We start from the raw sequence: 57671 nt of genomic DNA on the forward strand, positions 1-57671 counted from the left end.
CAGGTTTAGAAGATGACCCAGTTGTAGAGAAAACTCGACTCGCGATTCAAGCTTCAATCGATGAGAAACAAGGGATGATCCCTTCAATTACTGGCGATTTTGACCTTGAGTACGGTGAACACCGCAACGTGCTAGCAATCATGCTACTCGATTGGCAGCAAGTGAATGAAGCGCCGACTTATGAGGGCAACCCTAAGATGTTTACTAACATCCCTTACGGACTCATTAAAAACCAGCCGCAGAAGAACTAGCAACATACCTAGCCGAGGTTAATCTAAGAACCTAAAAAGCCGCACACCTTTCGAGGCCTGCGGCTTTTTTAATTCTTTCCACACCATCACGTCATTCTGGCTTAGGTTTAAGTTTGAGTTCAGGGGCAGACTTTGTTCATCACTATCGTGAAATCCCCTTCTGTGTAACCTTCTATTAAGGAGACATCGTCACACAACGTTTTACAGAAGCGATAAACACCTTGAGAGTGATAACTCATCAAGGTATTTCGTGAAGGGTAGTGACTTGAGTTGAGAAGATTAAAAATCACCGTCTGATTCGCCAATTCATACATGCGAGTAATCATGTTTGTCAGATAATCAGAGTCACGAGAGACATAGTTCAGTGAACCACTTGCGATAACCACGTCGTGCGCTTCTAGGTTCATCTTACTTATGTCACCCGCAATGAATTTGCACTGAGCTTCGGTGTAGTTTTGCTTGGCCTTTTTTAGGAAATCAGCGTGCTGGTCAACGCCTGTGTAAGAGCGAATACGGTAGATACTGTCGAGCAACTCAAACAGCTCGCCATAGCCGCAACCTAAATCTAAAACACTCTTCTTTTCGAAGTCCGCCGCACGAGCGATCACTTCAAAGCGACACAACTGGCTCTCTTCGCTAGTCCAACCTAAAGCTTTAGCCTTGTCGCCATTCGAGCGGTTAGTCTGTTTCCGATGATAGCGATACACCTTCCAACGATCGAGCCAGTGCATTATGAGAAATCCACCCACACTTCACGACCACCAGCCAGCTCTTGGTTATGGTATTGCCATTGATATTGCGCGAGCAGCTTTTCAGTGAGCTCTAACCCTAGGCCAAAGCCCAAATGATTGTCTTCTATCGTGCCGTCAGTATTGTGATTAACAATGGTGACTTTCGAGCCTACCTGAACGATGCCCACGGTACCGCTTCCAGTGTGTTGGAAAGCATTGCGAAGCAAATTGGTCAGCACAATTCGTGTGAGTCCTAGTGGCAATTGGCATTGTGTGTCGTCACTTTTAAGATTCACAGCCACAGCTTTGCCATTCAATAGATAGCTTAAATCGTGGTTTATTTGTTGCAACAGTTCGCCAAGATGTATGTTTTCCAGAGGCAGATCTTTGTCTTGTTGTCGGGTAAGCCACAACAAGGTTTCTGTCAGGTCTGTCATGGTGAAACCCGCGCGCTTGATTCGGTCTATCACTTCAAGCTGCTTTTCTGGGCTCTTTCCCTTTTGAATCAACTTCTCTAGCAATTCACTATTGGTTCTTGTGACCGCAATAGGAGTACGTAATTCGTGGCTCGCGTAACCCAAAAATTTCTGCTCTCGTTCTAAGCTGTTTTGAACCGAACTCAAACTATCACGAATGATGTTAGCCAAGGTGTTCAGTTCACTGAAGTGAAAATCAGGTGTCGGTTCATTGAGGTTATCTTTATCTAGCGATTTGGCCCAGTTCTTTAGCTGCTCAACAGGCGATGCCACCTTACGTAACACCAAAACCAAGATAACGAAAAACAATACAATCGCACCCAGTGCGGTCAAAAAAATCGTGATAAAGTGCGGAAGCCCTTCGTCATTAATGAAAGGGTCATGTTTTTGAGCAAACACCGCAGAAACATAACGAACCTCATTACCTTTCATCACCTTCATGGCGAAATAGCCTTTCTCGGGAGGTGAGAATATAGATTTGCCAATGATTATTTTGGTCATGCGGTTGAATTGCAGTTCGTTCTGGTTAAGGTTGTTCTGAATACTTTGTGGCAAGTCGCTCCATTGGGTCGCCACCGTAAATTCTTGATTGGTCATAGGCTTGCCCGCCTTCACCGCATCTTGTTGTGCTTGGGCAATCATAGAGCCACGCATAGCGATATCCATCCCCGAGACAAAGTAGTTTACGCTCAACGCAGAAAGAACCAGAATCGTCGTGACACCTGTAACCAGAATCGCCAACAAAACGTAGATCCTTAGGCTTGGTCTGATCTTCATGCTTGTCGTAACTCCTTAATCGCAAACCCTTTACCCGCAATGGTATGCAGCAGCTTATTGTCTTGTTCCGCGTCCACTTGTTTACGCAGATTGAAGATATGCACTTTCAAGCTGTTACTGTCTGGTTGATCGTCGCCCCACACGCCCTGCATGATGGTCTCGCGAGAAACAGGGTTAGGGCTAGAGCGCATCAAGATTTCCAGTATTTTGAGTGCGGTAGGCGAAAGCTTTAAAGGAGAATTATCACGATAGGCTTGATGCTGTTTGAGATCGATTTCCAAATCGCTTACCGACAAGCGGCGAACCTGACCACTGCGTCGCTTCGCCAACACTTGCACTCGAACAATCAACTCTTCCATTGCAAAAGGTTTCACCAGGTAATCATCGGCCCCTTTTGAAAAGCCTGTCAGCTTATCATCAAGCGTATCACGTGCAGTTAGCATCAAAACGGGTGTATCAATGCCCTGCGCTCTGAGATTCTCACACACCTGTAAGCCGTTCATTTTAGGCAAGTTAAGATCGAGAATGACCGCGTCATATCGGTTTGTTTCGATGAGGTTGAGTCCAGCTAAACCATTCGCTGCATGATCGCACTGGATATCTTCTAAATCGAGGTAATCAATAACCGCAGTGGCCAAATCGAGGTCGTCTTCAACCAAAAGCAATTGAAGCTTATCTGTGAGTTTATTAGTGACGGATTCTACCATCATGACGACCTCTATTGTTAGTTGTAGTGTAGCTTTGTAGTGATCTTTACTATCTTAATCTGTAGCGAGCCTAGACCTATTCAGCTGATGATATCTCGGCATTCATCAGCCTAGATATCATTAGCTTAGCCATTGTTAAGCTGTTTGTTCAATGCCTTTGACTCGATTTGTGACTTTAAGAATCAGAGACTTAATCTCACACTGAATCATTAACAATGCAGGTGTCAGAATCAGCGTAATAAACGTCGCAAACAAAATACCGTAGCCTAGCGCCGCTGCCGCAGGGATCAGGAACTGAGCCTGCAGAGACGTTTCACTTAATAGTGGCGTCAAACCTGCGAACGTGGTGACCGATGTGAGTAACACGGCTCTTAGTCGACCAGAACACGCTTCAACAATCGCATCGTGAACCGACTTGCCCTCCTCTTTGATTAGTTCGTTAAAACGAGATACCAACAACAAGCTGTCGTTCACCACCACACCGCTCAACGCAAGGATACCGTTTAACGATAGGATACTGATTGTTAAGTCATTCCACCAGTGCCCTAAGATTGCTCCAACAATACCAAATGGAATCGCTGTCATGATGATCACCGGCTGAATGTAAGACTTCAGCGGAATAGCAAGAAGGGTATAAATCGCTATCATGGCAAGTATGAACATACTCATCATTGAACTAGCCGTCTCTTCTTGTTCTTCCGTTTCGCCAGCAAAGTCGACCGTTAACCCCGGGTATTGCGCTTCTAAATCGGGCACTAATGTATCTTGCAGCTGATGAACTAGCTCTGCAGGTGCAACCACGTCTTTGTCTAATACTGCACTGATGTACACCGCTCGTTGGCTATCAATGCGTGTGATCTCTGATACTTGGTAATCAGAATATACTTCAGCGACTGTGCTCAAAGGTACCACGGTGCCGTTGTTGGTTCTCACGCTCGATTGCTTGATATCCGCAATGGTTTGACGATCCGATTCAGGATAACGAACACGGACTTTCACCTCATCTTTACCACGTTGGAACTGCTGAACAATATCACCACCAAACGCTTGCAGTACTTGTTGCGAAAGGCTTGCAGTATCAAACCCTAACGCGCGACCTTGTTGTGTTAATTCGAAACGATACTGAGGCTCGCCAAGATCCAAGTTATGATCAATGCCACTCACACCTTCAATCGCTTGCAGTTTAGTTAAGAACTCATTACCCGCCGCAGTCACTGATTCTTCATTCCACGCTTTCAATTCTACTTTGAAGTTGTCGACCATCTCCATTTTAGACAAGACTTTGAGCTTCTTAACCCCTTCCATCTGGCCCACTGTCTCTTGCCAAGCATCTGCAAACTCGTTCGATGTATAAACACTGTCGCTATCTAATTCAATTTTAACTTGGCCAGAATCATCAGCATCGGCGATAACCTGAAGGCTAAGCAGTTCCGATGCTTCATCTTGAGCACCGTATTGCGCTCTCAGAGTTTCATCCGTTTGTGTCGCCGCCGCTTCAAGCACCAACAAGTTTTGTTGGGTTTGACCAAAACTCGCGTCGTTTTGCATCGACATATCGGCAGTTACTGTGTCGCCCGGCATATCAGGGAAAAACGCCACACGAACCGCGCCTGTCATTGGTAATCCTGCTACTAAGATTAGTAGCGACAAGAAAACCATCACCACGGCATAACGCAGTTTCAGCGCCCATTCAATCACAGGGCAATAGATGCGCTTATTAAACCAACCGAGTCCAGTATCGGCAGCATGTTGAACACGAGCCCAAAGCCCCTTTTTGTCGCTGCGCTTGGTATTAATGTGCGCAAGGTGTGATGGCAGGATGAACTTAGACTCAACTAAAGACAGCAACAAACAGATAGTCACGACCGTGCCGAATTGAGCGTAAATTTGCCCCATTTTACCGTCAACATTCGCTAACGCTAAGAAGGCAACAACTGTCGTTAACACACCAAATATAGTTGGTGATGCCACCTTCATGGTGCCTCGTATAGTACTGCCTATCGAATCGCCTTCTTCTTTGCGCGTGGAATAGATACTTTCCCCAACCACCACCGCATCATCGACTACTATCCCGAGCGCCATAATGAAACCAAAGGTGGTCATTTCATTGATGGTTAACCCCATGAAGGTATCTGTCATGAAGAACATGGTGCCAAAAAAGACAAACGGTAAGCCAGCTGCTACCCAGAAAGCGACACGCACGTTTAAGAATACCGCTAACACCATGAACACCAATGCAATACCGGTGAGCGCGTTCTTCATCAATAGGCTTAAGCGGTCTTTGATCATGGTACTTTTGTCGTACCAAGTTTCGATTTCGACATCGCTCGGCAGCATGTTGCTGTTTTCCCAGCGTTCTACCACTTTCTCTGCTTGTTCAACAATGCTGACGACGTCTCCGTATTCATCCATCACGATCTGAATTGCCATCGCATTCTGTTGGTTATAGCGAGACAGCATGAAAGTGTCGTCGGCAAACATGTCTTCTACATTGGCAATATCACCCAAGGTAATTTGCGTACCGTCAGTCGTCGTCATCACCGGAATCGCATTGAAATCTTGGATCTCATACGCCTGTTCAGAAACCTTCAAACGAACCGTTTTTTCGCCATTGCGAAGGCTAGTCGAAATAGCCGCAGAAGATTCCGCATTGATCGCTTCAGAAACGTCAGTCAGAGTTAAGCCGTAAGCCTGTAGCTTGTTCTCATCAACCTCAACCGAGATCATAGGATCGGCTTTGGCTTTGATTTCCAAATCACGAATGGATGACTGGCTCAGTAGATCTGATTTCAATTGCTCGGCTAAGCTCTGCAGCGTTGCTCTGTCTGCATCCCCATAAAGCTGTACCCATAAGGCATGATCTTGCATGCGAGCTTTATCAATCACAGGATTATCAGCGCCAGAAGGCAGGTTATTGATCGCATCTACCTTGGTTTTTACGTCGGCTAATAGGGTATCAAGATCGTAAGTGCTGGTTTTTTCGATCGAAACATGGCTGCCATTCGCATCAGACGTTGACGTAATACGCTTAATGCCCGGTACGGTTTCTAACGCATCTTCAATCTTAATCGCTAGGCCTTCTTCCGCCTGAATAGGGTCACCACTGTCATAGGTCACAGATACAGTTACCACATCGGGTTCAAGGCTTGGAAATGCTTCTTTACGTAGCGTGTTAAGCGATAAAAGGCCTATGATGATCACGCCCACTAACAACAAATTCGCTGCTACAGAGTTATTCGCGAACCATGCGATTGCGCCAGTGTGCGGTTTAGTTGGCTTCTGGTTACTGTCCGCTTGGTTATTCGGTTTCAACTCATGAGACATGACTAACCCTCCGCCTTAGCCAGAACGACCATGCCCGCTTTAAAGCTACTTAACGGACGCTTAACCACTTGTACACTGTCACCAATTTCCAGGCTCAATTTGGTAGGGTCGATGTAAATCAAACCACCCTTTTCAAATTCAACATTCGCGTTTGATTTCGAAAGTTGACCGCTATCATCCACAAACCACAGGTCGCCTTGCTGAGAAAGAGCTGAAGCCGGAAGTTCCCACAATTGGGTTAACTGCTTACCCGAGATCGTCGCTTGTACGAACGTGCCTGGATAAAGATCTTTCTCTTGATCCAAAGGATTATCGACTTTCACGATCAATGAGCGCTGACGCGTATCTTGTTGTAAGTGCTGCTCTACTCGCTCGACATAACCTTGCCATTGGAATTGACCGTCAGAACTCGATAGAGTCACTGGCCACGGCTGATCTTTCAATTGCGTGTTATCGCTGTTGGGTAAGCTCAACCATTGGCTTTCAGAAAGGGGGACAGAAACTTCAACCTCATCAACGCTGTATAACGTGGCTATCTGAGCGCCCGTTTGTGCGTAGCTTCCCGGTTGAACATCACGGCTCACGACCAACGAATCAAAAGGGGCAACCAAGGTTGTTTTTTCGAGGTCTTGCTCAGCCTTCACCAATTCAAGCTTGGCGTTCTCCAAGGCTGCTGTTACCTGTGCCAGTTGTGGCTCGCGTAATACTAAAGGTGAATCCGGCTCGCCAGACAAACCAGAGCGTTGCCATTCAGACTTAGCTTGTTCGCCTTGTCTCTGCTCTTCCAACAAATCCAGTTGAGCTTGAGCCACATTTGCCTTCGCTTGGGTTACCGCTTGTTGGTAACTGGTCGAATCGATATTAGCGATCACTTCACCTTGGCCAATCACTTGCCCAGTTTCAAACTGAGAGCTGATCGTTTCTACTCGGCCATCAACTTCCGTCGAAAACATCAATTCGTAACGCGACTTAGCTTCCCCGTAACCCACCACTTCTGCTTGGTAGTCACCGAGAGTGGCAAGTACCACAGACACTTGCTGTTGTTGTGAAGCAGGCAAGCTCGTCGTATCAATAGACTTGGTTTGAATAGGCGTAGCTTGAGGCTCTGCAACCGTTAGTTCATTCGTCTTTTGAGGAGTAGGAGCCACTTGTGAACCATTGTAAGCAAGGGCAGCAAAAATGCTTGAACCAGCCACTAAGGTGATTGCAATTGTGATGGTGTTCAGTTTCATGAAGATACTCCCAAGCCCAGAGCTAGGCCTAAATCAATTCGGTTTACGAGACGGTTATAAATGGTTTGTGTTAACTGCGCTTCAAGGTCATAGGTTTGCTGCTGAACAGTAAGTAGATCAAAAATGTCGACCAAACCCTGACGGTATTTCTCTTCATAGCTAGTGAAGCTGCGTTGTGCGCTTACCAAGGCGTTCGTTAGGTGTTGCTGTTGAAGCGTTAATGAGGACTCTTGCCCCATCGCATTTTCCACTTCATTCACCGCATTGAGCAGTGTCTCTTGGTAAGCCCAGTAACTGGTTTCTGTGGTTAGATCTGCAATTTCTGCCTGTGCTTTTAGCTTGCCACCTTGAAACAGTGGTGCAGACACTTGGCCAAGCGCACTCCACAAAGGCCCGGTAAGCAGCGCTTCACTCGGAGAATCCGCCATATCAGTCAGGCTTGCAGATAAACTGATAGACGGCAGCATCGCTTTGTATGCCGCGTCAGCGCGCAGAGTTTCCGCTTCGATATTGAAGAAAGCCGCTTGAAGATCGGGACGACCTGCTAGATCTTGTGTCGGCATATTGTCTAGTGGATTAATGATGGTTGGAAACGAACCTAGCTCAGCAAGGGATAGCTCATCAGACTCACCACTCCATTGCCCTGTTAACAAAACCAATTCACGTCGGCTTTGTGCAAGCTGCTCACGGTAATCAGCTAAGGTTGCTTGAGTCGATGCGCTGCTCGTTTTTGCATTATCTAGATCTTCAAGGCTACCTAGCCCTGCGCGATAACGCTCTAAAACAAGCTCTTCATTATTTTCTAGAATCACCAAACGCTGCGATTCGATATCGACAAGCTGCTGCTTCAAACTGATATCAAGCCAACCTCTCATCACACTCGCGACCAAAAGATCTTGAGCGCCCTGAAGGTTAGCCTGAGACGTCGCAATGTCTTTTAAAGCGGCGTTGTTTGTGTCTGCAAGCTTCTGCCATAGATCGAGCTCCCAACCAACCGTGACATCAGTGGTGTAGGTTTCGGTAGTGCTTGAGCCGTTAGTGCCTTCGTCAGCTTGACCAGAAAAGCTCGCATCGACGGTTGGTAAGCGATCACCTGAAGTTACACCTTGCTGCGCATAAGCTATTTTGAGTGCTGTAATGCTTTGTTGGAGGCTTGGGCTGTTCTGCAGAGCACGCTCGATATAGAGATCGAGCTCCGGTGCATTCACTAAATCGGTAAGTTGTAGGTTTTCAGCGTCTAGATCTTGTTGAGTCGACGCTTGATCACTAGAAGCCTGTTGAATCAGCTCTGCGAGTAAGCTTTGTTGTGTCTGATTAGTGCTTTGCTCAGCGAGTGAAACATAGTCGGCCTGACTGGTTGTCGTGCAACCCATCAATCCGATTAGAGCAAGTGAAATAAGGGAATGTTTTAAAGGAAGATTCAATTTCATCTTCTTGTCTCCTGTATGAATGGAGACAAGATAACGAGCTGGGGGTTAAGAGAGGGTTAAGGCGAACGTTAACCCCAAAAGAAAATACAAAAAGCGTACGTTTAAACTTTTGCTTTACGCTTCTGACTTGCTTGAAAAGAGCCCGCCGATTTTATAACCGATCGCATAGCAAACTACGGCGACAGTGACAAACACCAATGCCGAGAAGAAATACGCTACAGACGCTGCAACACCAGCCCCCCACACGACGCTGAACACCAAACCGAGATAAGCCTCTTTTGGCCACTGGTAGATAGGAAACTGAGCGCCGCCGGCAATTAGGTAAACCATCGCAAACAAGCCAATGAAGGTAACAATAAGACCGATGAGAACGCGAATGTTCATGGAGAGACCCTTGATTAATTTAGCTTGGTTGCCATTGTTCCTAGTCGAAAGCGGATATGCTTAGTCGAAACCGAATATTCTTAATCGAAGCCGAATGCTATTAAACGCAACCTGATGATATTCAAGTATATCGGATAAAAGGAACTGGCTCTATTACTCTTCCGAGTGAGCTTTTACTCACGATAGACAAATCAAAGTCGCAGCCAAAACCTGATTTCGCCTGATTAACAGATACAAAAAAGCGGACACCCTCCTTACGCTAACTCCGTAAGCAAGGTGTCCGCTTTAACTGAATCTAGCTTAAAGCAGGATGAAAATACCCGCTAAACATGCACTCATTAGGTTTGCTAGCGTACCAGCAGCTACAGCTTTCAAACCTAAGTTTGCCACTTCAGCACGGCGCTCTGGTGCCATAACACCGATTGAACCTAACTGAATCGCGATAGAACCAATGTTAGCAAAGCCACATAGAGCAAAAGTCACGATTACTTGGCTGTGTTCAGATAGTAAAGCTTTGTTCTCAACGAAGTCGATGAAAGCAACAAACTCGTTCATAACGATCTTCTGACCGATGTAAGAACCTGCCATCAATACTTCATCACTCGGAATACCGATTAACCATGCTAAAGGCGAGAACAGGTAACCGAAGATAGCTTGCAGCGTAATACCCGCAAAACCGAACGTTTCACCTAGGCTTTCTAGGCCAGTGTTGACCATCGCAATCACACTCACGAAAGCAACTAACATAGTACCAACCGCTACCGCAACCTTCATACCATTCATCGCGCCGCTTGCCAATGCATCAATCACGTTGCTTTGGTCAGCTTTATCTAGTTCGATATGGTCGTAATCACTTGGTGTGCTGCGCTCAGGAACGATGATCTTCGCCATTAACAGGCTGCCCGGAGCCGCCATAAAGCTTGCAGCGATAAGGTATTTAAGCTCAACACCAAGGCCAGCATAACCACCAAGTACACTGCCCGCTACCGACGCCATACCACCTGCCATTACAGCAAACAGTTCCGAACGAGTCATAGACTTTAAAAAGGGACGAATTAGAAGAGGAGACTCACCCTGAGAAAGGAAGATATTACCTGTAGCAACCAGAGATTCAGCTTTACTTGTACCCAGCAGTTTTTGCACCGCTCCGCCCAAGATTTGAATCACTTTTTGCATGACGCCTAAGTAATAAAGCGCAGAAATCAAAGCACTGAAGAAGATAATGATTGGAAGCACGCGAACCGCGAAAATGAAGCCTTCTGTAGCAAGGTCACCGAAAAGGAATGCGATACCAACGTCTGCAAAACCAAGCAGGCTAGAAACACCATTACTTAGGCTTGTTAGCGCCAATTGTCCCCATGGGAAATACAATACTAAGGCTGCAAAACCGATTTGAAGTAATAGTGCACGAGAGACCGTTTTCCAGTTAATTGAAGAACGACTTTCAGATAACAGGTACGCGCAAGCAATCAGTGCAAGAACACCGACAAAACCAAATAGAATATTCATAATGTGTCCTAGTAATCCTTAAAGAGTGAACATGAGCCAAGCAAATGACATCAAAGGAACAGGACAAAGAACCGCAAGCAAAACGCTACGCGATGAAGGAGCTAACAGGGTTAGCGAATGTAACAACGAGTTGTTCATGTAAAAAATCACCTTATACAAGCAGTGGAACGTAGCTGGTCCGGTCCGTGGGGTCATTCACATATCCATGTGACGGCTTGTATTGGCTAAGCACCGGCTTAAAACCGGAAGAGAAGTATAAACAGTTAAGTGAGACTTTCATCACATTTTTTGACGCAAACGATCGCGCGGTCAAGGATTAGCCAAAACGTATTGTTTATCGTCGTTTTCGTGCTTCAAAACTGTAAACAATCTGTAGGGAGTTGAATTTGTAATGTTAAGTCTTTAAGTGTGTGAGCGTAATCACTCGGTTAATTCTGTGTGATTCTTACTACTTTTCTGTGCTCTGCCTCATTTCCAGAGACTTCAAGATTCATCTTAAGTTTAGATGCGTATATACTTTGTGTGATCTCACCAAATAATTATCTATAAAATACCAATAGAGCTGATTAGATATAACAGCCATCGAGACTAAGAGAGGAAACACGTGAAGAAAATGGAAGCTCCGCACGACATGAACAATGGAGCTAGATTCAAAACAAATAGACACGGCTATGTGACAGTAGTTGAATATTATAATACCTATACTGTTATTGTCGCGTTTGAAAATACCGGAAATATCCGCGCTATTAGTGCGGCGAAATTACGTACAGGTCAACTCACCGATCGTTCTGTTGCGCCTGAATCAATTATGATTGGTGAAAAGGTTGAATCGGTTAAACACGGGATACTAACCATTACTCAAGTTGAATCTGAAAATATTGTGGTACTGACCAATGCCAATAACGAAGAAATTAGAATGTTATTGCCTGCCGTACAGAAAATGAAAGATAAAACTGAAGAAGTCGACAGTGAAAATGTTGCCTCACCAAAACCAACCTCTCTTAGCCAACTGACTAAAAGAAATAAAAAGACCAAAGACGTTAATAGCATGCTTAAGAAAATGCTTACTGACTACGGTCGATACGATTAATTCTCTATTTTCTACAATAAAGCCTCTATAGATTTATATTCTGATATAAAAATTAATTAAGCCCGCCTTTCTCAATAAAATACGTTGCATATTCGAGTGAAAAGTTAAATTTGATCAAAGTCTCACTCTGGATCTTTACTACAAATTAACGAGATCTCCGTCACAATCTCATTTTAGCTTTGTGATGGAGATCTTATTGAAATCTGAATATTTCCATTACTATGCTCTCACACAATAAGAGAACGAAGTTTCTCAACCCCTAAAATCCAATTGAGACAAATATTATGAAAAAGATTCTTGTAGTTTGCGGTAACGGCCTTGGTACTTCTCTAATGATGGAAATGGCAGTAAAAGAAGTCGCTAAAAAAATCGGTTTCGAAGCAGAAGTTGATCACGAAGATCTATCATCTGCAGCATCAAGCAATGCGGATATTTGGGTTGCAGCAACAGACGTTGCAAACCAACTAAAAGACGCTGGTAAAGAGAACATCATCAGCCTTAAAAATATTTTTGACAAAGCATCAATTGAAGAACAACTAAAAACTTTCATGTAAGGTCAAAATTATGCAAAACTTTTTCGAGTTCATGCTCGGCTTATTAAAAGAGCCGGCGATCATGGTAGGTTTAATTGCTTTTATTGGCTTAGTTGCACAAAAAGCAGATGTTTCTACCATTCTAAAAGGCACAATTAAAACCGTAATGGGTTTCCTAATTTTAGGTTTTGGTGCTGGCGCTCTTGTTGGTGCACTAAATAACTTCTCAGTTGTATTTACTGAAGCATTTGGCGTAAGTGGTGTTATTCCAAATAACGAAGCAATTGTTGCACTAGCACAAGAAGCATTCGGTTATGAAATGGCTCTAATTATGTTCTTCGCATTCGTTGTGAATATTTTATTGGCTCGTATTACTCCTTTAAAATATATTTTCTTAACGGGTCACCACACAATGTTCATGTCTATGCTGGTAGCGGTAATCCTGTCTACAGCTAACATCGAAGGCACTGCTCTAGTTGCAATCGGCTCGATCATTGTGGGTTCACTGATGGTTATCATGCCTGCACTTGCTCAAAAATACACAGAGAAAGTGATGGGTACTGATCAGTTGGCGATGGGTCACTTCTCAACGTTCTCATACTTAGTATCGGGTTACATTGGTAGCAAGTTTGGTGACACTTCAAAATCAACAGAAGACATCAACGTACCTAAGAGCCTAATGTTCTTGCGTGATACGCCCGTTGCTGTAGCAACAACAATGGCCATCTTCTTTATGTTTGCTTCAATTGTTGCTGGCGGTGACTTTGTTGAAACAGTATCAAACGGTCAGAACTGGGTAGTATTCACCTTCATGCAGTCTCTTGTGTTTGCCGGTGGTGTTTACATCGTACTGCAAGGTGTGAAGATGCTGATAGCTGAAATCGTTCCTGCATTCAAAGGTATCTCTGACAAACTCGTACCGGGCGCAAAACCTGCTCTAGACTGCCCTATGGTATTCCCTGTAGCACCAAACGCGGTACTTATCGGTTTCCTTTGTTCTTTCGCTGCTGGTCTACTAGCAATGGCAGTTCAAGGTGCACTTGGCTGGACAATCATTGTAGCTGGCGTAGTTCCACACTTCTTCGTAGGTGGTGCAGCAGGCGTTTACGGTAATGCGACAGGCGGTCTACGTGGTGCAATTCTCGGTTCATTCACGCAAGGTCTGTGTATCTCTTTCCTACCAATGCTACTGCTTCCTGTACTGGGTGGCCTTGGTCTTGAAGCGACAACGTTTGCTGACTTCGACTTCGGTGTTGTTGGTCTTATCCTAGGGTGGATTGTTTCATGAGCTTATTCGATTTAATTGGTAACCAAGGCGTTATCATCAACTCTGAAGAGAACCTAACGGTTGATGCTGCGATAGATGTGACCTGTTCAACACTGCTAGCGAGCAACAAAATCGAAGCAAGCTATGTTGAAGCTATCAAGCAAAAACACAAGGACATTGGCGCGTACTATGTTCTGGCACCAAAGATTGCGATGCCTCATGCTCGTCCTGAAGATGGTGTGAACGAAGCATCACTGCAAGTAACGGTATTCAAGAAGGGTGTTGATTTAGAGTCAGAAGACAACGGTGACGTTTACCTTTCGATTACTCTGGCGGCGATGGACTCAGATAGCCACATCCATACGATTATGGCGCTATCAGAGTTGTTCCAAAATGATGATGACATTGATGCCATCATCGCAGCGGAAACTGAGCAAGCGATCATCGAGATCTTAAAACGATACTAATCTCGATCTAAAGATCCTGATAAGCCCCCATGAAAAAAGCGATAGCCTCGGCTATCGCTTTTCTGTTTTTGGTGCTTGGTCATTTCTCATCGAGTATGAGTTAAGGCATCACACCTCGAAAGCATTCAATGGCGTTAAAACGCGTACATTCGTTTGTCTGTTGATAATTCAAAGCAATATTGCGCGTGTTTATTAAGGCACTCAAACACTTCTCGATCCAACTTAAAGTTATCAACGTGGTCCGTCAAAATAGCGAGAGTCTCTTCTAACGTCATACCTGCACGATAAGGGCGAGACTGAGTTAGCGCTTGAAACACATCCACCACAGCAACAATTCGACTGGGTTGATCCAGCTCTTCCGCCGTTTTGCCCATTGGGTAACCCGAACCATCCAATCTCTCATGATGATTAGATGCCCACTGACAAACCTGAGGTGAACTGAACAACTCCTGCAGTGCGAATCGAGTGTCCGTTGCATGGCGTTTAATACAGCAATACTCTTCTTCAGTAAGTAAATCCGGCTTATGCAGAATGTCATTAGGGGTTTGCAGTTTACCGATATCATGAACCAACCCAGCCAGATAGAGTTTACGCTGAGTGGTGTAGGAATAACCCAGCTGTTTGGCGAGGTATTCAGAGAGCTGCCCAACCTTCAACGAGTGCTTAAAGGTAAACGAACTTTTGGTATCAACAACGTTAGCGATAAATTCAGCAAAGGCCACCGTCTCATCCAACGACATCTGTTGTGAGAAGAATGGCACAGGCTCAAAATTATCCCTCATGTTCTCGATGTATGGGATCTCCATAGAAAACCAGAAATCATCTAAATCAACCAACTCACACATGTGTTGCACAAGGTTGGTTTCGAACATCTCATCCGCTTGTTCAGTCAAACGTTCAATGATGCTCGCTTTGCCATCGGGTGTTAGGTTTCCATAACGATCAGAAGAAGTTATGCCGTATAAATAATCGACCCTATCGGCAAGCATCACGATGGCAGCCAACTCTTTTTCTAACTCGCTGATATGAATAGCCTTTAGTTCAGACCACGGAGTATGATGATAAAGCACCGGCTTAGCGAATATAGAAAGAACCGGGCACTCTTTTAAGATTTGATAGCCCTTTTGGCAATGGTGGTAGCTTGAGTCAGGTACAAACCCAGACGTTAAGCTGAGCTGTTCATCAATTTGCGAGACACCACAGTCGTGAATCAAGCCTAACGAAAACGCGAGCTGCGCTTGCTCTTCTTCCCACCCTACACTCAGAGCACATCGATACGCGATGTAGCCCACTCTCTGTCCATGATTTTTACTTTCGAAACCGACGTTATCAAGCGCCTTAGCAATACCGAATAGAGCCTTCCTTAGGTCCACGGTCACGTCCTGGCAATGTTGATTCATTATTTAAGCCTAGCATTTTTATAGTTTTTATATATTTAGGCCGCTAATACTAATGCATAGCTAATGATTATATACACAACTATTGTAAGGTTTAATGAGTTTCGTGATAGATCTAACGTATCACGGAAAATTCGTGCTACAAGTGGTTGCATATTAAAAATCATGCGACATTATAGCCTGCCGACTAAGATTCGCTTAAATTAAGCAGCCATAAGAAAAGGAAAGACATGTTTAAAACGGTTATCGACAACGAACTCTCCATCGCATTGGTTGAAGAGAGCTTCGCTTCTCACTACGCGGAAATCTCACAAAGTCAGAATGAGTACCTAAGCCAATGGCTCGTGTGGCCGCCACATTGTAAAACCGAGCAAGACTTTAGGATCTTCATCCAACGCTCGCTACACGATTATGCGGAAGGGAAAAGCATGACCTGTGCAATCGTGTATCAAGACAAGGTCGTCGGTAACTGTAGTTTCAATACCATTGATCATGATAAGCAAAAGGTGACCATAGGTTATTGGTTATCTGAGACATACCAAGGAAAGGGGATTGTGACGCGCGTTGTCCAGAAGCTGATTGATATTGCTTTCAATGAGTTAGATATGGAAAAGGTAGAGATATCAGCAGCAACCGGTAACCAAAGCAGCCGCAAGGTTTGTGAGCGCTTACATTTCACGTTAGAAGGTATCATCACGCGTAACGAGAATTTGAATGGTCGCATCGTTGACCACGCTATTTATGGCCTTCATCGCTCTAAGCTCTAAGCTCTAAGCTCTAAGCTCTAAGCTCTAAGCTCTAAGCAGTAGTAACTAAAAAGTCACTCGCTTGTAAATCGGAATATGAAAAAGCCACGGTATTAGTCCGTGGCTTTGTTATTTGACGAGCCTGAACAGCTCTTAAAGCTACAGCTTATGTGATTTTTGGAATCACGATACTGAACTTGGCACCACCATGGTTGCTGTCGTCGATTTTGATATCCCAAGAAAGCTTTTTAGCCGCCGATAGAGCAATCGCGAGGCCTAACCCCAATCCACCGGTGGTCGACGTTCTGCTTGAATCTAATCGAGAGAACGGTAAAAATACCTCATCACGCTTATTCTCCGGTATTCCAGAACCATTGTCTTCAATCACCACCAGCCAGTTTTCTGAGTTTTCATCTAACGTCATCCACACTTGGTCTTGTGTGTAATTACCCGCATTCTTGAGAACGTTATCGAACACCAAGCGCGCCATTGAACAGTCACATTTTATCGTGCAGTTTTTCTGAACCTTAGAGTCAAAGGTGGCATTCTCTAGTTTCGAGTAACGAATTCGGTCTAGGCAATACTCACGAAGATCGGAGGTCACTTTAACGAGTTCAAAGAAAGAGTTATCCATGACATTCAACTTCGACAGCATGATGATTTCTGACGTGAGTTCGTTGATATCCTCAATGTAGGTATCAATATCATCGAAAAGAACCTGATGATTATCGGGTGCTCCCCTTCTTAGGATATCGGTCGCCAGCTGAATACGACTTAGCGGAGTTCTCACTTCGTGTGGGATAGCTTGAGCGAAGATATGACTTTGTTTTACTTTGCTTTCAATCTCTTCAGCCATGAAGTTAAAACTGCTGGCCAGATCAGAAACAGGATGGATGTCGTCCATGTCAGATCGAGTACTAAGCTTGCCCTTACCAAACTGCTTCTGCTTCTCGACGAGCAACTCTATTCTTTCTTGAAAACGCCTCACAGGTAAGTAAACACTTGCTCCAATCGCCACGATTACAGCCAATAACAGCCCTAACAAAAAGTGTCGTTCTGAGTCTTCATACCATTCAATGTCAGGAGAGAAGAAGTCCCCTACCTCACTGAACCCAAAGCTAAATTTAGAGTTTGGTAGCTGAAACACAGCCGAATAGAGGTTGTCATCACTAAGATATATCGGCACACCGTTTAAGGTTGTATATAGCTCACATTGTTGGCAAGGCGCCTCGCCCGACCAATTCTCCAACAGGCGTAAATTGAAGATATAAAATTGTTGGTAGCCTGTTCTATCGAGCTCTTTATAGAGTGAGTTTTCTTGATTATGTTGACGAACATACTGCTCCGCAAAGTAGATGCCATCATTGAGAAAGGTTTCGATCTCGGTGCGTCGCATGTGCCCTTCACCAAGGTTCAAAAACAAAAATATCGTTGCCGACATCCCAGTCACAATCCCAAGATATAAGCGAGCAAACATCGAAACCGAGCGAAGCTTCGTAGCAATGAACTTACGCAACCAGCATGTATCCCTTGTTGCGAACCGTACGAATCAACTGTTTGTCTTTTGCGTGAATGCGCAGCTTTCGGCGTAACCCAGACACGCGCATATCAATCGAGCGATCATTAAACGCGTAATCAATTCCTCTAAATAGCTGACAGCACTGGTCTCGAGTCACGACCTGACAGATGTTATTAACGAGAAGGTTTAAGATTTCAAATTCAGCAGAAGTAAGCTTGAGGTTTTGGCCATAGAGCGTGGCACTTTGAGCAGAGCTGTTGATTACAATATCGCACTGTTTTTCAGCCGTAGTTTCTTGCGCAGTTGTTACGGGAGCCGCTCGACGCAATAACGCTTCAATTCGCGCTAACAAGGCATGGCCACGAATCGGCTTGGCAACGTAATCGTCCGCACCAAATTTAAACAAGCTGACCTCGCTCATTTCATCGGCGGAAGCCGTCAGCACTAAAATCATTCCATTGTAAAACTCACGGGCTTGACGGCAAATCTGCGCACCGCTCATCCCTGGAAGCATCAAGTCCAACAGCACTAAATCAGGTTCAATACTGCGAATTGCTTCAAGTGCCAAGTTCCCTTCATGAACAACGCTAACATTGTAACCTTCGGCTTCGAGGTAAAGCGTCGTTAAACGAGCTATCTCTTGGTCATCTTCAACAATGAGCACTTTGGTTTTCGACATTCCTATCACCAGTATTTATTAAAAGCGAGGGCAGTATATATACTGGTCATAGATCATCAATATTGCGATCAGAGCCCTACATTTACCGTACGCAAAACATAGTAATCACTTTTGTACATACACGTTTACAAAATAGAGAAGCAACAACCGGTGCGCCTTGGTTTATCAAGGTTTTCTCCTTCAGAGCACATTATTTGCTGTGTTTTAATCGCCTACCGCCCGCTTACATTTGCTTTATTTTCTTACGCGCACTTACATTTGAGGTGTTTACAAAACCCAATCAAACCAACTATCCATACACCAATGACATAACAGTTAATAGCACTGCAAATCTCAATTTTACTAGATTAAAAATTCAAACAAATAGACTTACAAGTAAAGGTAATCGATTACCTAGACCCACACTCAGAGCTTTCCATTTTTCATCGTGAGGTAGATCCTGTTAAGAAATACCTTCTTAAAGTAACATTTACCCAATTAATGAATAGATTCAACATTACGCAATAATCACTTCCACAGGGCCCATTTTAAGATGAATAAAACGCTTTCACTGTTACTGACCACCACCGCTTTAGTTTCAACACCAGTCATGGCAGACACCAATAAACAAGAAATGGTGAACCAGATTCAAGCGCAAGTCAGTTCTTGGATAGACATTCAGGTAACACCACAAAGCAGCATTATTCAAAAGATGGTCTTCAACTGTGAGTTCTACAGTGCAACGCCTTACATTAAGTCACCAGACGGAAGCGAGAGTAGTTCTGGCTCATACCGCTTTTACGCACATAACGGTGTATTGGGCTCGATGACAGAACCCTTCACCACTCAACCTCTACCTGAGTTGACGATGTGCCTGAAAGAAGAGTTCGTGGTGACCAACCAAGATGAAGCACAGCTATTATTTGAAGCTATCGAAACGGTCTATCCAAACCACTCTATGTTTGATGAGAACTTTCCTAAAGAGATCATCCAAAAACCAAATGGTTGGCACTTCATCGACGGAGAGATTTTTGATGATAAGAAAGGCTACGTCGTCGAAAGTACCCCTGAAGGTAAATTGACCAAAATCATCCGCTCACTGAACCTTTAACACGCTGTTTCTTCTGTAGCACTTTGCTGTTCTGTAGATCATTACGGTTCTTCAAAACAGCTTCTTAATGCGATTAAAGGCCAGAATTAAATTTGAGACGCGACCACCGAACACATGATTTCGGTGGTTGCTGTTCGACCAAAATATCAGTTCACCGAGTTCAATATGATGACAAGTTATCAACCCTTCGAGCATCTCCAGTGTCCAATTTGGATATATGACATTGATAATAAGAGAATAACTTGGGCAAACAGCAGCGCCCTTCCTCTGTGGGAGTCTGAATCTCTATTTGAGCTGACATCTCGCGACTTTAGTGTCGAGATGTCAAAAGCAATCGAAGCGACATTGGAAGAGTACCAAAGGCAATTTCTACGCAACGAAAGCATCAAGACATGGTGGAACTTCACTCCCAACTACATTTCGAAGCGTGCATTATGTCTGTTTTCTGGGATCCCATTGCACGATAGTCGAACGGGTATGTTGGTACAAGTCGTCGCTGAAGAAGGAAGCTTAAGGCACGACCTCGCTTGCTCTGATGGTGCAAACCTCTCCCTTCTGTTTAATAAATCGGGAAGCGTAGTGAGTGCTAACTCCGCATTTTTTCACAACTACGGCTCACCGTTTAGCACTCTATCCGAATTCGTTTCGAGTGAAGAGAGAGCAGCACAATGGCTGTTTACCGTGCGTAAAGGCCGAGAGATATTAGAAGAAGTCAGCTGCGAAATAGATGGCAAGACACACCACTTTGATGTGCAAGGAAAGTGGCTCTTTGATAAAAGCGAATTGCTGTTAAACCTAACCTGTACAACTAAGCAAAAAGAGAAACTGATAAAAGCCAGGTACAACGCTGAACACGACTGTTTAACGGAGCTTTATAATCGCCGTGGGATCACCAAGCTTCTAGAAACCAGCATTGCCTATCGCTCACCGTTTGAATTGATGTTTGTCGACCTTGATGGCTTCAAATTAGTTAATGACACTTATGGGCACACTGTCGGAGACCAACTACTCAAACAGGTTGGTGAACGCCTTAAACAGTTGGTTGATGAGAAATGCATGATCGGGCGATTTGGTGGCGACGAATTCATTGTTATTGCCCACACCTGTCGAAATCAAAATATCCCACTACTCTGTTCTCGTATCATTGATGCATTAAACCGAAGTTTCCATATCAGAGGCATCGGCAGTTTGTCTGTCGGTTGCAGCATAGGTACTGCGCATTTCCCTGATAACGCGGTTGACCAAGAAACATTGCTAAAGCAAGCAGGCATGGCGATGCATCTTGCAAAAGCGAATGGTCGAAACCGCTTCCAAACGTTTACCCCAGACTTAGCGCAAACCCTGCATCGCAAAGTAGAGATCCGCCACCGACTGGCACGCGCCATAGAAAAAGACGATCTCAACCTTCACTATCAACCGATCATGAACACCAACAGCGACAAGGTGAAAGGGTTTGAAGCCTTGCTTCGATGGTCAGATAGAGAGCTAGGTAACATCGGCCCTGATGAGTTTATTAGCTTAGCGGAGGAGACTGGACAGATTGTACCGCTCGGGAAATGGGTTCTTAACTCTGCACTAAAACAGTTATCAGTATGGCAACGTGAGTTTGATAGTGAGTTGATGATGAGTATCAATATTTCGAGTATTCAGATGCACGCTACCTTTGCCGAGCAGCTATTAGCAATGTTGAACTTCTACAATATCCAACCTCAAAGCATCGCCCTTGAGATCACCGAATCTTCCATGATCTTCAAGCACGGTGAAGTCAGGCAAGCATTAAGCGATATTTCTAAATTGGGTGTTGAACTTCACCTTGATGACTTTGGTACAGGCTACTCGTCACTGTCGATGTTGCATGACTTACCAATTAGCACCGTAAAACTTGATAAAAGCTTCGTCCACGGTTCACATAAAGGGAGCAAAGCGATTGTCCAAGCCACCCACGCTATCTGTGAAAAATTGGGGTTAAAAGTGGTTGCTGAAGGTGTCGAAACCGAAACGCAAAAAGCGTTCTTAATCGATTGTGGATACGAGTATCTTCAGGGATTTTTATTTAGTAAGCCAATTCCCTCAAATGAAGTCGAAAGTCAGTTTTTGAGTGGTCGACAATCCTACAATTAAAGACTTATTTATCAATAAATTAAGTCGTTTTAATGTTTCGTAAACAATCGGCTGCTGTGGGTGTGCACGCTTACGTATGCTTACATAGCGTTTAACAGTAAGAGAAAAGAAACTAAGCTATTGTTTATAAAGAAAATCACTTAGAAATTCACCCAATAAAACACCAAACCATTATACGTACTAACTGTAATGACTTTGGTATTTAGATTACCCTCATTCCGTCCCTTTAGCAGAGCAAATAATCGATAACCATGAACAGACAAAACGGCTTCACTCTCTTAGAGCTCATCATCTCTGTATTAATTTTAGCGGTCGTTTCGGCGACAGCTATGGTCAAGTTCTTAGACGTTCAAGGAAGTGCTCGGGCGAGCAAAATACACGATGTGGCTGGTAACCTTCGCACGGGTATCGATATGATCTACGCGAAGTCAGCAATTGCTGGCGTTGAGGATGAGTGCAACTATGTTGAAAAGACGGAGATTGAGACCTACTACGTCTGCCACGGCTATCCAATCGCCTATGTTGATTCGCTAAGAAGACTGCTCAATATCGACGCAACAGAGCTTCATGTTATCAACAAAGAAGTAGACTCTGGCAGCAATGCAGAAAGAGTAGCCGCCATCTCTTTCGACACCGAAAACTACACCTATTCGCCAGAAGGAGACTTTTGTCAGGTGCTTTATCAGCCAGAAAAAGAACCACAAATCGTGGTGCTTGATGGTGCATGTTAAATACTCAACGATTGCATGCTTTCATAGTTAGCATACAGATATCGCAACAGATCTTTGAATATCATGTGGTTGCGCTAACATTTACTCAAAAATAACACTAATTGATCTAACTTGTTACTGCTTACACTTTTAGGTAGTGCTCATGGTATAACACCAACCTCATTCATATCTTATTTTCATCACTAGCCGATGAATATTTACATGGACACATTTTTGATACATGTGTCAATAATAATCCCATTAAAATCCTTTAATCAACACCTCATGATAAAAATCATCCTTTCCCTATTTTAAATATCCCACCTTAAAGTTTCATCATTTAAAATACGTAAGAGAATAAATTAAAGTCAATTATTCAACAAATATAATAAATCCTATCATTGACCAATTTAATTTAATCACCAAACCAATAATAAAATTAAATTATATTAATATCACATAAACTGACATAATTTAATTTTATCCTGAAAAATTCTGATAAATCTGACACATCGATAATCTGAATGAATACCATCAAAAGCTACATTAGAAACCTCTAAATTCAGTCGCTAAACCTACCGCGTAGAAGCTGTGAAATGGATAAATACCAAAACAAATGGATAAATCCCCCTTACCCCTTGTAAATCATTGGCTTTCATTTATAAATTCAACTTTTGGGTGAACATCTCCATAACCTTTCATTAAAGCCCAAATTCTGCGATTAGTATCAACATCTTGAGAGAAAATGGTGACATTTTGGTTATATTATTTAGATCGAACTCTTGTGTTGAATGAAAATCCCAGCCATCACATATCCATCACAAAAATATAATAACTATCGCTTAGGAGTTGAGCTATGCACTGTTCTTTCAATATAAATAACAATAATGAGAGCTTGCAACTAATCTACAATGAAGAAAAAATATACATAAAAAGAGACAGTAATAAGATATCAGAGGAAACTCTTAATAGTAAAGAGAGTTTTGTTTTCAAATATCTTATTGAACACTCGTCAATATCAAACCCTCAATCTGCAAGAGATGTTGAAGAATCTTTTAAACTACACTTTGACGAAGAGTTTAGCTTATACGCGTTAAAAAACATTATTGCTTCTATAAGAAAGAAATATCGAAGCTTATGTAAAAAAGCGAAGGTTGATAATAATAGCGAACTTATCTCTAACCTTTACAAGGTAGGTTACTTTATCGATCTCGATAAAAGCTCAACCAACCGTATCGCACCAAAGTACGACATCAACCAGTTCAAGCCCAGCCAGTTCGAGATGTTGAAACTGATGTTCAACACCTATCATCGAGAGCTGATCAAGGCTCTGATAGCCGTGTTCACCATCTCTTCCTTTTTCCTATTCGTTGTCTACTTTTTCCAAATCCTTTATACGACGAAGATTGCGAATGAATACAGTGAGAACACCAAACATATTGCAGCCGAAGTCATGGACTACGGTTGCGATAGCCACGGGGCTGTGCACTCGCTAAGGCACTCGCTCAACCTTGATTCTGTCGTCATGACCACACCTTATGGCTCATGCTATATCTCAAAAACACGTTCTAAGATGATAGAGCTCGATCAGGTAGACGACTTCTACGATAGCGCTGATTTTGCCTATTCACGCTTCATAGATACCGAACACGACATCGAGATGATTGTTCGAATATCTAAACGCTCTATCGAAGCTCGATACAAGAACTCATTATTGCCTCTGTTAGTCGATTCTATCTCCATCCAGAAGAATGGTTACTACATCCTAAACCTTGGCGAAGAAAGTAAATCTATCTATCAAACATCCCTGCCAACCGGTGCGACCATCACCTTCTACAGTGACGATATAGTTGCGCTGTGGATTGCACTTTCTCTGATACTCGCCACCCTGCTTTATCGCTCCTATATTCTGGGCTTTGTGATCTACCTGTTTCGTTGGAAACACATCTCCTTTGAAGAAGAGCCGATCATCAACACCGAAGACAACAGCGTTCTCTATTACGAGTTGTTATCTCGTGTGCGTAACGTTGGCGTTTTAAGCTTCATCAACACCATGAGACGTACCAATTTACTCACCTTTCATACAATTTTGCTCATCGAGACGGTTAGAAAAGCGAAGTTAAACAACAGCCATGAGATCTATGGTGTCAACGTGTGCCCGAGTGCTTTGGTAGGGTCAAACTTCGCAAGGCTCAGAGAGCATCTAGCCGCGATGGAAGCGAATGAATTTGTCGTGGAGATTACTGAATATTCGAACATTGGCTATGGGTGTGAGGTTATCGATAACATTAAGGATATCAAAAAGCTTGGTATCACCATCGCACTGGATGACTTTGGTACGGGTAATAACAACATCGAAATCATCAATGTCATCTCTCCTACCTATCTAAAACTGGATCGCTGCTTTGTTAAAGATATCGAGTCAGGGGAGCACCATCAGGGTGTATTACTTAATATCTCGGAGATTGGACGCCTATCAAATATCACAATGATTTATGAAGGTGTCGAGACGCGTAGGCAGCAATATATCTTGTGTCAGTTAGGCTATAACTTACATCAAGGTTACCTGTATAGCAGGCCTAATGACTCAAAGGAGCAATAGACCTAGCCTAATAGAAATCTTGATGAGCAACCATTTCCTATTCAAATAATCATCGCTCATACAGCTGCTTGAGAGCCTACAAGGATGTAGGCTTCAAGTGTCCTCTCCACCAAACATGCTTTATCTAAACATAAAAATACACGATGCATTTTCATAAAATCCTTGCCAACTCGAATAAATAGGTTAGTGTTATACACATGTATATCACCATGCAGTTTTAATTATGACCGAATGGAAAGACGACCAGCCGATCTTTAGGCAACTTGCCGCCAAGATCAGTGACCAAATTCTTCAGGGTGTTTGGCTAGAGCTACAAGCATTGCCCTCTGTGCGTGCGGTTGCCGCCGATCTCAAGATCAACCACCTTACTGTCATGAAAAGCTACCAGCTACTGGTGGATGAAGGCTTGGTAGAGAAAAAACGCGGCCAAGGCATGTATGTGGCCGAAGGGGCACTTCAAAAATTGAAAGAGTCTGCACACCAATCATTCATCAACACACAAATCCCAGCCATCGCTGAGACGCTAAGCATCATTGATATGAGTGTCGAAGAACTCGTGAAACAGCTAGCACAACATATAAAGGACAAGTCATGAGTACTTTACTTTCCGTGAAAAACGTAACCAAAACCTATTCAAATCAAGTGGGTGTCGAGAACATCAGCTTTGAGTTAAAACCGGGGCAAGTGCTTGGACTGCTAGGCCACAATGGCGCAGGTAAATCGACTCTGATCAAATCACTGCTTGGCGGACACAGCTATCAAGGTGAGATAGAGGTTAATGGCTACCACCCTATCCACCAGCATGCAGAACTCATGCTGCACTTGTCGTACATCTCAGACGTTAACGTGTTACCCGAGTGGATGACCGTTAAGCAACTGCTTCGATACACCCAAGGTGTACACCCTAGCTTCAATAAACAAAAAGCAGAGCAGACGCTAAGCAGCACCAACATCAAGCTCTCTTCGACTATCAAGCAACTTTCTAAGGGAATGAAGGTACAACTTCACCTTGCGATCATCATCGCGACTGACACCCAAGTGTTGATCTTAGATGAGCCTACGCTTGGCCTAGATTTGCTGTACCGCGATACTTTTTATCGCCATCTACTTGAGTGGTTCCACGACGGCGAACGCGCCATGATCATTGCTAGCCATGAGGTTTCAGAGATTGAACACTTATTAACGGATGTTCTGATTTTAAAACAAGGCCATTGTGTGCTGCAAAAGAGCATGGAAGACATCGAAGACGACTATTTCATTATCGAAGTCGCAAATAACCATTCAAGCGAGATACAGAAACTCAACCCACTCACCTCACAATCCGGCCTAGGCACCACTAAGTGGTTGTTGGAAGGCCAATACAAAGCGCAGGTTGAGTCACTGGGTAACATCTATAACGTTGGTCTCGCAGACCTATTCCTTGCAACACAGACGGAGAAGGCATAATGCATCCAAGTTTTTACATGCTAGAAAAAGAACTCATCGAGCACAAAATTAACACTCGATTGCCTCTGTTTGTCGCGTTATGTGGTTTCTTGCTGTTCGTTAGTCTGTTCTTCAATGGCGCAGCGCAGCATGAGTTTTTCTTCGAAATGCAAGTGAACGGTGACGTGAGCGACATCCACAGAGAGTTCGCACAAGACCTCAATTCAGTGATCTACTTTGGCGCGGGCCTTATTTCACTGATCCTATCGACGCTTTACATCCCTAAAACGCTGCGTAAAGAGCGCCAAGAAGGCAGTTCGATGTTTTGGAGAAGTATGCCAGTATCTAACGCAATGACTCACGGCGTGAAACTCGGCTTCGGTTTAGTGGTTATTCCGGCAATCTGTGCGTTGCTTGTGCTTTTCGCCGACTTCCTATTCTGGATATTGAACGTGTCTAGCGAGCAACAACTGGCGCTACTGGTTGAGCAGCAATCCCTACTGTACGTGCTGAGCAACTGGCTCGTATTCTTTGGGAGAATGTTGTTAGTTGCACTGGTTTTACTACCACTGGCAACTGTGACCCTAGCGATTTCGCAACTGGTGAACTCTCCATTGCTTGTCATTTTTATCTCAAGCTATGCGATTAAGTTCCTCTCTGTCGCTGTATTTGGGTTCTATGGCATCAACGATTTCCTATCTCTCATCGCATCACTGCCAATGAAGGTACTGACAGCAAGCAACCCATTCAGCGCGATTGCTGAAGCGCCGATTTTATCGTTAAGTATTTACGTGCTGATTGGCGTTGGCGGTTATCTGCTGAGCCTAAAACTAAATAGGACGGACGATGTGAGCTTAAAGACGCTGTTCCAACGCTAGAGTCTATCCTAAGCACGAGCCTTTAACGGGCAGTCACATCAGGTACCAAAATCTAAATCAAAGCTTCTGAGAAATCGGGAGCTTTTTTATTATCAAGACGTTAGCGAATACGGGGATGCGAAACCAAGGAACAAGAAACAAGAAACAAGGAACAAGGAACAAACAAGTTTTAATTTGGAGAACAGGTTTAACAAACGAAGGGAAACTTAGAGGAGGTATTAATGAGCTGACATTGAATTGCATTGTTGTTAATGCCTGCCAGCTCTTTGGGGATGATTTCGTTAGTCGCCGACCAGATGAAGGTCCTTGAGAGTGCTAATGAAATCAGTTTGTTGCGTTTTACATTTTATTAAGCTTTTCAGCTTTTAAAGCTTTACGATTTAAAGCTTATTTCTTTGATGCTTCTTTTGACGTGTCTTTCCAGTATTGGATACGAACGCGATGAAGCTGTGCTCTTCTCATTTTTTTCATAAGGGATATTTCCTTTTCTTTAACTGCTCTTCATGAGCTATTTTTATTGCCAACCATTCGAATCTAACGGTGTTTGATGCCCAGATCAATGATACAAATCACAAAATATATAGAGTTTTGAGTACCATTTACATCAAAGTATGACCTAGATATCAACTATGGCTCAATTCAATCCTATGAGCCGCTGTTCAAAATTAAGGTTAGTTCTCTCAGATGACAAATTCATCTCAGTATCAATACAGTTCAATGATACTAATTTAATAGACCGGACCAACACGGATTTAGTTCCAGTGTCTTGTCATTTATTGATTACATCGCCTTAAAGTTACGGTGTAACTACAGATGCATTCAATGTGAGCAAATAATCGCCACATTAGCCTATACGTCACAACATCAAAATGGGATTATGTTTGTAACGGATAGAGCTTTTGATAGAAAAAATCCGTAATGGACCAAATTAAATAGACGTAATTAAATGGACGTAATTATGAGTAAAGTAATTCTGCAAGGGCATATTCTAGTGCCAGACAACGATCTAGAAGCCGTCACACAAGCCTTAGCTGTGCACAAAGAACTGACACTGGAAGAACCTGGTTGTATTGTGTTTCGAGTCAGTCAAAGCACACTTCAACCTAATCGCTTTGAAGTGTATGAAGAATTCACTAGCCGAGAAGCATTCGAAGCCCACCAACAGCGAGTAAAAGCCTCTGAATGGGGAGAAATCTCCAAGAACGTGACTCGTCATTATCAAGTCACCGATGTTCCGACATCATAATGATACATCCGCTAGCCAAGCGCATCGTCACGTTGATCAAACAAGATCCCTTACGAATGCAGGTTTTAAACTGTGTCGCTCAGTTGGATTTACCGCAGTGTTATGTTGCTGCGGGCTTTGTGAGAAACCTCGTTTGGGATCACCTGCATGGTTATGCCTTCCCGACCCCACTCAATGATATTGATGTGATCTACTTTGACCCTATTGATACCTCCTACGAATCGGACCTTAGATTCGAGGCTCCGCTTAAACAACGGTTACCCGAACTGAATTGGCAAGTTCGCAATCAAGCCTCCATGCACACCAGAAATGGGGATGAACCTTACCAAGGCTCATTGGATGCGATGAGTTACTGGCCAGAGAAAGAAACCGCCATCGCCGTAAAGCAAAGCCTCAATGGAGACGTCGAGTGTATTTCGTCTTTTGGTTTAGAGAGTTTGTTTGATTTGCAAATCACACCCAATTCAAAACGTAACCGAGATATCTTTGATCAAAGAGTGCAATCCAAAGGTTGGCTAACCCAGTGGCCTAAGTTAACGATTAGTCACAGTTAACTAGTGGGCGAGTTCAAATGCTAAAACCATTGACTAAAATCCCAATCAGATCGAACATGCCCCCACTTGTTAGCTTATTAAGTTAGTAATTAACCAACTCATCAACCACGCGTGGCGACTAACTGCTATGCTCTCTCGTCATACTGAGTAACGACCATGAACCAACAATACATGCTGCAAGCACTCGAAGCTTCGCGCCAAGCCTTACCTGATTGCCAACCAAACCCGCCAGTAGGGTGTGTTTTGGTGAAAGACGATAAGGTGGTGTCTGTTGGATACACGCAAAAAGTCGGCGGAAACCACGCCGAGGTTGAAGCGCTCAATAACTATAACGACAAAACGGACGGAGAAATGGAAGGGGTTACTGCTTACGTAACTTTAGAGCCATGTTCATTTGTCGGCAGAACACCCGCTTGCGCCAATACATTGGTTAAAGCAGGTGTAAAACACGTAGTGGTGGCGATGCTAGACCCTGACCCTCGCAATAATGGCCGTGGTGTTGCGATCCTTGAATCGCACGGCGTGAAGGTGGATGTGGGGTTATGCCAAGCGCAAGTAAGCGCCTTTTTAACCCCTTACCTTGGTAATTCCTAGATCTTAAACAGCCAGTGCTAGTTCAATTTCACGCGGTAAAGCGGATTGACTGGCTTATCGACAAAGTATGACCAAATATGATCGTAGACGGCATGTTGGTTGGGGAACGGCGCAAGTGCTTTCGCTTCCTCTAAATCGCACCAGCAGTACTCTGTATGTTCGTCATTCAGTTCAATCGCTTGGTTGGGTGGGCATAGCACTGCAAAGACAGGGATTAGCTGAATCACATTCACGTGCGCCTCGTAAAACTGCTCCAGAAACTGCGCGTTATACAAAGCTTCCACTTTAATTTGGGTCTCTTCTTCAAACTCGCGCACGATAGCCTGCCAGCCTGTTTCTCCCGCTTCAATCGAGCCCGCGACATGGCACCAAAACTCGCCCTTCACACGCTTCATTAGTAGCATTTTCATTTGTCCGTCGATCTCTGAAATAGCGACACCAGATACAATCGAAGTATTGAGTGGAATCATAACGTTACCTTAGGTTGAACAAGAGGGCGGCAAGGCTACCACCCTTCGTTTGTGAAGTTACCTTCTATGATTAAAAACGAGAAGTTACTCATCAATTAATGAAGTTCAAGCCATAGCTCATGGGTTCAGTGTTAACCATCTCGCTGAGCTATCCAGTAATAGAGCCATTTCTTATTTGAGGCGCTTTTCGATAAAGAGTAGAATCGCCGCCTTGTACTGTGTTTAAAGCCTTTAAACATACACAGTAGACTCACAACCATTTATCACCACGATATAAGTAGTAAGACGACAATATGCACTCATCCAAACCAACGCACGACTCAGAAAACAGCCACACACCTGAGCATTGCTTCACTCGCTTTCAACAGCCGATCGAGTCATATTCGTTGCCTGAGCGTTTCACCTTCCCGTTCTATTATGAACCACACGCACTGTGTGAAATCGCTTCTCATCAGCTTCAACAATATCTAGAAACTCAAACCGACTGGCAGCATGACTTCGGGCTAGATTCTGACGCTGGTCGCGGCAAAATGTTTGGTGTGTTGTTAGTAAGAAGCCCAGAAGGTGAATTGGGTTACTTCTCTGCTTTCTCAGGTAAAATCGCCGACCAAAACCTACTGCCTCACTTTGTGCCGCCCGTATTCGACATGTTGAGCAGCGATAGCTTTTTCCATCAAGACACAGCCGACATGATGGCTGTAAATGCGAAATTTAAAGCGCTGCAAGCAAACGCTGAATACCTTGAATTGTGTGAACAGTTAGCACAACAGAAAGCACAGGCAGAACAGGAGATCGAAGCGCAACGTTTGTTGATTATAGAAGGCCGAAAAACACGTAAAGAACAACGCGAACAAGGTAAAGAAAACCTTGATGAACAAGCCTTCGAACAACTGAATAATGAGCTTAACAAGGCCAGTGTTGCTGACAAGAACCAGCAGAAGTACCTAAAGCTCAACTGGGAACAGATCCTAAACGAGTTACAAATCAAAGTTGATGTGTTCACTAATCAATTAGCTGAACTCAAAGAGCAAAGAGCACTCCTTTCTCATCAGCTTCAACACAAGTTGTTTTCACAATACGCTTTCCAAAATGCGGAAGGAAACATTGAGGATCTCAACCAGATCTTTGAAGACACACCAAACAAGATACCACCAGCGGGTTCTGGCGAATGTGCCGCGCCCAAGCTGCTGCAATACGCGTATTTGAACGGTTACACACCGCTGGCATTGGCTGAATTTTGGTGGGGTCGCTCACCGAAGTCTGAAATCCGTAAACACAAGAAATACTACGCGTCTTGCCAAAGTAAATGTGTACCGATTTTAGGCCATATGATGAAAGGCCTAGAGGTGGATCCAAACCCATTGCTAGAGAACCCAGCAGAAGGAAAAGACCTCGATATCCTGTTCCAAGATGAACACATCGTTGTAGTACACAAACCAGCAGGTTTTCTATCCGTGCCGGGTAAAAACATTAAAGACTCGGCCTACACACGCGTTCAAGAAATGCACCAAGATGTTGAAGGGCCATTTGTTATCCACCGTTTGGATATGGCGACCTCTGGCATTCTGATATTTGCTTTAACACGGCGTGCGAACAAAAGCTTACAGAAGCAGTTCATTACTCGTGAAGTTGAGAAGCGATATGTCGCAATGATTGAAGGTGTGCTAGACCAAGATGAAGGCTATATTCGACTGCCATTGCGTGGTGACTTGTATGACCGCCCTCGTCAGATCGTTTGCTTCGAACACGGCAAGCCTGCAGAAACCAAATGGGAAGTGATTGAGCGAAACGAGCAAACCACTAAGGTTTACCTGCACCCTAAAACAGGCCGCACACACCAGTTACGTGTTCACTGTTCACACCAAGAAGGGCTCAACATGCCTATCGTGGGTGATGGCCTATATGGCAATAAAGCCGACCGACTGCACCTACACGCAGAAAGACTTGCACTGCACCACCCAGTCACCAAAGAGTGGATGGAGTTCCAGTTCGACGCTGAATTCTAAAATCTCTCATTAGTATCGAGCTTTAAAAAAGGAGTCACACCGCTTGTGGCTCCTACCTCTTTTGGGTATATCTCAACGCTTATTGCACTACATCAAGATTCACTTTGTTGTGAAGAGTAGCATGCCCACCTTCTTCTCTCCTTGAGGCCTTTGATATGTCATCAGCTGCTTTGAATATACAACCCAACACAACTACTTCTTCCGTGATCGCTTCGCAAGCACTAAGCTTGAAACCACTCACAGACAAAAAGCCAGACCTAAATTCAGCAATGCTGAGCCTAATTGAAGAAGTTAAAAATGAACTCCCTCTTTATGAGTCGGAGACGTTTATCTGTGGGCCAAAAGGAAACTGCTCGGGTTGCTCTAAGAAGCTACTAGAGATGGTCGACAGTGAGTTGATGTACTGGGAGCACAGTATTTCAATTGGCCAAGGCCCCAACTTCGAAGAACTGCGCCGTTTTGGTAAGCTATGCAGCAGTGTTAGACGCGGTTTAGAGCGTAACGGTTTAGTCGAAAAACGGCCAAAGAAAAGATAACAAGCAAGTCGATAATCATTACAATGTGTCTTTGGCGATTACAAGCCACCCTGCTACTAACTGATTGAACTCGTTAGCTATAAAAGTAATAATGTTTTGTAATACAATTCAGTGCGCAGACCGACTTCGTAGATTCGGACTCATAGAAATAAGTTCATCGATACTTTCACCATATTCTTGAACGACTCTATCCTTCTTGTCTGACGTGCCTTAGTCTTCTGTATATCAATATCACATCAATTAGAAACCTATCTTGGACAACGGAGAGCCACCTTGAAGAGACCACAACCAGTACTGGGAAAGATCGGTATGCTATTTTTTCTCGTCATAATAAGTGCTTTCCCTCCATTGACCATCGACCTTTACTTACCTGCGCTTCCGCAGATGGTCGAGGTGTTTAATACTGACCGATCAATGGTCAACCTAACCCTGAGCAGCTACTTCGTTACTTACGCCATCGGTCTTTTGTTCTGGGGGCCGCTCAGCGAAAAATTTGGTCGTAAGCCGATCCTATTAATTGGATTAGCGGGTTATATGGTCGCGAGCATATTGTGTGCGATGACCAATAGCATCGAACAGTTAATTGGCGCTCGTGTATTCCAAGCCTTTGCTGGCAGTGCTATCACCGTTATCGCTACCGCCATTGTCAAAGATCTTTATGACGGCCGAGAACGTGAAAAGATCATGGCGACTATCATGTCACTGGTGATCATCGCGCCAATGGTTGCGCCTGTATTTGGTGCCTTTCTACTGAAAATTGCTTCTTGGCGAATGATGTTTGTCACGCTCGCCATTTTTGGTGCATTTGCGTCAGTATTAGCTTGCTGCTACCGAGAAACACTCGAAAACAAATACCAAGGTTCTATATTCCGCTCATGGGGAAGAATGGGCGTGGTCATGAAAAACCGCTCGTTCGTCAAGCTGCTGGTCATTTTCTCTATCATACCGATGGCGTTGATGGGCTTTCTTGCGGCGGGTTCTTATATCTACATCGATCACTTTGGATTGACCGAACAACAGTTTAGTTACGCGTTCGCATTCAATGCATTGTGTGCCTCATTTGGTCCAACAATCTACATGAAGTTGTCCTACCGAATGCCGGTTCAAAAGGTCATCTCAGGATGTTTTGCTCTGCTGGCGCTTGCCGGAATCTTCACCCTAACCATTGGTGACCTGTCCCCTTGGTTCTTTATGTTCATCGCTGCACCAGCGACACTGATGGCGATCATCATGCGAGTACCGGGTACCAACTTGATGTTGAACCAACAAGATCATGATACGGGCTCTGCCGTCGCACTGATTCAGTTCTTCAGCATGATTTGTGGATCGCTTGGCATGGTATTAGTTTCAATCCGCCCAGAGTCACTGATTGAAAACCTAGGCTTTATCCAATTATCCATCGGTACGCTAGGCGGCCTGATGTGGCTGATGGTCAGAAACAAAGAGTTCGTGACTAATAAGCTGAATTAAGCCCCTCCAAGATAATCACTGACAGTACCAGTCGATAAGCCTGAGGAATGGTGACTAATAAAAATCATTCCTCAGATAGAAATCTAGAGCGAAACCTTGATGGTGTTAAGCCTATGATTTTCATAAAGACTTTTCGGAAGCTGTTTACGTCCTCATAGCCAACTAGATAACTAATCTGCTCAACTGGTTTATGGGAGCTTTCCAATAACTCGCATGCACTTTGGATACGCACGTGTTGGATATAATTGATAGGCGTAAAACTGGTCGCTTTGGTAAATTGTCGGATAAATGTTCTTCGAGTCATGAAGGCTTCTTCTGCCAATTGATCGAGCGACAAAGGGAGATGATGATGCTTTTGAATAAAGCGCTGTACCGAGACAATCTTGTCATTGCCGTGAGCATAATTCGGCACAAAACTCTGATAGTAGCGCTGCTCTCTCAAGCCCGTATCAAGCACTAGGTATTTACCGAGATTACGAGTATTGGTCGGTGTTGTGTATTTAGTCAGGATAAACAGAGCCAGATCCATCCACGACATCAAACCACCTGCGGTGATAATGTCAGCGTCATCGATCAAGATTTTGTCGACATCAACATCGACCTCAGCATACTGCTCCGAAAACTGTTGCTGCGCTTTCCAATGCGCTGTCACGGTTCGTCCTTGCAACAAACCCGTTCCCGCCAAAATAAACACGCCTGCGCAAGCAGAACACAGGATCGCCCCACGTTGATGAGACAGCACAAGGTAGTCCAACAGCCCTTCATCTGGCTCTAGGTAGTATCTGCCATCTAAGTTTGGCGGCACTAAAATGATGTCAGCCTTTGAGTTCTCAAGTGGTCCGTTGGTCGACATAGACAAGTCGTCGTGAGGCTTAATTTCAACATGAAACTGAACCTGCTCATTGGAAGACTCAATGCTATTCGCCAACTGAAGAAACTCTTTCACTCCAAACACGGCACTTTGCAAAGAGCCTGGGTAGTCGATGATTTCGACCACAACTGATTTTGTCACTATTGCCATAGAGTCTGTCATTTTTGACGTGCGATAAAAACTACAGAGTATTCATAATATCCCTACACCGCAACACACCAAATACAAAGGTATAGACTATGAAGAACACTGCATTACTACTTATCGACTTTCAAAATGACTATTTCCCTTCATACGAGGGTGCAAAGTGGGCACTGTCTGAAACAGAAAAGGCAGCCGAAAAAGGTGCTCAGTTATTACAGGCTTTCAGAGACAAGCAACTACCAATCGTTCATGTGCGCCATGAATTTCCAACCAATGAAGCACCCTTCTTCTTACCAGATTCAGACGGTGCTCAAATCCACAACAGCGTGACTCCGCTAGAGGGTGAACCTGTTATCGTAAAGCATCAAATCAATAGCTTTAAAGATACTGAACTGAACAAGGTGCTAAAAGATCAAGGCATTGAGAAACTGATCATCGTTGGCGCAATGAGCCACATGTGTATTGATGCGGTGACTCGTGCAGCAACCGATTTAGGCTACGAATGTCACGTAGCGCATGATGCTTGCACAACCTTAGACATGGAATTCAACGGTATTAAGGTTCCCGCTGCGCATGTCCATGCAGCGTTCATGGCCGCATTGAGCTTTGGTTACAGCAATGTCGCGACAGCCAGCGAACTTGAAAGCCAACTTTAGTAAAGCTCAAAACCGTCCACATGGGCGGTTTTGTCTATATTCAAATCAGAATTAGCTTCCAAACAATTCGTTCAGGCGCAAAAAAGGCCCCTTTCGGAGCCTTCTTATTAGAGCCAGTGATCACTCAGTTTGGTCAATTACTACTAAGCGTTAGCCACTTTACGCGCTGGGTGTTTAATAAACACAGCGACTACAGCCACGATTGCAAGCGCGAAACAGTAGTAAGAGTTAGACACGATCTCTAGCGGCGATAGGTTAAACACAGAGCCCAATAGCAACACCTGAGCACCGTAAGGCAGTACGCCTTGAATCACACACGAGAAGATATCCAATAAGCTTGCAGAGCGGCGTGGAGATACATCATTCTCTTCAGCTAATTGGCGAGCCACACTACCAGAAACAATGATTGCTACCGTGTTGTTTGCCGTACATAGGTTCACCATTGATACTAATCCTGCAATGCCTAGCTCACTTGCGCGGCCATTCGCTTGCTTAGAGTGAGAAGAACCAAATGCACGAATCAAACCGCTCACTAAGTTAGTCAGAAACGCTAATCCACCTTGGCGACGCATCAGCTCACTCAAACCACCAATCAGCATCGACAGTAAGAAGATCTCTTGCATGTTGCCAAAGCCTGCGTAGATATCTTGAGCGTAATCCGTCATAACGTAGTTCTCAATAGAACCTAGGCTCACTCCACCCGCTAGCAAGATACCAATCGTCAACACAACGAACACATTCATGCCCGATACCGCAAGGATTAGAATAGTGATGTACGGAAGGACTTTCAGCCATTCAATTGGGCCCGTTTCAGGTACCTGAGTCGCCGTGCTGTTGAAAGCAAAGATAACAATCGCGATAAGTGCAGCAGGAAGTGCAATACGGATGTTCTCTTTAAACTTGTCTCTCATCTCACAGCCTTGCGAGCGAGTCGCGGCAATCGTGGTATCAGAGATGATTGAAAGGTTATCACCAAACATAGCGCCACTTAGCACTACGCCAGCGGTTAGAGGAATACTCATGCCAGCTGAGTCAGCAATACCTAGTGCAACAGGAGCAACCGCAGCGATAGTACCCATAGAAGTACCCATTGCCGTCGCAATGAACGCCGAAATAAGGAAGATGCCCGGTAGGATCATGCTCGTTGGGATAGCAGATAGACCAAGGTTTACCGTCGCGTCCACGCCACCAGAAGCTTTAGCCACAGCAGCAAAAGCACCCGCCAATAGGTAGATCATACACATTGCAATAATGTCTTTGTGACCCACACCACCCAAGAACTGCTCGATCGCACGGTTCAATTTATCTTTGCTCAATAGCAGCGCTAACATCACGGCAGGAAGAGCCGCAATCGGAGCTGGAAGCTGATAGAAAGCAAAATCGACGCCTTGTAGCGACAGGTATGTACCCACGCCAATAAACAGCGCAAGGAAAACGATCAGAGGGATAAGCGCCACTGCTGAAGGGGCAATTACCGCGTTAGAATTTTTTGAATTGGACATGGAACGACAACACAATAGAACAGGAAGGAGAGCAGACTAATGTCACACTTAGAACTTGTCAACGTCTAGACGTCTAAACGCCTAATTTAATGCAAAGTAATAAGAACCCTATTGAGCATCACGTAATAAAAAAGGCTATTTACTCATCAGTAAACAGCCTTTCGATAACAGATAGTGCGCCGCTAGAAGTTAGCGTTTCTGCTTGAACGTCACTTGGTATTCGCCAATGCCTTCGTAGTGGAAGGTCGTTGGCTTATCGAATTCCATTTCCACGATACCGCAGTAAGAGCCCGTGATAATAGCTTCACCCGCTTGGAAATCGACACCACGACGCGTCATGTAGTTAATCAGCCAGTAAATTGGGCTTGGTGGCAGTGTATTCGGGTGCTTACCGTCGAATGCTTGAACTTGCTCGCCTTGAGTCACTTCAATACTGATCTCTGCAGAAGTGAACGCTTTTTCGCGATCAATCTCAGGGCCAATGAATAGACCTTGGTTTACTAGGCCATCGGCCAGTTTTTCATAGAACTCAGCGCCGCTGTCATCCGCAAAACGAGACTGCATTAACTCAAGTGCCATGTGACAAGAACCAATCGCTTCGTTGATTTGCTCTTCGCTGTAGCCTTCTTGGTTTGCAGGCAGACTCTTAGCAAGAGTAAATGCAATTTCAGGCTCAACACGCACTACATCGTTGTCTGCAAACAGTTCACAAACTTCGCCTTGTTGAACGCTGCCCGAGAAGATTGGCGCAACAACAAACTTGTCTTCAGCCAGAGGAAGTAAGCACTTCCAACCGCCGACTTTATCGCTTTTCAAATCGATCATTGAAGATTGGATCTTTAGCGCATCTTCCAAGTTATTCGGACGGTACTGTTCGTCCAATCTTGGTGCTTTGGTGCCAGCAACGCGACGACTCAACAGTTCTTCAGCTGCTTGCTTAAATACATTTGTCATATAATATCACCTTTAGTTTTATGACCAGTATAATATCGGATTTCTTAAAGCTTGAATAGACAATTCAACAACGGTGCTACACCGAAAATTCAGCCATCAATTTTCGCATATTCTAGACGCAAACAACTGAAATTATTTTGATTTAAAGACAACAAAAGCCAGTAAGTTCGTTACTGGCTTTTCGATGTGTTACTGATGATTAGGCTTTACTGCCCTTTCAAGGTCTTCTTAAGGTTTTGCATGAAGTCTCTGAAGTGAGGCATAAAATTAACAAACAGAGGATGCTTTCTATCTTGCATCATCAATGGGCCGAGTAAGCGGATACTCACACCCAGTCGTGCTGCTGATTGCTCATCTAAGCCGCTGTCTTGTTTGATCTTCTCAACAATCGCGAACAAGTTTTCTCTGTCTTCAATTTCAAACTGCATGGTTTCAAGTTCGCGGTCTTCTTTAACGCTCACTTCTTCAATAGTGATGCGGTAGTTATTGTGTTTGCCTGTAAATGCTTTCATGTGGATCTCCTACAATGCTGTGAAATGTTTTGGCTAGCTCTTCATGAATCGTTCTAGCTTAGGTTTAACCGTCATCGACATTACGACCATGATCGTAAGGCCAATAGGAAGCGCGGCAATAAATCCATTAAACCATCCACTGGTAAACGCCGATGTATCCGAAAATCCAATATTATTTGCCGCTGTTACAAATGCCATCATGGACTCCATAATGAATGCCATGATCAGTCCTACGATCAGGTTGCGAACTTTCTCGCCATAAGTTGTGAACACTCTAGCAACGGCTTTGGTAACTAAAGCCATCATCACCGCGCCCATTGGCATCATGATCACGACAACAAGGGCTAACGAAGAAAGCCAGTTGCCAATAAATGCCTCGCCGAATCCGACATTCATGTAAGTCATCACGGCCGTTAAACTGCCGCCAATCGTTAGCATTAAGCTCATCATGACCAAAATTTTGTATAAAACCGGTGTGCCTTTTTGCTCAGGAAGAGTTGGCGTTAGAGTTGCTTGAATCGTCATATCTATTTCCTGTCTTGAATTTACGAACAATTAAGTTGATAATGTCAACTATAAATACAGTAGTTGATAATGTCAACTATATTTCTAAGGATCGTTTATGTCTGATAACACATCGCTAGAATCAATCTTTCGTCTAGTGCACTCTTTGAAACGTCAAATGAGCGAACAGATTGAGAGCTTAGACTCAGAGATCGCACCTATGAACATTCGTGTCATGAAGATCATTACTAAGAAGTCTCCATGTACCGCTATCGATATCGCACACTTCCTAGATCGTGATAAAGCACAGGTCACTCGGCTTATTAATGCCTTGATCAATCAGGAACTTGTGAAAAAGTCTCCGAACCCGGAAGACAAGCGCAGCCAGTTATTGGTTCTGACTGATAAGGGTCAAGAGATCATGAGTAAGGTCTCGGATATCGATCGAGACATGCTGAAGAAAATGACCAAAGGCATGGCCGAAGACGAGTTAGAGCAATTCAGAAAAATTGCGAAGAAAATGGCGCAGAACTTAGAAAGCTGATCTTCAAAATAAAACGAAAAAACGCCACCGAATCGTAAGATCGGTGGCGTTTTTTGTATAAGTTGGCTTGTACTGCTTAGTGGTTTAGCTATGCCTATTGGGATGACAACTCTAATTCGATGTTAGTTTCCACCATGCCTGAACAGGTACCGGCTCTGAGATCACCAAACGTTCACCCATCACAGGGCTTACCATTTGTACATCTCGCTCTTTGCTTATCGCCAGTGCTTGTTCCATTGGGTCTTGCCAATCGTGCATAGAAAGGTCGAAGGTACTGTTGTGGATTGGCATCATCACCTTACCTTGCAGATCAATGTGTGCCTGAACACTCTGTTCTGGGAACATATGAATATCCGCCCAAAGTGAGTTATACGCACCCGTTTCAACCATGGTTAAATCAAACGGCCCAAAACGGTCGCCAATCTCTTTAAAGCCCTTGAAGTAACCAGAGTCACCGCTAAAGAAGACTTTTTTGTCTGAAGCGTTAATCACCCAGCTACCCCACAGTGTTTGGTCACGATCAAGCAAGCCACGTCCAGAGAAATGCTGTGTCGGCGTCAACGTGAACTCAATGTCTGAGGCTGTTGCTGATTCCCACCAATTCAATTCGATGATCTTCCCTTTATCCACGCCCCACTTTTCCAATAGTGCGCCAACTCTTAATGGCACTAAGAACGTCCCCACTTTGTCGGCGAGCACCTTAACGGCACCTTTGTCTAAATGGTCGTAGTGATCGTGGCTGATCACCACCACATCAATATCGGGTAGGTCTTGCAGTGTGATTGGTGTCGGATGAAAACGCTTTGGTCCCATCCATTGCACTGGTGATGCTCGATCACTGAACACAGGGTCAGTCATCACTAACTTGCCATCCAGCTTCATCATCACGCTTGAGTGACCTAAGCGGTAAGCAACGTCGTCTTGTTCTTCGATCAATTGCTCAGCTGTCATTGGAATCAAAGGCAATGCAGCGCGCGGCACTGGCTCGTTTCTTTCCACAGTCACGTATGCTTTCAAGATTGAAAAAATATCAGACATACCCGATTTGTATTCCAACTCACTGTTAGCAAACTTCTTTGGAAGCTTATCTAGATTGTCGTTTGATTGTGAACCTGTGCTTACGATAGCGACCACGGCAAGTACTCCTAAAATCGGTAATAGATATTTTTTCATTGGTATCTCTTCATCGGTTGGGATAGACCCAACACATAAACTACACCGACTAGTTTACATACCAAAACAAAAAAGTAAACCGAAGAGTGTAATTTTAATTTATCTAGACGTGAGCGTGCCAAAGTCGATTTTGGAGAAACCGACTTTGAAAACGAATTAACTTAGTTATTTAGCTAGTAAGAAAGGTTAATCAGCAGACCATACATTCTTGAAATCTGGCCATCCCCAGTTGGTGATGGCTACGTTTTTCAGAATCCCTTGGAAACGAACGGTCTGTAAGTGATGGAACATAGGCACTAACCAATAATCTGAGATCAGAGTAGACGCGATAGGTTCTAGCTCTGCCAAGTAATTAGGCAGTTCCACGGATGCTTTATGACTATCCAAGCGCTGCTTGAGCCAATCGCTGTTCATCTCTCCTAAAGCAGAGTGCAAAACAGGATCGTTCATCATCCAAGAGAACAGCGAAGACGGGGCATTATCATCGAGGTTGAGGTTACACAACACCAAGTCCTCCTTTAACTCTCTACTCTGAGACAGCTGCGCCAACTCTCGAAAACTGTAGGTGTTCACCTCAACTTCCACACCATATCGTTTGAGTATGTCGGATACGCAAATCGCACATCGATACAACGCATAATAGTCGTAAACCGCAATGCTCATCTTTTTCGGCAGTTGTGCTTCTTTCGAAGGCGTTCGATACAATTTCTTCCAACTTGGCAGTATATTTTGAGCTAAAGAGACACTAAACAAACCCTTGTTGTGTTCCAGCTGAGACAAAATCGCTTGTGGGTTGGTCAGTTCTGAAAGGTATTTGCGCTGCTCATTATTTAGTGGGCTAGCCGCTGAGTTCTGATTGAATAGGATAAACAGACACCCATCCTCGACTCGGCTACGAAGGCCGTCTGTGTCTGCTGAAACAAGTTCCGCATCGCTTTTGCCTAATTGATGGAAGCAAGAAGAATCTTCATAGGGCGATACGTGCATTTGGCTATCATCGAATCGAGCAGTGCCCGTCATTGATTCCTCAAACTGCCAGATGGTCACCTCATCGGTTAACGAGCGGCAACCATAATAGTGTTCAAATGCGGCGAGTTTGATTCGTTCATTGTTGGTCTCAACCACTTTAAATGGGCCGGTTCCAATAACAGCGTGGGACACAGAACTTAATGGAGACGGTTCACGGGTGACTTGCGCTGCGGGTTGAATCGAATATTTAACGCCAGCAAGTAAACCAGCAAAGCCGGTATCTGCTTTGGTGAGTTGAAAGCTGATCCTCAATGGCTGCTCACTGTAAACCGAAGCGACATGGGCGAGCTCTGTCTGATAGAAAGGTAAGGTTTGCAACGCAGAAAACATCGAAACTAATTGCTTAGCATCCACAGGTTGCCCGTCATGGAAAGTAAGTCCCGGGCGCAGATAAAAAGTCCAAACGAGCTTTTCAGCATCATATTGCCAATGATGCGCCAGTTCAGGCTTCAACTCGCCTTTGCCATTACAAGTCACTAAACAACTGAACACTTGCCTGATCAAAAATCGCTCACTACTACGATGAATATGATGCGGAAACAGGTCTTCGAACTTACGTTTGTAGGTTAATTGGACGTGCAGTAACCCTTCGCGCATCGTCGCACCGGATGTTTCTTGGAGAAGAGAGCCAAACACCGCGCGGTCATTATCCAAAATAGAGAGCGCTTTTTCGTACTTACCCTGCTCTATAAGCTTGCTGGCAACATGTTGAGTCAGTTGTTGATTGCTAAAGCGCAATGTCAGGTTTGAACGTTGATTCCTGCCAACTTTTGGCTCCCACACCACCCATTCAGCCTGATGCATCTTGCCGAGTAAGGTTCGTGCATGGCGCAAACTGGTAAACAGCTTGTCTGCCACCTCAGTCAAAGTCACCGAGTGTGAGATGTTTGGCTCGAACGAATCCAGCCGAGTGTAGTAACGCATCATGTTTAGATCAGACAAATAATGAACCTTTTAGAAACAACCCTTCCTCATAAAGCCGATTATAAAACACATTTGTCTTTAAGTGACGATAAAAGACAAAAACAGGAACAACTTACCAAAAAACCGTCTGTTTTTTGCTTCCTGTTAAATGGCCATAATTCATAGGTCAGCAAGGAACTTTGAGTTCCCACCAAAGCCTAATACAAGAGAAGTAATCATCATGAGAAAATACTATCTTAATAAGCTAAAAAGCACCTGTAGCAAGCTCGAAAGAGAAGCACTACGAACACTTATAGAGCTATGTAACTGGCGTTATTAGTACACTTTTAAGCACCGAGTTAACGCGAGTTGAGTACATCCTAATATGCTCCTACCCCCAATATGAGTTAGGTCTCAACTCGCTTTTCCATTCCAAATCCCCTCTCAACCCAGTTGTACCAATCGCTCACGCATTCGATAAATTTCTGTTGTCGACTCGACAAATTTAATTCGTTTTCTTAGTTAAACGAAAAGCCTTAAGGTTCGCCCCGAAGCAAGCAAGGAGCCTCAGAAAAACTGAAAGCTCAGCTAACAACTAATTTATTTGCAGTTACCAATCAGGTATTAACTAAGGAAACGCCATGCGTATCGCAATTCTTTCTCGCAACGAAAATCTATACTCTACTTCTCGCTTAAAAGCGGCTGGAGAAGCACGTGGTCACCAGGTCGATGTTATCGACACGCTGCACTGTGATATAGATATCGCGAGTAACAATCCGAAGATTCGCTACATGGGTGAAGAGCTACCTCAATACGATGCTGTTATTCCACGTATTGGCGCTTCCATTACCTTTTACGGAACTGCGGTTGTTCGCCAATTCGAAATGATGGGCACTTTTTGTATCAATGAGTCAGTTGCAATCAGTCGTTCTCGCGACAAACTGCGCTCACTACAACTGTTGTCTCGTAAAGGTATTGGTTTACCAAAAACAGGTTTCGCTAGCCGCCCAGACAAGATTCAAGACTTGATCAAAAACGTAGGTGGCGCGCCACTGGTTATCAAGCTTCTTGAAGGTACTCAAGGTATCGGTGTGGTTCTAGCTGAAACAAACAAAGCAGCAGAAAGCGTTATCGAAGCATTCATGGGCCTAAAAGCGAACATCTTGGTTCAAGAGTTCATTGAAGAAGCAAATGGCGCAGACATCCGTTGTTTTGTTGTTGGCAACAAAGTAATTGCAGCGATGAAACGTCAAGCTGGTGAGGGTGAATTCCGCTCTAACCTGCACCGTGGCGGTACAGCTCAACTGGTTAAACTAACCAAAGAAGAGCGCGCTACAGCAATCAATGCTGCGAAAATCATGGGTTTAAACCTATGTGGTGTTGATATTCTACAATCTAAGAATGGCCCTGTTGTAATGGAAGTTAACTCTTCTCCTGGCCTAGAAGGTATCGAGAAAGCGACAGGTAAAGATGTAGCAGACATGATTTTCGAATTCATCGAAAAAAATGCAAAACCAAACGCTAACCGTACTCGTGGCAAAGGCTGATTTAACGCCGTTAACTCATGATTGGAAATGACATGAACAATAAAATGATCATAGGGAATACAGAAGCACTTTGCTTACCAGAGTTAGGGATAACTGGACTACATACACGTGTTGATACAGGGGCTAAAACCTCTTCTCTACACGTAGACAATTTACTATGTGTAAAAACAGACGGTGAGAACTTCGTTGAATTCGATCTTCACCCAGACGTTTACCACCTAGAAGAGACAGTGCGCTGCAAAGCGAAGCTGAAAACAAGTAAAAGAATCAAATCATCGAACGGCGAAGTTGAACACCGTTGTGTGATTGAAACCATGCTAAAAATCGGCGGTCAGGAATGGCCTATCGATATCACGCTAAGCAACCGTCAAGATATGACTTATATGATGCTGCTTGGTCGTCAAGGCATGAGTGACAAAGTGATTGTTGATCCAGCGGGTGAATTCCTGCTGACTCACTAATCAGAGTCATCGTAACCGCTCCACAGGTTATAACTAAATAAGGCCAGTCTCATGACTGGCCTTATTGCTATCTATTTTTCTATTTCTACTTTCAGCTCTGAATACACGGCTTTGCATTCAGACTTCTGATCTATTTCTTAGATTTACCATGAGATTGAAAACCAAATAGCCAAATCGATAACAGTAATTTCTTGGTTTTGATTTTAGTCACTCGCCAATGCGTAACAGGCCTTCTTGGCGCACTCATTAACAGATGTTCAAAAGCTTTCTGACTGAAATCGACTTGGCCACCATGCGCCACCAGCAAGGTATCGAGCTGCATGTCATAAATGCGCGATACAGACGCTCGATACTTATTAGGGTGAAAGATAGGAAACGGCGGAATCAGCTTCTTCTTAACCTCAACCATTAAATCGGCCACATAAGCCACGCTGTGTGATGGGCAATAGACCGAGAGATCACGGTCGGTATGACCCGGGGTTTCTAGAACTAACCAATCATCAAATCCCGGAATGCTATCCCCATCTAAAAGCTTGTAATCAGGCTTTAATTTCCTTGAATACCACAAGTTCGCTTTCGGTTTTCCCAAGCGGTTCGCCATCCACCTAGCAAGCGCTAAGTCGGTCAGGTGCATCAAAATGCCATCAATGCCGTGATACCAGTCTTTATCTCGGTTTGCTGCCACCAAATGACAATTAGTAAGCTTTCTGAGCTTATGCGCAGCGCCAGCATGATCGGGATGCATGTGCGTCACAACCACAGTGTGTAGGTCGCTAAATTCACGGCCAAGATCATCTTCAATGAAAGCTTTAAGATGGGGTATATCCGCACGGCACGCGCCATCAAGTAACAGCAACCTATCTGGGTACTCTACGAGATACATGTCTTGGATATAGCCTTTGATGGTATGCAGCTGCAAAACCGCTCCTTGTGATAAAACAACTGGTCAGACCTATACAATAGCAAATCCAACTTCGATTGTGATCATTTTGTTAAAAACAACAACCTAAAACCGGATAGAGAACCCGAATCAAGATTTCTATTGGAATCCACTAAATTGCTCAAATCCAACGTTACTCAAATCCAATTCAACTTAGTGCAAATGGGAACAGATTCCAAAGATAGCCATCAATTTCATCTGATATTTATCAGCATTCTCGAATGCCCACATTGCCTTAAACCTTACTCTACAGGCCTTGCGATTCAAGCTGCCAACACCATTTATCGTAACGACAAAACATGTGATTTGTTGACCTGAGTTATTAGGACTATATATGCGCCTCTAATTTATTGTCTGAGTGCTATACATGAACCAATTAATCGATGCTCTTTCTACCCAAGGTTATTTCGTTTGGGATGACTTCTTAACTCAAGAAGAAGTGGTGGCATTGAGGGATTGCATTCCAGAGAACTGGAAAAAGGCTAGGATTGGCCGTAACGATGAAGTAACGCGAGAGTCGACCATCCGTAGTGACAAGATTCAATGGGTGCGCCGCGATATGGGTCAGCCAGCATCTCTGTTCCTAGACAAAATGGAACAAATTCGTTTAGCGGCAAACCAAGCGTTCTTTTTGGGTCTGTTCGAGTACGAAGCGCACTTTGCTAAATACGAAAAAGGCGACTTCTACCAGAAGCACTTAGACTGTTTCAAGGGCAATGAAAACCGCCGCCTGACCACTGTGTTCTATATGAACGACGAATGGACAGAAGAAGACGCAGGTGAGCTTGTGGTTTACGATCTAAAAGACAATCACATCGCGACCATTCCACCAAAGTCAGGCCGCTTATTTGTGTTCTTATCTGAACAGTTCCCACACGAGGTACTGCCGACAAACACAGAGCGATTCAGTATTGCAGGTTGGTTCCGTATTAACGGCGTGAAAGACAACCAACTCGATATCGCACACTAGAACAAAGCCAATTATTACAAGCTCTAGCTTATTCAAAGCCTCTCCTTAGAGAGGCTTTTTTATTGAACAAATATTGAGCGAGCATTGGATAACATACCTCTTAAAAACCGCATGCAATAAATATCAAAATCATCAATAACTTTTCTCTTAAACCAAATCGAAATGAATCTTTCATATCAGTGAAACGGTTTAGCCACTTAAGTGAAATACGCCCTGTTCAAGATAGCTTCAAACGACACCCCTACCGTCTCGTTAACACTCTAATCCAATACCTCGACATCGATTTCATCCAAAAGGAAACGAAGATGAATAAGCTAATTTTGGCAGGCGTTCTTTCTGCGACAGCGGCAATGCCAGCGTTCGCAACGACTCAAGTCACTTGGTGGCACGCAATGGGCGGCCAGCTTGGAGAAACAGTAAACAAAATTGCGACCGACTTTAATGCATCACAAGATGATTACCAGATCACGCCAATCTACAAGGGTTCATATACAGAGACCTTAACAGCCGGTATCGCGGCATACCGAGCAGGTGAAGCACCCAATATTCTACAAGTCTTCGATGCAGGCGCAGCAACCATCATGAACGCGAAAGACGTCGCCAAACCGGTACAGGATATTCTGGTTGAGTCGGGTTACAACTTTAATTCAAACGACTACCTAGCGGGCGTTCGTAACTTCTATGCCGACAACCAAGGCAAGATGGTTGGTATGCCTTTCAACAGTTCGACACCGGTTCTTTACTACAACAAAGATCTTCTTGCGGAAGTCGGTGCAGAGGCGCCTAAAACTTATGAAGAACTAGAAATCGTTGCTAAGAAGCTTAAGGCAGAAGGACACATCGCGTTTTCTCAATCTCTGACACCGTGGATCATGTTCGAGAACTTTAAGTCTCGCCACAATCTACCGGTCGCAGATCAAAACAACGGCTACGACGGCCTATCCACTAAAATCATGTTCAACACCAAAGACATGATGATGCACGTTAGCAAGATGAAAGAGTGGTCAGATCTAGGTTACTACAAGTATTACGGCAGCGACTGGGATGCAAACCAAACCCCTTTCGAGCGACAAGAAGTGGCTATGTGGATGGGTTCTTCAGGCTCATTCGGTGGCTTACGTAACCGCGTGCCTTTCGAACTCGGCACCACATACCTTCCATACTGGAAATCAGTTAACCCGGATGCGGGCTTAACCTTCATTGGCGGGGCAGCTCTGTTTGCACTCAATGGCCATGACCAACAGCAAGACAAAGGTGTCGCAGCGTTCTTTGACTACCTGACTAAACCTGAAACTCAAGTTTATTGGCACAAAACCACTGGCTATGTACCTGTAACAACAGCTGCCTATGAGCTAGCGAAAGAGTCTGGCTACTACAATGAACAACCAGACGCAGAAGTGGGCGTAAAGCAGCTAAGCCTAAAATCGGGCGAGTGGACTAAGGGCTACCGCTTAGGTTACTACCCTCAAATTCGTGAAGTGATGCATCGTGAGTTCGACAATATCTTCGCCGACCGCTCTAGCGTCGAGAACAGCCTAGATAAAGTCGAAGATGAGAGCAGCAAACTGCTGAAACGCTTCGCTCGTACGATGAACTAATTTAGCTTTTTAACCAAAGCAGATTACTGAGCTTGAGGCTTAACAACCCAAAGCTGTTCATTGCTCCTCACCACTTGTCACTGCGTCATTAAAAACGTAATGGCAAGGAGTGAGGAGATTCTTCACTAGCGCCATTTCTTGCTCCAAAAACTACAACTCAACTGGATGCATTCCTTTGCTATAGCGCTAGTGCTCACCGTAACTAACAGTGATAACAGTCACTAATTTTTGGGGATTACCCTGTGGAACGACGTCAGCAATTCTTTCACTCTCCGCTGCCTTACCTATTTTTGGCGCCTCAGATACTCATCATTGCGGTTTTCTTTATCTACCCAGCGGCCAAGGCGGTTTACCTGTCTTTCATGCTAGAAGACCCTTGGGGCACCTCATCGATATTCGTGTGGTTCGAGAACTATCAAATGCTGTTCGAATCGAGCGAGTATCTGAACTCGATTGGCTTCACCTTAATGTTCGCAATCGTGATCTCTTTCTTATCGCTTGCCTTAGCGCTGCTGCTCGCGGTTAAAGCAGACAACATCATTCACGGACAAGGCGCTTACAAGGTCACGCTTACTTGGGTTTACGCGGTTGCTCCTGCGATTGCAGGCGTAATCGGTGCTTTCTTGTTTAACCCACACATTGGCGTGTTTACCGAGATATTTGCGGTTATTGGCTGGGACTTTAGCTTCCAAACCGACCCTTTAGATGCCACGTTTGCTCTGATTCTGGTTTCGGTGTGGAAACAGGTTTCGGTGAATTTCATCTACTTTCTGGCTGGGCTTCAATCGATCTCTTACGCCGTAAAAGAAGCGGCGATGCTGGATTGTGTCAGCGACTCAAAACGTTTCTGGACCATTACTTTCCCGCTACTCGCACCTACAGGCTTCTTTCTTCTGGTCATCAACCTCACCTACTCGTTCTTTGAAACCTTTGGCGTGATCGACACCATGACCAATGGCGGCCCGGGTGGCGGCACAACGTCGTTGGTGTACAAGGTGTATCGAGACGGGTTTGTTGGCGCAGATTTAGGCGGCAGCTCTGCGCAGTCAGTTGTGTTGTTGTTACTGGTGCTCACTCTTACATTTATCCAGTTTCGCGTTGTAGAAAAGCGTGTTCATTACTAGCCCATCACAGCTAGGTTTTAACGCGACAGGAGTTATTTATGAAAAGTAATAAGGTCTCTGACCACCTAATTCTAATTGCTGGGATGCTGTTCATGTTGGTCCCTATCTGGCTAATCTTCGCCAGCTCAACGCATAACCCGAACACCATTGTCAGCGAAGGCCTGCAATGGCTTCCGGGCGATAACTTTACGGCCATTTATAGCGAAGCTTGGAACAAAAGCATGGGCTTCAGTGGCGAAGTCACCGCCAGCAAAATGATCGCCAACTCAATGATCATGGGGTTAGGTTTTGCGATCGGTAAGATCATCATTTCGATGATGGCCGCGTATGCTTTGGTCTACTTCAGGTTGCCTTATGCCACAGCTTGGTTCTGGTTGATCTTCGTGACGCTTTTACTGCCATTAGAAGTGCGTATTATCCCTTCCTATGAGGTTGTCGCTGGGCTTGGGCTTCTTAATAGCTACACAGGTTTAATTCTGCCTTTGATCGCCTCAGCCACCGCGACGTTCTTTTTTAGGCAGTTCTTCAAAACCATCCCCGATGAATTGTTAGAAGCAGCTCAGCTAGATAACGCAGGTCCGTTTCGATTCTTTGTCGACATCTTATTGCCACTGTCTAAAACCATGATTGCCGCGATCTTCATCATCATGTTTGTAGTGGGTTGGAACCAATATCTATGGCCAATCATGATGACCACGGACGAAGGCTACAACACCATCGTGATGGGCATCAAACAAGTACTCAACAACATCAATGAAACCAGTTTACCGCGCTACGACTATGTTTTTGCCATGGTGATTTTAGCTATGTTGCCACCCGTTTTAGTGGTGGTTGTATTTCAGCGTTGGTTTGTAAAAGGGCTAGTAGAAAGTGAAAAATAATAACGACATAAATCAAATGAACGATAACCGCATTCAATCATTCGCTGAGTACAAGATGTCTCACCTGCCTTCTCACCAAGCTATCCATAAAAATACAGAGGACACCCCGATGCCAAAGTTAAAACAAACGTTAGGGCACACCCAAGCTACTCACAACCATACGCACAAAGCACCTACCATGTTAGGCATCAAAAACTTGGTAAAGACTTATGAGAACGGTCATCGTGCAGTGAAAGATGTCTCGCTTGATATCGAAAAGGGTGAATTTCTTGTATTGGTTGGCCCATCGGGCTGCGGCAAGTCTTCTATCCTGCGTTCAATTGCAGGGTTGGAAAGCATCTCTGGCGGTGAGATTCACTTGGGTGGGCGCCGTGTTGATAACGAAAAGCCAGCTCAACGCGATATCGCAATGGTCTTTCAAAATTACGCACTCTACCCCCACATGACGGTGTACAAAAACCTCGCTTATGGTTTAAAGAACCGAGGGGTCAGCCAACACGTGATTGAAGAGAAGATTGAGAAAGTCGCCAAGACACTAAAAATCGAAGAATACCTAGACCGCAAGCCAGCCAAGCTTTCAGGTGGTCAGCGCCAGCGTGTTGCTATGGGGCGAGCGATCGTTCGCGACCCTCAACTGTTCTTGTTTGATGAGCCTTTGTCTAACCTAGACGCCTCATTGCGTGCTCACATGAGATTAGAAATCAAAAAGCTGCAACGCGAGCTAGGCGTAACCAGTGTTTACGTGACCCACGACCAAGTCGAAGCCATGACACTGGCAGATAGAATTGTGGTTCTCAACAAAGGCCAAATAGAACAAGTCGGCACACCAAGAGAAGTCTACCACCAGCCTGCCAGCACCTTTGTGGCAAGCTTCATTGGTAGCCCCGCGATGAACTTCTTAACTGCCACGCTCGATGATGGCTATCTTGAAATCGGCGATCAACAAATGTATCTGCCAGAGTACGCGCACGTTAAGGACGCGACTATCACGCTTGGCATTCGCCCTGAACACTCTGAGGTTTGTTCCGAATTAAAGATGAACACCTTGCCTCTCGAACTGCGTATCAATGTGGTTGAGCCGTTGGGGCCGAATCAATTGGTTCATGGCCTGGTGAACGATCAACCCTTTATCGCCGTCACGCCAGAAACGACACTATGCCAAGTACTGCCACTCGGATTAAGCATTGATAAATCCAACCTGCATATTTTCGACAGTAGTGGGAAGCGTATTCAACCGAATAACTTTACTTCACAAGAGTCACGCGAAGAGACGACAAGCATAACGACGGCTCTCGCTTAATCGAGTACACTGATATTTAATGCGTTTTTACGGTGCGTCTTTAAGAAGGATTAATTATGTCGTCTATCATCGTAGGTCATCGGGGTGTAGCAGGTACTCACCCAGAAAATACCAAAGCAAGCATTGAACAGGCCGCTAAACTCGGCTTGAAATGGATTGAAGTAGATATTCAGCCAACTCAAGATGATCAACTTGTGGTTTGTCACGACCACACCCTTGAGCGCTGCAGCGATGGCAAGGGTCGTGTCGACGAACATACCCTTGCAGAACTGCGTCAGCTCGATTTTGGCAGTTGGAAGTCTGAGCAGTTCGCTGGTGAAAGGATATTGACGTTGGAAGAGTTGCTCGCGCTTGTTGAGCAGCATGATCTCAGCGTGAACTTAGAGATCAAAGTAGACAGTCGACATCAAGCGCCTCATGTCGTTGATTTGCTGCATACCGAGTTGATTCGTTCAAATCTAGACACCGACAGAGTGCTGCTTTCAAGTTTCAGCCATCAAGTCGTTTCTGAAATGGCCCGTCACCTGCCGAGATACCGAGTTGGTGTGATCACAGAACAACTGACTCAAGCCGACTTGATGTTGATTGACGAGGTTAAAGCGTTCAGCTGTCACATGAACTACGAGCATGTGAATCAGAGCGATCTTGATACACTCAGTGAAGCAAACATCCAAACATGGTGCTATACAGTAAACGATCCGTCTCACTTCAAATTCATCTCAAAAGTAGATGCCGTATTCACTGATTTTCCGAATCAATTTACCTCTATAAATTGACCAAACGAATACCGCAAAAGCAACCCCGAGAGACTTTAAAATTAACTCTCGGGAAACCTTAAAATTAGGTAGCAAACACAAGTGAGTAGGAGTACATTCCGCTACTCACTTGGTTTCATTAGCTCGCTCTATTTAGACAGCTTCATTGGTTACTTAATTTATGGATCTCATTTTTAGTCCAACCTTCCCAATTTTGGGTGCAATCTTCATTTTCGCCGCTATTGTTCGTGGCTTCTCAGGTTTCGGTTTCACCTTAGTGGCATTGCCATTAAGTGCGTTATTCGAGCCTGTTATCGAACTGGTTCCCGTCTTCATGTTGATCGATCTCCTAGGCAATGTTCAATTACTGCCTAAAGTTCGAAAGCATGTTAACTGGCGCTGGGTTTTAAAGGTATTTATCCCTTGTTTTGCCTTCACACCAGTCGGCTTACTTCTGCTTAAATCCGTTAGCCAAGACACGATCATCTTGATCATCAGTGCCTTCATTTTTGCGTCTGCACTTATGATCTACAAAGGTTTCCAGTACAAAAGCGAACCTAGATTTGCTCCCTATATTCTAGGCAGCCTTGCGGGTGTAATGAACGGCGCGGCTTCGATGTCAGGGCCTCCAATTGGCACTCATGCATTGGCAAGCCCAGTCGCTCCGCACATTGCCAGAGCTGGCTTGATAGCCTTCTTTGTATTGGCAGATTCTACTGCATTTGTTTCGGCATCTATCGCTGGGTTAGTCGACCGTGATGTCGTTTGGCTGACTCTCGCGCTTCTACCAAGCAGCATGTTTGGCGGTTATGTGGGTTCTAAACTGTTCGAGAGATTTGGTGGAGCGAAGTTTAAGCCAGTCACCATTGCATTGCTGATTGTGATTGCAATATTCAGTGCTGGTCGAGTCTTACTGTAACGGCTTTAACGTTTAATTTTGGAGGTTGCTTTTACGAATTAGTTTCGCGAATTGATTGCGCTAATTGACTGCGGAAAGTGATTAAGAAAATTGGGTACCAATGACTACCATTCGATATGGATAGGGGTACCCATTTTTACAAGTTGGAGAAACTCATCCATATCTTGATTGGTTAATGCGATACAGCCATCCGTCCAATCAAAGCTTTGAATAAAGCTCGGTGAACGACGCTCACCATTTTTGATGCCATGGATTTTGATGTTCCCTCCGGGGTCTACGTCATTTTGCTCTGCCCATTGCATATCCGAAGGTTGCGGATAGTTAATATGTACTGAGCGATAAAAGTCCGACTCTTCCATCACATAATCGAGCTGGTATTCCCCTTCCGGCGTTCGGTTGTCCCCTTCAAAGCGTTTATGCCCTTTCGGTTGTTTGCCTAGCGCAATACGAAACTCCTGAATCACCTCCTCACCTTTAAGCAAATACATCCTACGTTTCGATTTATCGACTTTAACTAACGTGACCACTTGCGACTGCGAATCTACCTCAGAAGCACTATTTGGTACGTTGTAAAACTGTCGTGAGGAACTTTGAGGTGGACGTTTCGATGACCCTTGAGACAGCTGAGCTACCTTTTCATCAGGGCTACTGTTAAGAACATCATCCACAATAATCACATGCTTGGAGCTTGAGCTCGTAGAAGAGGTTGAATTAGATGAAGACGTTGAGACACGTTGAGAATGAGCCGGTGCAGACTCGAATACGATGGTTTCGATAGCGGTCGCGTCAGAGACTATTTTCTCGACCACGACTTGCTCAGCATTCGCGTTCGAAGCCACAAACAGTAAACACAGTGATAAAGGCAGAAACAGACGCACCTTTAGATCTCCTCAAAACGCATGGACATGATTCGTGACTGAGTTTCCATTCCTAACGACTCATAGAAACCCTGAGCTTGTTGGTTAAACTCCATTACCTCCAACCTAAGTTCTATCGCTCCTCTCGCCTGCGCCCATTGATTAAACGACTTCATTAACGCTCGACCAGCACCTTGGCTCTGAACCTGATCGTTCACCACAATCGTATTCACCCTTGCCACCTTGTGCGGCTGAATAAAACTGACGCCTTTATTCTGCGTTACCTTACCCGCTAAAAAGCCAACGACTTGCTTGTCATCGACTGCAACCAAGAAAGCGCCAAGTGGGTCAAGCATCAAACCTAACCAATACTCTTCACTGTCGGCCAAGCCTTGTGACGCTGGCGCAAATACCATAGGCGCACCAAGATGATGTTGACTGTTTATCTGCTCAGAGAGCGCTAAGATCGCGTTAATATCAGTTACCTTGGCCGTCCGGATTTGCATATCATCACCTTGTTTGAATTCAATAACACCTTAGCAAAAATGGCTTAGTTGTGCACCGTTACACTAGTCAACTCAGACGCTCTGTGAAGGCTGATTATTAATATTAGGCACTATGTTTAGGGAAATTTTTCCGCAAATCTCAGGCACATTGCCAGCCGTTGAGTGCTACTATCTCTGCAGAATCAATATAATAACGACGACTAACGACTGGATACCCATATGATTAAGTTTGCTGTAATTGGAACCAATTGGATTACACAAAAGTTTGTTCAAGCTGCTCACAAATCTCAATCGATGCAACTTGCTGCGGTTTACTCTCGAAATCTAGACAGCGCGGCACAGTTCGCCCAAGAATTTGACGTTGAAACCACGTATGACTCACTCGACGCATTAGCCAATGACAACACTGTTGAAGCCGTGTACATCGCTTCCCCGAACTCACTGCATTGCGAGCAATCTATCTTTATGATGGAACACGGCAAGCATGTCATCTGTGAAAAGCCTGTCGCATCGAATGTTAAAGAAGCAACACGCATGTTTGAGGTCGCTCAGAAGAACGGTGTGGTGCTGTTTGAGGCGTATAAATCTCAATTCCTACCGAACTTTAAGCAAGTTCAACTTGGGTTAGAAAAGATTGGCAAGGTACATAAAGCACACATCAACTACTGCCAGTATTCATCGCGCTACCAAAAATATCTAAACGGCGAGAACCCAAATACCTTCAACCCAGCTTTTTCTAACGGCTCATTGGTCGATATTGGCTTTTACTGTGTTGCCGCGACAGTCGCGTTATTTGGCAAACCTGAAAATGCACAGGCTTCTGCAAAGCTACTTGATTCAGGTGTCGATGCTCATGGCTGTGCGATCTTCCAGTATCCAGAATTTGACGTAACGCTCGCTCACTCCAAAGTCAGTGACTCTTATGCGCCAAGCGAGATCCAAGGTGAATTAGGGGCGATCATCATCGATCACATCGCTGAATGTACTGACGTTAAGATCCGCTACCGCGATGGCACAGTAGAAAACCTGACTCAAGCACAAAGCGAAAACTCCATGAGTTACGAAGCGCAGGCCTTTGCTAGCTGCATTGCTGGCGACAACGCAACACAAGCGCAGGCCCAACTGCGCGCTTTAACGGTTGCTAAGTTAATTACAGAGATGCGCCAACAAGTTGGTGTCGTGTATCCAGCGGATAAATAAAGGCACAGTGTCAGTTAACAAACTGATTTTTAAGACATATTGATTTATGCATAACTAAATTTAATCTTTACGACAAATAACCGGATTAGTTGATTGGGGTCCCATCTGTTTAAATCCGCGTTCGATATCTATCGTATTTATTTAATTTATTGAAGGTGTGTAAAGTGTTTTCAGTTGATGATCGCGTTGTAGCAACAAAAGGTGTTGAACTAGGTGAAATGGTAGTAACTGGCCTAAGTGCTGGTGGCGGCTACGTTCACGTTACAACGGTAGAAGGCGCAATGACGCTTACTTACCCAGCGCAAGATCTTAAAAAAGCATAGTTTAACCACTCTGCCCTTTTAGTAGTCACTCTACTAAAGGTAACAAAATTGAGGCTTTGGCTGACTTCACTCTTCTGCATTAGAGTGAGCAGCCAGAGCCTTTTTTATGCCCGTCATTTACCCACCAGCTTTATCATTCGCTTACTCGTTACAATAAAACCGCACTCAACTGACAATAGAATTAGGCAACGAGTTTCTACACTAGGTGCTTATTCTCATCGTTCTCTTGATATCCCCGAGCACTTAATCGCAGTGAATAGTTCTTGTTAACAAAGGCTTATTGTCTGCGAAAGTTTCTGGTACATTAGCATCATCTTATACTAAGAATGACCCGAATGAGGGAAGCTATGAAGCTTTACATTTACGACCACTGCCCTTTCTGTGCAAGAGTCTCCTACATTGCTCAATCGCTAGGCTTGAACATTGAGCTTGTTTCTGTCGATTATGATGATGCCCAAACCCTTATCGATCTGATCGGTAAAAAGATGGTACCCGTCTTACAAAAAGACGATGGCTCTATCATGGCAGAGAGCCTAGATATCATCGCTTACTTCATGGACTTGAAATCAAGCGATGAGCAGCGTGTGCCATCAGAGCAAGTGACGGCGTTCCAAACTCGCGCATTCCCTCTTACTCAACAGATTGGACGCCCACGTTGGTGGAACCTCGACTTGGCTGAATATCGCTCTGCTGGAGCCAAAGAAGCTTGGCGTGCCAGTAAAGAGACCGAAGGTTTTAACTTTGAAGAACTGTTAGAAAAGACGCCTCAGTTCGTTCAACTGATTAACCCATTACTGAAAGATGCCGAACTATTACTGGATCTAGAGAATGGTGAGTCATCACTGCCTCTAGTCGATCAAGCGGTGTATTTCTCGATGCTTCGTGGCTTTTGCGTAGAACCAAGCATCAGTTGGCCACCAGCACTTGAACGCTGGTTAGAAAAGAAAAGCGAAACGCTAAAGCTGTCTTTACTTCGCTAGAAAGCAAGCTCTGATTAAGAAAACAAGCTCTGATTCGCAAGCGACTACAACGAGCACAAACAAAAAATCGAAGGTCTCAGGTGTAAACTGCGAGCTTCGATTTTCTTTTATCTGGCCATTCTATTTCTCTAAGGCTTTATCTTACAACAGACGCCTTCTCAAACCCGTTCGCTCCAAGATTCGTGTCGAAATCTCTTCAACCGATAGCGAAGAGGTATTGATGTAAGGTATCGCTTCTCGACGGAACATCGCCTCTACCGTTTGTAGCTCATACAAACATTGTGAATCACTCGCGTA

The 57671-nt window shown here is 44.4% G+C and carries 56 protein-coding genes (2 of these 56 only partly in view); 33 read left to right on the forward strand and 23 right to left on the reverse strand.

Annotated features, from left to right (window positions below; translation table 11 throughout):
- Window positions 1-251, forward strand: partial view of a DUF3541 domain-containing protein gene (locus tag MSG38_RS03605; RefSeq protein ID WP_248401012.1) — the 3' portion only. It extends 898 nt beyond the left edge of the window; 251 of the gene's 1149 nt are visible here — the last part of the coding sequence; its start codon lies off the left edge, out of view; the stop codon is at window positions 249-251.
- A 119-nt stretch (window positions 252-370) separates the two neighbouring features.
- Here the strand turns inward: MSG38_RS03605 and MSG38_RS03610 are convergent, their stop codons facing one another.
- The 8 genes from MSG38_RS03610 to MSG38_RS03645 form a co-directional block, all read right to left on the reverse strand.
- Window positions 371-982, reverse strand: coding sequence for a class I SAM-dependent methyltransferase (locus tag MSG38_RS03610; protein WP_122082729.1), 612 nt, complete (start codon window positions 980-982; stop codon window positions 371-373).
- Window positions 982-2235: a HAMP domain-containing sensor histidine kinase gene (locus MSG38_RS03615; protein ID WP_122082730.1), complete on the reverse strand. Its 1254-nt coding sequence runs from the start codon at window positions 2233-2235 to the stop codon at window positions 982-984. Before MSG38_RS03615 ends, MSG38_RS03610 begins: the two co-directional genes overlap by 1 nt.
- Window positions 2232-2942 (reverse strand): response regulator transcription factor, encoded by a 711-nt coding sequence (locus MSG38_RS03620; RefSeq protein WP_248401087.1) that lies wholly within the window; start codon window positions 2940-2942, stop codon window positions 2232-2234. The genes MSG38_RS03615 and MSG38_RS03620 overlap by 4 nt, the downstream gene beginning before the upstream one ends.
- Window positions 2943-3077: 135 nt before the next feature.
- A complete protein-coding gene (locus MSG38_RS03625) occupies window positions 3078-6266 on the reverse strand; it encodes an efflux RND transporter permease subunit (RefSeq protein WP_248401013.1) in 3189 nt (1062 codons plus the stop codon).
- A gap of 2 nt (window positions 6267-6268) precedes the next feature.
- On the reverse strand, window positions 6269-7498 hold the full coding sequence (locus tag MSG38_RS03630; RefSeq protein ID WP_248401014.1) for an efflux RND transporter periplasmic adaptor subunit: 1230 nt from the start codon (window positions 7496-7498) through the stop codon (window positions 6269-6271).
- Window positions 7495-8928: a TolC family protein gene (locus MSG38_RS03635; protein WP_048661573.1), complete on the reverse strand. Its 1434-nt coding sequence runs from the start codon at window positions 8926-8928 to the stop codon at window positions 7495-7497. Before MSG38_RS03635 ends, MSG38_RS03630 begins: the two co-directional genes overlap by 4 nt.
- A gap of 114 nt (window positions 8929-9042) precedes the next feature.
- A complete protein-coding gene (locus tag MSG38_RS03640; protein ID WP_017060599.1) occupies window positions 9043-9312 on the reverse strand; it encodes a hypothetical protein in 270 nt (89 codons plus the stop codon).
- A gap of 300 nt (window positions 9313-9612) precedes the next feature.
- Entirely contained in the window at window positions 9613-10821 is a 1209-nt protein-coding gene (locus tag MSG38_RS03645) for a NupC/NupG family nucleoside CNT transporter (RefSeq protein WP_017060598.1), read from the reverse strand.
- A gap of 613 nt (window positions 10822-11434) precedes the next feature.
- Here MSG38_RS03645 and MSG38_RS03650 point away from each other — a divergent pair.
- From MSG38_RS03650 to MSG38_RS03665, 4 genes are all read left to right on the forward strand, one after another.
- Entirely contained in the window at window positions 11435-11911 is a 477-nt protein-coding gene (locus MSG38_RS03650) for a hypothetical protein (RefSeq protein WP_048609093.1), read from the forward strand.
- A 284-nt stretch (window positions 11912-12195) separates the two neighbouring features.
- Window positions 12196-12465: a PTS sugar transporter subunit IIB gene (locus tag MSG38_RS03655; RefSeq protein WP_017064872.1), complete on the forward strand. Its 270-nt coding sequence runs from the start codon at window positions 12196-12198 to the stop codon at window positions 12463-12465.
- A gap of 10 nt (window positions 12466-12475) precedes the next feature.
- Window positions 12476-13732: a PTS ascorbate transporter subunit IIC gene (locus MSG38_RS03660; RefSeq protein WP_048608964.1), complete on the forward strand. Its 1257-nt coding sequence runs from the start codon at window positions 12476-12478 to the stop codon at window positions 13730-13732.
- Window positions 13729-14178, forward strand: a complete 450-nt coding sequence (locus MSG38_RS03665; protein WP_017070990.1) for a PTS sugar transporter subunit IIA — start codon at window positions 13729-13731, stop codon at window positions 14176-14178. The genes MSG38_RS03660 and MSG38_RS03665 overlap by 4 nt, the downstream gene beginning before the upstream one ends.
- A 134-nt stretch (window positions 14179-14312) precedes the next feature.
- On the opposite strand, the gene MSG38_RS03670 is transcribed toward MSG38_RS03665, so the two are convergent.
- A complete protein-coding gene (locus tag MSG38_RS03670) occupies window positions 14313-15578 on the reverse strand; it encodes an HD-GYP domain-containing protein (RefSeq protein ID WP_048608967.1) in 1266 nt (421 codons plus the stop codon).
- 227 nt (window positions 15579-15805) lie between these two features.
- Here MSG38_RS03670 and MSG38_RS03675 point away from each other — a divergent pair, with 227 nt between their 5' ends.
- Window positions 15806-16342, forward strand: coding sequence for a GNAT family protein (locus MSG38_RS03675; RefSeq protein WP_050633186.1), 537 nt, complete (start codon window positions 15806-15808; stop codon window positions 16340-16342).
- Between the two features lie 145 nt (window positions 16343-16487).
- Here the strand turns inward: MSG38_RS03675 and MSG38_RS03680 are convergent, their stop codons facing one another.
- Both MSG38_RS03680 and MSG38_RS03685 read right to left on the reverse strand, forming a co-directional pair.
- The gene (locus MSG38_RS03680) at window positions 16488-17837 is read right to left on the reverse strand and encodes a HAMP domain-containing sensor histidine kinase (RefSeq protein WP_248401015.1); all 1350 of its coding nucleotides are present in this window, start codon (window positions 17835-17837) and stop codon (window positions 16488-16490) included.
- Window positions 17830-18519, reverse strand: a complete 690-nt coding sequence (locus MSG38_RS03685; RefSeq protein WP_048617038.1) for a response regulator transcription factor — start codon at window positions 18517-18519, stop codon at window positions 17830-17832. Before MSG38_RS03685 ends, MSG38_RS03680 begins: the two co-directional genes overlap by 8 nt.
- Window positions 18520-19051: 532 nt before the next feature.
- Here MSG38_RS03685 and MSG38_RS03690 point away from each other — a divergent pair.
- The 10 genes from MSG38_RS03690 (at window position 19052) to MSG38_RS03735 (ending at window position 29739) form a co-directional block, all read left to right on the forward strand.
- Window positions 19052-19609, forward strand: a complete 558-nt coding sequence (locus MSG38_RS03690; protein WP_248401016.1) for a hypothetical protein — start codon at window positions 19052-19054, stop codon at window positions 19607-19609.
- 114 nt (window positions 19610-19723) lie between these two features.
- Window positions 19724-21730 (forward strand): EAL domain-containing protein, encoded by a 2007-nt coding sequence (locus MSG38_RS03695; protein ID WP_248367216.1) that lies wholly within the window; start codon window positions 19724-19726, stop codon window positions 21728-21730.
- Window positions 21731-21981: 251 nt separating this feature from the next.
- Complete coding sequence (locus MSG38_RS03700) at window positions 21982-22461, forward strand: type II secretion system protein (RefSeq protein ID WP_048608977.1); 480 nt, start codon at window positions 21982-21984, stop codon at window positions 22459-22461.
- Between the two features lie 835 nt (window positions 22462-23296).
- Complete coding sequence (locus MSG38_RS03705; RefSeq protein ID WP_248367219.1) at window positions 23297-25042, forward strand: EAL domain-containing protein; 1746 nt, start codon at window positions 23297-23299, stop codon at window positions 25040-25042.
- 223 nt (window positions 25043-25265) lie between these two features.
- Entirely contained in the window at window positions 25266-25637 is a 372-nt protein-coding gene (locus MSG38_RS03710) for a GntR family transcriptional regulator (protein ID WP_017060587.1), read from the forward strand.
- Window positions 25634-26488: an ABC transporter ATP-binding protein gene (locus MSG38_RS03715; RefSeq protein ID WP_248401017.1), complete on the forward strand. Its 855-nt coding sequence runs from the start codon at window positions 25634-25636 to the stop codon at window positions 26486-26488. The genes MSG38_RS03710 and MSG38_RS03715 overlap by 4 nt, the downstream gene beginning before the upstream one ends.
- Window positions 26488-27345 (forward strand): hypothetical protein, encoded by an 858-nt coding sequence (locus MSG38_RS03720; protein WP_248401018.1) that lies wholly within the window; start codon window positions 26488-26490, stop codon window positions 27343-27345. The genes MSG38_RS03715 and MSG38_RS03720 overlap by 1 nt, the downstream gene beginning before the upstream one ends.
- 958 nt (window positions 27346-28303) lie before the next feature.
- Window positions 28304-28591: an antibiotic biosynthesis monooxygenase gene (locus MSG38_RS03725; RefSeq protein WP_248383947.1), complete on the forward strand. Its 288-nt coding sequence runs from the start codon at window positions 28304-28306 to the stop codon at window positions 28589-28591.
- Window positions 28591-29145, forward strand: coding sequence for a nucleotidyltransferase family protein (locus tag MSG38_RS03730; protein WP_248401019.1), 555 nt, complete (start codon window positions 28591-28593; stop codon window positions 29143-29145). Before MSG38_RS03725 ends, MSG38_RS03730 begins: the two co-directional genes overlap by 1 nt.
- Before the next feature lie 156 nt (window positions 29146-29301).
- A complete protein-coding gene (locus MSG38_RS03735; protein ID WP_248401020.1) occupies window positions 29302-29739 on the forward strand; it encodes a bifunctional diaminohydroxyphosphoribosylaminopyrimidine deaminase/5-amino-6-(5-phosphoribosylamino)uracil reductase RibD in 438 nt (145 codons plus the stop codon).
- Between the two features lie 17 nt (window positions 29740-29756).
- Here the strand turns inward: MSG38_RS03735 and MSG38_RS03740 are convergent, their stop codons facing one another.
- On the reverse strand, window positions 29757-30209 hold the full coding sequence (locus MSG38_RS03740) for an NUDIX domain-containing protein (RefSeq protein ID WP_004729933.1): 453 nt from the start codon (window positions 30207-30209) through the stop codon (window positions 29757-29759).
- A gap of 293 nt (window positions 30210-30502) precedes the next feature.
- Here MSG38_RS03740 and MSG38_RS03745 point away from each other — a divergent pair, with 293 nt between their 5' ends.
- The 3 genes from MSG38_RS03745 (at window position 30503) to MSG38_RS03755 (ending at window position 34221) form a co-directional block, all read left to right on the forward strand.
- The gene (locus MSG38_RS03745; RefSeq protein ID WP_151407759.1) at window positions 30503-32215 is read left to right on the forward strand and encodes an RluA family pseudouridine synthase; all 1713 of its coding nucleotides are present in this window, start codon (window positions 30503-30505) and stop codon (window positions 32213-32215) included.
- Between the two features lie 155 nt (window positions 32216-32370).
- Entirely contained in the window at window positions 32371-32751 is a 381-nt protein-coding gene (locus MSG38_RS03750) for a hypothetical protein (protein ID WP_076676346.1), read from the forward strand.
- Between the two features lie 309 nt (window positions 32752-33060).
- The gene (locus tag MSG38_RS03755; RefSeq protein WP_065677369.1) at window positions 33061-34221 is read left to right on the forward strand and encodes a multidrug effflux MFS transporter; all 1161 of its coding nucleotides are present in this window, start codon (window positions 33061-33063) and stop codon (window positions 34219-34221) included.
- 64 nt (window positions 34222-34285) lie between these two features.
- Here MSG38_RS03755 and MSG38_RS03760 read toward each other — a convergent pair whose 3' ends face one another.
- The gene (locus MSG38_RS03760; protein WP_248401021.1) at window positions 34286-35242 is read right to left on the reverse strand and encodes a helix-turn-helix domain-containing protein; all 957 of its coding nucleotides are present in this window, start codon (window positions 35240-35242) and stop codon (window positions 34286-34288) included.
- An 89-nt stretch (window positions 35243-35331) separates the two neighbouring features.
- Between MSG38_RS03760 and MSG38_RS03765 the strand changes: the two genes are divergently transcribed.
- Window positions 35332-35892, forward strand: coding sequence for a cysteine hydrolase family protein (locus MSG38_RS03765; protein ID WP_248401022.1), 561 nt, complete (start codon window positions 35332-35334; stop codon window positions 35890-35892).
- Between the two features lie 143 nt (window positions 35893-36035).
- On the opposite strand, the gene MSG38_RS03770 is transcribed toward MSG38_RS03765, so the two are convergent.
- From MSG38_RS03770 to MSG38_RS03785, 4 genes are all read right to left on the reverse strand, one after another.
- Window positions 36036-37394 (reverse strand): Na+/H+ antiporter NhaC family protein, encoded by a 1359-nt coding sequence (locus MSG38_RS03770; RefSeq protein WP_248401023.1) that lies wholly within the window; start codon window positions 37392-37394, stop codon window positions 36036-36038.
- 189 nt (window positions 37395-37583) lie between these two features.
- Entirely contained in the window at window positions 37584-38348 is a 765-nt protein-coding gene (locus tag MSG38_RS03775; protein WP_017069213.1) for a hydratase, read from the reverse strand.
- A gap of 206 nt (window positions 38349-38554) precedes the next feature.
- Window positions 38555-38860: a DUF3861 domain-containing protein gene (locus MSG38_RS03780; RefSeq protein ID WP_248401024.1), complete on the reverse strand. Its 306-nt coding sequence runs from the start codon at window positions 38858-38860 to the stop codon at window positions 38555-38557.
- Between the two features lie 33 nt (window positions 38861-38893).
- On the reverse strand, window positions 38894-39385 hold the full coding sequence (locus tag MSG38_RS03785; RefSeq protein WP_050621769.1) for a DUF2798 domain-containing protein: 492 nt from the start codon (window positions 39383-39385) through the stop codon (window positions 38894-38896).
- Between the two features lie 97 nt (window positions 39386-39482).
- Here MSG38_RS03785 and MSG38_RS03790 point away from each other — a divergent pair, with 97 nt between their 5' ends.
- Window positions 39483-39908, forward strand: coding sequence for a MarR family winged helix-turn-helix transcriptional regulator (locus tag MSG38_RS03790; protein ID WP_050649739.1), 426 nt, complete (start codon window positions 39483-39485; stop codon window positions 39906-39908).
- 111 nt (window positions 39909-40019) lie between these two features.
- Here the strand turns inward: MSG38_RS03790 and MSG38_RS03795 are convergent, their stop codons facing one another.
- Window positions 40020-41081 (reverse strand): MBL fold metallo-hydrolase, encoded by a 1062-nt coding sequence (locus MSG38_RS03795; RefSeq protein WP_248401025.1) that lies wholly within the window; start codon window positions 41079-41081, stop codon window positions 40020-40022.
- A gap of 186 nt (window positions 41082-41267) precedes the next feature.
- On the reverse strand, window positions 41268-43052 hold the full coding sequence (locus tag MSG38_RS03800; protein WP_248401026.1) for an SgrR family transcriptional regulator: 1785 nt from the start codon (window positions 43050-43052) through the stop codon (window positions 41268-41270).
- A 602-nt stretch (window positions 43053-43654) separates the two neighbouring features.
- Between MSG38_RS03800 and rimK the strand changes: the two genes are divergently transcribed.
- Both rimK and MSG38_RS03810 read left to right on the forward strand, forming a co-directional pair.
- Window positions 43655-44560, forward strand: a complete 906-nt coding sequence (gene rimK, locus MSG38_RS03805) for a 30S ribosomal protein S6--L-glutamate ligase (RefSeq protein WP_019824669.1) — start codon at window positions 43655-43657, stop codon at window positions 44558-44560.
- A 32-nt stretch (window positions 44561-44592) separates the two neighbouring features.
- Window positions 44593-45021 carry a RimK/LysX family protein gene (locus MSG38_RS03810; RefSeq protein WP_019824668.1) on the forward strand — a complete coding sequence of 143 codons (429 nt, stop codon included), beginning with the start codon at window positions 44593-44595 and terminating at the stop codon, window positions 45019-45021.
- A gap of 130 nt (window positions 45022-45151) precedes the next feature.
- On the opposite strand, the gene MSG38_RS03815 is transcribed toward MSG38_RS03810, so the two are convergent.
- The gene (locus MSG38_RS03815) at window positions 45152-45940 is read right to left on the reverse strand and encodes an MBL fold metallo-hydrolase (protein ID WP_248401027.1); all 789 of its coding nucleotides are present in this window, start codon (window positions 45938-45940) and stop codon (window positions 45152-45154) included.
- A 388-nt stretch (window positions 45941-46328) separates the two neighbouring features.
- Here MSG38_RS03815 and MSG38_RS03820 point away from each other — a divergent pair, with 388 nt between their 5' ends.
- The 7 genes from MSG38_RS03820 (at window position 46329) to MSG38_RS03850 (ending at window position 53508) form a co-directional block, all read left to right on the forward strand.
- Complete coding sequence (locus MSG38_RS03820; protein ID WP_017071587.1) at window positions 46329-46931, forward strand: 2OG-Fe(II) oxygenase; 603 nt, start codon at window positions 46329-46331, stop codon at window positions 46929-46931.
- 305 nt (window positions 46932-47236) lie between these two features.
- Window positions 47237-48529: an extracellular solute-binding protein gene (locus tag MSG38_RS03825; RefSeq protein ID WP_248401028.1), complete on the forward strand. Its 1293-nt coding sequence runs from the start codon at window positions 47237-47239 to the stop codon at window positions 48527-48529.
- Window positions 48530-48771: 242 nt separating this feature from the next.
- Window positions 48772-49653 (forward strand): ABC transporter permease subunit, encoded by an 882-nt coding sequence (locus MSG38_RS03830; RefSeq protein ID WP_248401029.1) that lies wholly within the window; start codon window positions 48772-48774, stop codon window positions 49651-49653.
- Between the two features lie 38 nt (window positions 49654-49691).
- Window positions 49692-50534, forward strand: a complete 843-nt coding sequence (ugpE, locus tag MSG38_RS03835) for a sn-glycerol-3-phosphate ABC transporter permease UgpE (protein WP_017060566.1) — start codon at window positions 49692-49694, stop codon at window positions 50532-50534.
- Window positions 50524-51834 (forward strand): sn-glycerol-3-phosphate import ATP-binding protein UgpC, encoded by a 1311-nt coding sequence (locus tag MSG38_RS03840; protein ID WP_248401030.1) that lies wholly within the window; start codon window positions 50524-50526, stop codon window positions 51832-51834. Before ugpE ends, MSG38_RS03840 begins: the two co-directional genes overlap by 11 nt.
- A gap of 56 nt (window positions 51835-51890) precedes the next feature.
- Window positions 51891-52610, forward strand: coding sequence for a glycerophosphodiester phosphodiesterase family protein (locus tag MSG38_RS03845; RefSeq protein WP_048609028.1), 720 nt, complete (start codon window positions 51891-51893; stop codon window positions 52608-52610).
- A gap of 160 nt (window positions 52611-52770) precedes the next feature.
- Window positions 52771-53508: a sulfite exporter TauE/SafE family protein gene (locus MSG38_RS03850; RefSeq protein WP_050645840.1), complete on the forward strand. Its 738-nt coding sequence runs from the start codon at window positions 52771-52773 to the stop codon at window positions 53506-53508.
- Between the two features lie 104 nt (window positions 53509-53612).
- Here MSG38_RS03850 and MSG38_RS03855 read toward each other — a convergent pair whose 3' ends face one another.
- Both MSG38_RS03855 and MSG38_RS03860 read right to left on the reverse strand, forming a co-directional pair.
- Window positions 53613-54386, reverse strand: coding sequence for a L,D-transpeptidase family protein (locus MSG38_RS03855; protein ID WP_248401031.1), 774 nt, complete (start codon window positions 54384-54386; stop codon window positions 53613-53615).
- Window positions 54387-54388: 2 nt separating this feature from the next.
- The gene (locus MSG38_RS03860; RefSeq protein ID WP_248401032.1) at window positions 54389-54871 is read right to left on the reverse strand and encodes a GNAT family N-acetyltransferase; all 483 of its coding nucleotides are present in this window, start codon (window positions 54869-54871) and stop codon (window positions 54389-54391) included.
- A gap of 219 nt (window positions 54872-55090) precedes the next feature.
- On the opposite strand from MSG38_RS03860, the gene MSG38_RS03865 reads away from it, so the two are divergent.
- From MSG38_RS03865 to grxB, 3 genes are all read left to right on the forward strand, one after another.
- Entirely contained in the window at window positions 55091-56071 is a 981-nt protein-coding gene (locus MSG38_RS03865) for a Gfo/Idh/MocA family oxidoreductase (RefSeq protein ID WP_248401033.1), read from the forward strand.
- 164 nt (window positions 56072-56235) lie between these two features.
- Window positions 56236-56394, forward strand: coding sequence for a hypothetical protein (locus tag MSG38_RS03870; RefSeq protein ID WP_004733064.1), 159 nt, complete (start codon window positions 56236-56238; stop codon window positions 56392-56394).
- Between the two features lie 347 nt (window positions 56395-56741).
- Window positions 56742-57374, forward strand: a complete 633-nt coding sequence (grxB, locus tag MSG38_RS03875; RefSeq protein ID WP_248401034.1) for a glutaredoxin 2 — start codon at window positions 56742-56744, stop codon at window positions 57372-57374.
- Window positions 57375-57515: 141 nt separating this feature from the next.
- Here grxB and MSG38_RS03880 read toward each other — a convergent pair whose 3' ends face one another.
- Window positions 57516-57671, reverse strand: the 3' portion of a protein-coding gene (locus MSG38_RS03880) for a pyruvate, water dikinase regulatory protein (RefSeq protein ID WP_017060559.1). It continues 678 nt past the right edge of the window; 156 of the gene's 834 nt are visible here — the last part of the coding sequence; the start codon falls outside the window, past its right edge; the stop codon is at window positions 57516-57518.

Origin of the sequence: Vibrio sp. 1CM24A, assembly GCF_023161725.1 — a bacterium.
GTDB classification, from domain to species: domain Bacteria; phylum Pseudomonadota; class Gammaproteobacteria; order Enterobacterales; family Vibrionaceae; genus Vibrio; species Vibrio coralliirubri.

What these genes read in the sequence shown, in the direction of transcription:
- MSG38_RS03610 (WP_122082729.1), bottom strand. Translation starts at nt 982, where the DNA reads ATGCACTGGCTCGATCGTTGGAAGGTGTATCGCTATCATCGGAAACAG.
- MSG38_RS03615 (WP_122082730.1), bottom strand. Translation starts at nt 2,235, where the DNA reads ATGAAGATCAGACCAAGCCTAAGGATCTACGTTTTGTTGGCGATTCTG.
- MSG38_RS03620 (WP_248401087.1), bottom strand. Translation starts at nt 2,942, where the DNA reads ATGGTAGAATCCGTCACTAATAAACTCACAGATAAGCTTCAATTGCTT.
- MSG38_RS03625 (WP_248401013.1), bottom strand. Translation starts at nt 6,266, where the DNA reads ATGTCTCATGAGTTGAAACCGAATAACCAAGCGGACAGTAACCAGAAG.
- MSG38_RS03630 (WP_248401014.1), bottom strand. Translation starts at nt 7,498, where the DNA reads ATGAAACTGAACACCATCACAATTGCAATCACCTTAGTGGCTGGTTCA.
- MSG38_RS03635 (WP_048661573.1), bottom strand. Translation starts at nt 8,928, where the DNA reads ATGAAATTGAATCTTCCTTTAAAACATTCCCTTATTTCACTTGCTCTA.
- MSG38_RS03640 (WP_017060599.1), bottom strand. Translation starts at nt 9,312, where the DNA reads ATGAACATTCGCGTTCTCATCGGTCTTATTGTTACCTTCATTGGCTTG.
- MSG38_RS03645 (WP_017060598.1), bottom strand. Translation starts at nt 10,821, where the DNA reads ATGAATATTCTATTTGGTTTTGTCGGTGTTCTTGCACTGATTGCTTGC.
- MSG38_RS03650 (WP_048609093.1), top strand. Translation starts at nt 11,435, where the DNA reads ATGGAAGCTCCGCACGACATGAACAATGGAGCTAGATTCAAAACAAAT.
- MSG38_RS03655 (WP_017064872.1), top strand. Translation starts at nt 12,196, where the DNA reads ATGAAAAAGATTCTTGTAGTTTGCGGTAACGGCCTTGGTACTTCTCTA.
- MSG38_RS03660 (WP_048608964.1), top strand. Translation starts at nt 12,476, where the DNA reads ATGCAAAACTTTTTCGAGTTCATGCTCGGCTTATTAAAAGAGCCGGCG.
- MSG38_RS03665 (WP_017070990.1), top strand. Translation starts at nt 13,729, where the DNA reads ATGAGCTTATTCGATTTAATTGGTAACCAAGGCGTTATCATCAACTCT.
- MSG38_RS03670 (WP_048608967.1), bottom strand. Translation starts at nt 15,578, where the DNA reads ATGAATCAACATTGCCAGGACGTGACCGTGGACCTAAGGAAGGCTCTA.
- MSG38_RS03675 (WP_050633186.1), top strand. Translation starts at nt 15,806, where the DNA reads ATGTTTAAAACGGTTATCGACAACGAACTCTCCATCGCATTGGTTGAA.
- MSG38_RS03685 (WP_048617038.1), bottom strand. Translation starts at nt 18,519, where the DNA reads ATGTCGAAAACCAAAGTGCTCATTGTTGAAGATGACCAAGAGATAGCT.
- MSG38_RS03690 (WP_248401016.1), top strand. Translation starts at nt 19,052, where the DNA reads ATGAATAAAACGCTTTCACTGTTACTGACCACCACCGCTTTAGTTTCA.
- MSG38_RS03695 (WP_248367216.1), top strand. Translation starts at nt 19,724, where the DNA reads ATGATTTCGGTGGTTGCTGTTCGACCAAAATATCAGTTCACCGAGTTC.
- MSG38_RS03700 (WP_048608977.1), top strand. Translation starts at nt 21,982, where the DNA reads ATGAACAGACAAAACGGCTTCACTCTCTTAGAGCTCATCATCTCTGTA.
- MSG38_RS03705 (WP_248367219.1), top strand. Translation starts at nt 23,297, where the DNA reads ATGCACTGTTCTTTCAATATAAATAACAATAATGAGAGCTTGCAACTA.
- MSG38_RS03710 (WP_017060587.1), top strand. Translation starts at nt 25,266, where the DNA reads ATGACCGAATGGAAAGACGACCAGCCGATCTTTAGGCAACTTGCCGCC.
- MSG38_RS03715 (WP_248401017.1), top strand. Translation starts at nt 25,634, where the DNA reads ATGAGTACTTTACTTTCCGTGAAAAACGTAACCAAAACCTATTCAAAT.
- MSG38_RS03720 (WP_248401018.1), top strand. Translation starts at nt 26,488, where the DNA reads ATGCATCCAAGTTTTTACATGCTAGAAAAAGAACTCATCGAGCACAAA.
- MSG38_RS03725 (WP_248383947.1), top strand. Translation starts at nt 28,304, where the DNA reads ATGAGTAAAGTAATTCTGCAAGGGCATATTCTAGTGCCAGACAACGAT.
- MSG38_RS03730 (WP_248401019.1), top strand. Translation starts at nt 28,591, where the DNA reads ATGATACATCCGCTAGCCAAGCGCATCGTCACGTTGATCAAACAAGAT.
- MSG38_RS03735 (WP_248401020.1), top strand. Translation starts at nt 29,302, where the DNA reads ATGAACCAACAATACATGCTGCAAGCACTCGAAGCTTCGCGCCAAGCC.
- MSG38_RS03740 (WP_004729933.1), bottom strand. Translation starts at nt 30,209, where the DNA reads ATGATTCCACTCAATACTTCGATTGTATCTGGTGTCGCTATTTCAGAG.
- MSG38_RS03745 (WP_151407759.1), top strand. Translation starts at nt 30,503, where the DNA reads ATGCACTCATCCAAACCAACGCACGACTCAGAAAACAGCCACACACCT.
- MSG38_RS03750 (WP_076676346.1), top strand. Translation starts at nt 32,371, where the DNA reads ATGTCATCAGCTGCTTTGAATATACAACCCAACACAACTACTTCTTCC.
- MSG38_RS03755 (WP_065677369.1), top strand. Translation starts at nt 33,061, where the DNA reads ATGCTATTTTTTCTCGTCATAATAAGTGCTTTCCCTCCATTGACCATC.
- MSG38_RS03760 (WP_248401021.1), bottom strand. Translation starts at nt 35,242, where the DNA reads ATGGCAATAGTGACAAAATCAGTTGTGGTCGAAATCATCGACTACCCA.
- MSG38_RS03765 (WP_248401022.1), top strand. Translation starts at nt 35,332, where the DNA reads ATGAAGAACACTGCATTACTACTTATCGACTTTCAAAATGACTATTTC.
- MSG38_RS03770 (WP_248401023.1), bottom strand. Translation starts at nt 37,394, where the DNA reads ATGTCCAATTCAAAAAATTCTAACGCGGTAATTGCCCCTTCAGCAGTG.
- MSG38_RS03775 (WP_017069213.1), bottom strand. Translation starts at nt 38,348, where the DNA reads ATGACAAATGTATTTAAGCAAGCAGCTGAAGAACTGTTGAGTCGTCGC.
- MSG38_RS03780 (WP_248401024.1), bottom strand. Translation starts at nt 38,860, where the DNA reads ATGAAAGCATTTACAGGCAAACACAATAACTACCGCATCACTATTGAA.
- MSG38_RS03785 (WP_050621769.1), bottom strand. Translation starts at nt 39,385, where the DNA reads ATGACGATTCAAGCAACTCTAACGCCAACTCTTCCTGAGCAAAAAGGC.
- MSG38_RS03790 (WP_050649739.1), top strand. Translation starts at nt 39,483, where the DNA reads ATGTCTGATAACACATCGCTAGAATCAATCTTTCGTCTAGTGCACTCT.
- MSG38_RS03795 (WP_248401025.1), bottom strand. Translation starts at nt 41,081, where the DNA reads ATGAAAAAATATCTATTACCGATTTTAGGAGTACTTGCCGTGGTCGCT.
- rimK (WP_019824669.1), top strand. Translation starts at nt 43,655, where the DNA reads ATGCGTATCGCAATTCTTTCTCGCAACGAAAATCTATACTCTACTTCT.
- MSG38_RS03810 (WP_019824668.1), top strand. Translation starts at nt 44,593, where the DNA reads ATGAACAATAAAATGATCATAGGGAATACAGAAGCACTTTGCTTACCA.
- MSG38_RS03820 (WP_017071587.1), top strand. Translation starts at nt 46,329, where the DNA reads ATGAACCAATTAATCGATGCTCTTTCTACCCAAGGTTATTTCGTTTGG.
- MSG38_RS03825 (WP_248401028.1), top strand. Translation starts at nt 47,237, where the DNA reads ATGAATAAGCTAATTTTGGCAGGCGTTCTTTCTGCGACAGCGGCAATG.
- ugpE (WP_017060566.1), top strand. Translation starts at nt 49,692, where the DNA reads ATGAAAAGTAATAAGGTCTCTGACCACCTAATTCTAATTGCTGGGATG.
- MSG38_RS03845 (WP_048609028.1), top strand. Translation starts at nt 51,891, where the DNA reads ATGTCGTCTATCATCGTAGGTCATCGGGGTGTAGCAGGTACTCACCCA.
- MSG38_RS03850 (WP_050645840.1), top strand. Translation starts at nt 52,771, where the DNA reads ATGGATCTCATTTTTAGTCCAACCTTCCCAATTTTGGGTGCAATCTTC.
- MSG38_RS03860 (WP_248401032.1), bottom strand. Translation starts at nt 54,871, where the DNA reads ATGCAAATCCGGACGGCCAAGGTAACTGATATTAACGCGATCTTAGCG.
- MSG38_RS03865 (WP_248401033.1), top strand. Translation starts at nt 55,091, where the DNA reads ATGATTAAGTTTGCTGTAATTGGAACCAATTGGATTACACAAAAGTTT.
- grxB (WP_248401034.1), top strand. Translation starts at nt 56,742, where the DNA reads ATGAAGCTTTACATTTACGACCACTGCCCTTTCTGTGCAAGAGTCTCC.